This window comes from Bacillus sp. N3378-2at (assembly GCF_033412715.1).
GTDB lineage: Bacteria > Bacillota > Bacilli > Bacillales > Bacillaceae > Bacillus > Bacillus subtilis.
In genome coordinates, this window is sequence record NZ_CP117986.1 from 739,259 (window position 1) to 796,929 (window position 57,671).

Sequence of the window (57,671 nt, forward strand, 5' to 3'; positions counted from 1 at the left end):
GCTTAGAAACACAGTTACCAATTGTATTAGAAGAGCGGCGTATTGTAAACAACAATTCCATTATTACTAGAAATTAGCGGAAAGTCAGGTTTGATCGTTTTTAAGAGAGGAAAAAGAAAACTAACCTGTGAAAAAGGAGGAATCGGAATGGCGATTGATTCATTGATTAACAAATTACAGTATGTCCAATTGGAACCGCCGGATAAAATTCTCTCTCTGTATCTCAATACAGACATGAGAGATCCAGAGCAGCAGGGGGGAGAATGGAAGATTGCCCTAAAGTCAGGATTCAGCCGATTAAAAGAGTATTTGGCAGCTAGTGATCCAGAGGAGGAAAAGTGTCTGGATGGAATCAGGGCTAAAATGAATCAATACTTGAATGCAATGGGAAAAGACATGCCCCGCAGTCTCGTGTTTTTTGTTTCCGACAGCGGCATATGGGAACCTATTTAGCTTCAAGTCCCTGTAGATACAAGATTTTACTGGGAAGAAACAGCTGTCCTGGATCAGCTGAAGGGTTTGCGCCAGGCATACCCAAGTACAGCGTTTATTTTAACTCAGCAGCATGAAGTGAAAATTATTGAAACCGTATTAGGAAAAATTGAGGCGGTGGAGCGTTATGAGTATGATATGATCAATGAGTCTTGGAAGAATAGCCATTCCGCTGTAGACAAAGCGCCACCATTTGAAGAGAACCGGATGAGGGAACATGTAACAGAGAACCAATCGAGACTGTATAAGCGGCTGGCTGCCAGCCTTGATCAAAAAGCTGCCGCGAAAAGATGGGAACGAATGGTTATCGCCGGGGATAAAGAAACGGCCGATATCTTGGATCAGCATATGAATAAACCCATTCATTCGAAAATTCAAAAGAACCTGCTGAATGAAAATGAACATAAGGTCATTGAACATTTGATAAAAGAGGCGTAAACCTAACAGGCCGGGGCTAATAGCCTCCGGCCTTTGAAGTGTGTCTAATTTCTGACGAAGCAATCGAAACCGTTGACATCTTCTTTGAATTTGCATACGATTTGGATAGCCAGTACAAATTAGGAGAGGTCACCAAATGAACCAAACAGAAAATAAACCGAAAAATTACACGGGGATTGTCCTTACGCTGACAGTTCTGATTAACGGTTTAATCGCAGTGCTGTTTTTTATGCCTAAATTAGATCAGTTCAGCCATGCGAATATTCACATTTTGCCAATGCTGAATGCGATATTCAACAGCTTTACGTTTATCTTCTTATTGGCCGCGCTGATTATGATTAAACAGAAAAATATCAAAGCTCACAAACGCTTTATTTTGGCCGCGTTCACAACAACATTACTATTTTTGATTTGCTATGTGACGTACCACTCGATTGCGGAAAACACGCTCTATGGCGGAGAAGGTATTATGCGCCCGATTTATTTCTTTATTTTAATTACACATATCTGCCTTTCTGCAATTATTGTGCCGCTTGCGCTGTTTACGCTGATCAGAGGCTTCAGCATGCAGGTGGAGCGCCACAAAAAAATTGCGAGATGGACAATGCCTCTATGGCTGTATGTAAGCCTTACAGGCGTTATTGTATATTTGATGATTTCACCGTATTACTAAAAGCCATACTCAGTATGGCTTTTTTTACATGTAAACATGGCAAAAGCCCAAATTCATTTTTGGGCTTTTGTCAGTAAATTGATAGACTCTTATTCATGAGCCTTGGATTCCATGGTTTCAAGTGTTGCAACCTGCAAAGATTCTTCAACAGTTTTTGTTTTTTCTTTTACTTTTTCTGCATACGTATAATCACCGTAGCAATACGGATAGCGGAAATTTTTCGCATTTCCCCCGCAAGTATACAGATCAGGATTTTTTTTGACTTGCTGCTCGGAGTATTGTTTTGCCAATTCCTCAGTATGCGTTCCTCCATGTTCAGCTACAAAATCAATGTAACCTGCCCCCATGTTGTAGCTTTGAATAATGGTATCCAAATCCACGCCTTTTTCCTTACCGGTCTTGTACATGAGGGTAAATTGCTTGATGCCTTGTTTAACACTGAGTTGAGGGTCTGTTATCTCATTGCGTTTTAACCCCAGAGATTCAGAGGACTGCATGGGATCATTGCCTTTTCCTTTTGACTCCTGATACATCATGCCTAATATGAGTGATGTATAATTAGAGAGTCCTTGGCTTTCAAGCTCTTCTTCCACCAAGGGTTTGTAATCGGTTAAACGTTCCAAAACAATCGTTTTTGTATCGATCGGAAGTTTTTTGACTAAATCCCGGTTGAAAAAAAGCAGGACCAATAAAAAAGAGGCGATGACAAAGACAAAAATCATCATAAAACCCGCAGCAGCGAAACAGCCTTTTCTCTTTTTCTTCACTGTGTTTCACCCTCAATGTTTGGAGCAGTATGACCTTTTTTATTATGACATAAGACGGTATATCAGACCAAGTAAAAACCTGATTTGAAACATAAATTTAAACTATGAGATTGAAATGGAATACAAGCAGGCTGGTTTGCACTCAAGCGCATTTGTTATAAGATAAAACTATGAATAAAGAAAGGTGATACCATATGACTGAATTTAGAGAAACGGAACAATCGGCTGCTGATCTGGACGAGGAGACGCTGTTTCTAGTCGCGCAAACATTCAAAGCGCTTTCTGATCCAACCCGAATCAGGATTCTCCATTTATTGTCCCAGGGAGAACATGCTGTAAACGGAATTGCAGAAAAGCTGAATTTACTGCAATCCACCGTGTCCCACCAGCTTAGATTTTTGAAAAATCTTCGGCTTGTCAAATCGCGCAGAGAAGGAACATCGATTTATTACTCTCCGGAGGATGAACATGTTTTAGATGTTCTTCAGCAAATGATCCATCATACACAGCATGATTGAAAAAGACATCCTTGCTTAACTCGCTGTTAGCGGGCAAGGATGTCTTTTTCTTTATTGTATTCGTGCTGTTCGAGTTCGTTTCTGCTGAGCTTGATGACAAAAGAAGAAAAACCGATATAATAAACGGCTATCAGAAAACAGACGCCAATTGTCAGAGGGTCCGTTCCGATTGACTGACTGTATGATCCAAGGCTGTTTAGATCAGGTGAGGTAAGATAAAGCTCCGTCACTCGATACAGAAATCTTGATAGAAATAAAGTTAAGAGAATCACCTCTACCCAAATATGAGTCCGAAAATAGATCTTTCCTCTGCGTTTTTCAAAGGAGATGTTTTTCTTAGCGAAAAAGACAAGGAGCCATCCGCCAAGAATGCCCAAAATGAGATATCCATATAAAAAAGGGTGAATGGCGCTGAAGATTGAAAGGCCAAAAGCAAACAGCGAGAAAAGAATGATACGGGTGAACAGCCAGCGGGGCTTCAGCGGCTGGTATCCGATGGACCTTTTAATTTTTTTATACAGAAAAAAGATGATGATCATGGCAGGATAAACGCTCTGAAGTGTAAGATGCATGATGTGAAATCCCCTCCGTTGAGAAGTGTATGCTTATCCGGTCAGAAATAGTAGCTGAAATAAATACTGAACACAAAAAAGAAGGGGAAACCCCTGTTTTCATAGCATATGCAAGGTGTATTCCGCCGCATAATAGATATGCCCAAGCTTTATCAAAATGTTATGATTGTTTTTGTTGGAAAATACAAGAAGAAAAGGTGCGCAGAATGAAACTGGAACGTTTGTTAGCGATGGTTGTGTTATTGATCAGCAAAAAACAAGTGCAGGCTGCAGAGCTTGCTGAGCTGTTTGAAGTATCTGTCAGAACAATTTACCGTGATATTGAGACGATCAATAGGGCTGGTATTCCGATTGTGACCTCACAGGGTTCCGGGGGCGGAATTGGCATCATGGAAACGTATCGGCTTGAAAGAGAGTGGCTGAAGGAGGAGGAATTGTTTGCAATTGCTTCCGCTTTGCAAAGCGTTTCATCTATGTATGAACCAATTTCTCACAGCACAGCCTATCAAAAAATCAAACACCTTATACCTGAGCAATCTGCTCAAGCATTTAAGCACCAAACAGAAAAATGGTTTATTGACATGACGGCATGGGGCCATACCGAGGATCAAAAGGCGCTTCGTGAGAAAATCAGCGCCGCCATCGATCGGTTGTCAACGATATCTTTTACATATACAAGCGCAAGCGGGGAAACACTTCTTCGTGAAACTGAACCTTATACATTGGTTTGCAAGGCGGGGCACTGGTATTTATATGCCTACTGCCTGGTAAGAAATGATTTTCGTTTTTTTAAACTAAACCGGATGAAAGATCTGGCTATCTTACATCAGACCTTTATCAGAAAAGACATTCAGCTGGACACTTTGCCATGGGATAGAAATTGGTACCAGAAGGGCCGTTTAACTGAATTGGTTATTCTTGTTCAGCCGGCAGCACGTCAGCGTATAGGTGAATGGTTCGGATATGATGTCCTTCACTGTGAGGAAGATGAAATCTGCCGGGCAGTGATTTCACTTCCAGAAGATCAATGGCTGATCGGTTTTTTGCTCCAGTTCGGAAAGGATATTGAGGTTCTGCAGCCTCTTCATATACGGGATAGAGTAAAAGAAACCATTCATCACATGCAAAAAATATATGAAACCTGACACACTGCTGTCAGGTTTCTTTGTCTATAATCTTAAAAAAAGGAGGAGATCGTATGGGCTTTTCACATATAACACACTTAGACCGGAAACGATTTGCCGGACTGTCACAACGGACAAGCAACGCACTGGAAATGACGGAAGAAAGGAGGATTCCGGCACTGTGGGACCAATTCTGGAAGCAGGATATGAGCGCTCTTTTATCACAGGCTGAAAAAGACAAGAGCATTATTGCCTTATATTCGAATTATGAACAAGAGACGAATGGGTTTTATACGTTTTCAGTCGGAACGTTTCAGGAATACGACGACATTCTTCCGGGACCATATGAAAACATTGATTTGCCGGCTTCCGCTTACGCCGTTTTCACTTCCAGAATCGGTCCTATTGAAGAGATTGTGCTTGAAACGTGGAAGGAAATTTGGACTTGGGATAAGCGGCATCTGCGCACGTTTACAGGTGATTTTGAGATGTATGATCAAAGTGCCGCAGTACCACAGCGAGCACAAGTTAACATTTATGTAGCGATAAAAAAATAATAAACTCTTGAAAAACTAATGGTGTTAGTTAATAATAAAACTAACGCCATTAGTTTTTGTTAGGAGGGTAAAAAGATGAGAATTACTCAGTACCAAACGGTTTGGCAGCTGACTTTTTTTCCAGCATTGTTTCCGGTTAATTGCTATTTAGTAGAGGAAGAAAACGAAGTCACCCTTATTGATGCCGCACTGCCAGGCAGCTATAAAGGGATTATTCAAGCTGTGAATCAGCTTGGAAAACCGCTTCAGCATATTTTACTGACTCATGCACATGGGGACCATGTCGGATCACTGGATACATTGGCACAAACATTTCCGCATGCAAAGGTCATGATCTCGGAACGGGATTCATTCTTGCTCCAAGGTGACACATCCTTGCGGCAAGATGAGCCGCAGACGCCTATAAAAGGAGGTATTCCGAAACACATACAAACAAAGCCTCACCAACTGCTGACGGGCGGTGAAACAATTGGTTCTCTGCTTGCCATTCCAACACCGGGCCATACACCGGGCAGCATGTCATTTCTTGATACAAGAAACGGCACTTTAATAGCAGGAGATGCGTTTCAGTTGCGCGGAGGAATCGCTGTATCAGGTCAGATAAAATGGACGTTTCCTTTTCCCGCCTTCGCCACATGGAATAAGGAGGAGGCCATCAAAAGCGCACAATTGCTCGCCGATAAGGCGCCTTCCTGTCTCGCTGTCGGACATGGAAATTTCCTGAGATCACCCGCAGAGCGGATGAGACAGGCAATCCAAAAAGCAAAGAAAGGATGATGAGCATGTCACCAAGAATAGGTTTGACCCAAAAAATGATTATAGACGCTGCAGCGGAGATTGCCGATCAGGAAGGGGTAAATGGTGTCTCACTTGCGGCACTTTCTAAAAAAATGAATGTGCGTCCCCCGTCATTGTATAACCATATCAACGGGCTGCAAGCGATCAGAGCAGAACTTGCTGTTAGAGGACTGACAAAGCTTTTTGATCAAATGGCGGACTCCGTAACCGAACGAAAGGGAGATTCCGCGATGCTTTCTTTAGCACATGCATATGTTGATTTTGCAATTGAAAATCCCGGATATTATGAAGCGGCTCTGCTTAAGGTTCAGGACAAACGGATGGAAATCGTCTCTGACCAAATTGTCTGTCTTGTGACGAAGCTGCTCATTGAAAACGGCTATGCAAGTGAAAAGACTGCCATTCATGCGACAAGGGGGCTCAGAAGCCTGCTGCATGGCTTTACTGTTTTAATCGCAAAAGAAGCATTTGAACGTGAGGAGGACATTTTAGAAAGCCTGTCATTTTCAATTCGGACATTTTTGTCAGGATTATTAATAAATAATAAAAATATTATGTAAACAAATAAATGGATGTCTTATATTTCTGAATATTGTATAATATCAAGGGAGTATACATAGGGGAGAGGCATTATGCAATGGATGACATTCACAAGATTGAACGGTTAGCGGCAGCTTCATGGCCGGCTTATTTTCAAAAAAGCATAGGGCAATGGCTTCTCAGAGCGAATTTTGGCGTAACCAAAAGGGCAAATAGCGTATGGACTTCTGCGGATATGCCTGAAGGGAATTTTCAACTAGAGGCCGAACTTTTTTATCAAAGTTTAGGCTTACCTGTTTGTTTTCATATTAGCAACGCATCACCGAAAGGGCTTGATGACGCTTTGGCAGACAGCCGTTATGAAAAGGTAGACGAGTGCTTCCAGATGACAGCGTTGTGCCGGTCAATTATGAGCCGAACAAATGACAACAGCCGATTTACATACAAGTGGGAACAAGAGCCATCATCTGTTTGGATAGGTGAATTTATTCAATTGGAAGGGTTTTCACCCGAGCGTCACAAAGGTTACAAACACATTTTCGAACGCATGCCGCCGTGTAAAACTTTTTTCAAGATGTATGACAAAGAAAGCCTGACAGCGCTTGGCACGGTTTCTGTCATTGATGGTTATGGCGGACTTAGTAATATCGTTGTAGCTGAGGAGCACAGAGGAAAAGGGGCAGGAACCCAAGTGATCAGGGTGTTGACTGAATGGGCAAAAAACAACGGAGCGGAACGCATGTTTTTACAAGTGATGAAAGACAATCTGGCGGCAGTTTCTTTATATGAAAAGATCGGATTTTCGCCTATATCGGAACACCATTACCGGATTAAAAGATGACCAAAGGAAGGGGGTTGCTGATGGATTCGCTTCAAGAGATGATTTGCGAAAAACGGACATACACACGCCTTTATCATTCACATAAGCACGCATACAGCCAATTTCTTTTTCCGCTTGAAGGGAGTATTGATCTTGAGACTGAAGAGCGCCAGGTGAAATTAAAGCCAGATCATTTTTTATATATTCCGCCGGAGTGCGAGCATCGTTTCCGTTCTATCGGAAGAAATGAATGTCTTGTACTGGATGTTCCGCTTCATGCAATGAAAATTGATGAGTATCGTGCAGGATCGGGAATTGAAGCTGCACTCGATCCTTTCTGGTCTTCGATCAGGTACTTGCTGACAGAGGAAGCAAAGGCCGGAACAGCCAACTCGCTTCATATGCTAGTACAATACATAAAAGAAAAGCTTCAATCCCATAGCTATGCCTCAATTGCATACATTCACAGCCATTTATTTGAGCGGCTGACGATTAAGAAGCTGGCAGAAATCGAGCATTATCACCCAGCTTACTATTCAAGCTGGTTCAAAAAACAGACAGGGAAGTCCCCGCAGAACTATATTGCCGACCTTCGCCTTGAGGAAGCAAAACGAATGCTGATGGAGAGAAATGAAACCCTTACCGTCGTGAGCGAGGCGCTGGGCTTTCAAAACCTTTCTTCTTTTACAAGATGGTTCACGAAAAGCACAGGAATGCCGCCCCGCCTGTATCGAAACACCTTATATTCGGATAAAAAATGATGGCTCTTTAGTTAAAAGAATATTGTATATCTCCTTTACAATAGGAGAAAAAGGAGTTATTAATATGGCAGTTATTGAAGACTTTGAGAAATTGGATATCAGAACGGGAACAATTGTAAAAGCGGAAGAATTTCCTGAAGCAAGGGTACCGGCTATCAAGCTTGTGATAGATTTTGGGACTGAAATCGGCATAAAACAATCGAGCGCACAAATCACGAAGCGTTACAAGCCGGAAGGTCTCATCAACAAGCAAGTCATAGCAGTCGTGAACTTTCCGCCCCGCCGAATCGCCGGATTTAAATCGGAAGTCTTGGTCCTCGGCGGCATACCCGGCCAGGGCGACGTCGTCCTTTTGCAGCCGGATCAGCCTGTCCCAAACGGCACAAAAATCGGATAACGCAAAAAAAGACGTTTGCCTAAGGCAAACGTCTTTGCGTATTGAGGCGATGCACCACACGCCACATTCGTGTGTGCCGTAAAGGCGTGTACATCGGCTTACACAATTCAGCTCATCGCTATATGAATATAGCATGGAGGGCGAAGGAATGCAAGGATTACTTTGTTTTTGTGATTGAATTTGTCCGTCTAATCAAGATCTTATTATATGAAATGTAATAATCTTTTAGTACAGAAGGTGAGCATGATCTAAGGTAAGCGATTGACCTCATAAGCAACACGTATTCCAGATTCAATCGCGCCTTGCATCCACGCATGAGTGAGTGAGGCGTGTTCTCCGGCGAAATGAACTCTGCCCTCAGGGACAGGAATATAGGGATACAGCTCTAATTCTTGTCCTGGTTCGAAAGCTGTAAAACCTCCCGCAGAATACGGGTACTGGCTCCAGCTAAAAGAAGCGCCAGACACAAATTCAGACCACACAATATCACCATAGATTTCAGATAAATTCAGTAAAGTATACTGGATTCGCTCTCCTTCTGAAAGACTGTCCCATATCAGTGCCTCATCGGCCCATGTATAGCTGACCAGAATGACAGCATGTCCATTTGCTCCAATATTTCTGCTTGGATAATATGAAAAACGAATCGGAAGATCAGTAATAGATTTGCCGCCGCGCTGCCCGGCTTTTTCCCAAAATCGGCTTTTAAACTCTATGCCGATTTTTGTTGCACTGATATAGTTTAGCTCACGGATGGCCCTCCGTTTATAGTAAGAGAATGAATGGTATGGTTCGTCTTTTACAAATCGCAATGTTGAAAAAGGAATGGTTACAATAGCGAGATCAGCCGTGAATGATGTGAATTCTGCCGTTTGTTGATGCTGACAATGGATCGTAACACGATTTTCACCCTGAGACATTTTCATCATTTTTTGATGGTATAGAATGTTTGTTTTTAATTGAGGAAGAAACGCGTGAGGCAGCAGATCCATACCGCCAGTTATCTCATAGAAGTGAGCGGGCGATGAAAAAAAGATAGATTCCCGCAATACTTCAACAAGGGACATCCCCATATACGCTTCCATATCCAAAAGCACACCGATCATATCGATCGCGCCATATGAAAAATACGTGTTTAAAAAAGAGCTTAACGAATAACTTTTGTATTGTTCTTCGACAATCCGCCAATTTCTCGCTGGATTTTGATTGATAAAATTTAGAATAGGCTGCAGTAAAGAAAGCAACAGCTCTTCAGACGTTTTCCCTTGTTCATTTGGTGCAACTGGATATCTCAATATTTCAGGAGCTCGTTCAAAAACTTGGAGACGTGTTTTGATTCCATTTGCATAAATGATGTCCATCGGGGTTCTGTTGATAAATACATTTGTTGGAAATTTGAATTTTTTGATATATTCTAAGGTTAACGAATGGTTATTCGGTATGCGCATCGGGCCAGCGTTGAAATACAAATCATCACTAAAGGGAGATCTCAAAGTGCAGACACGGCCGCCCGCTCTGCCGCTCGCTTCGAGAATCGTTACTCTGTGACCGGCATTTTTCAGCAATGATGCTGATACAAGCCCGGACAATCCAGCTCCTACAACAAGAATATGCTTTGGATGCTGGGATGCGCTAAGGCCATTTCTAATGATCTTTACCATGTCATCATTCATTAGAGAATTCAATTTTTAGAGGCACCTCTTTTTAGAATTTATTGCATTATATTCACTGAAAAGAGCACCTATCACGATCTGTCCACAACTTTTGGAATTTGAAAGGTTATTGTTAAAAGGAAATAAAGGGGTGATGTATGTGACTAACTTTGTTCATAAGACTGTAAATGGCTTGAAAAGTCTTTTAGATGAAAAAGGAGCCATTCAATTGTTTTGTTCTGAAGGAGATACCATGGAATGCCTTGTTACTTTTTCACCGGACAAAGCAACCCTTAACGACATTCAAAGCTTTGAAGCTAAACATCAGATTACACTTCCAGAGGATTATCAGAAGTTCATGACACTGCATAACGGTGCGAAAATTTTTGAGATTCTTTCTGATGGGGAGAATATAGGTGGAGGACTTCAGCTATTTAGCCTTGAAGAGATTGAAGAGGAGTTAAAATATGAGGATTTGTTTGAAGATATCAATGGTATTCCAATTGGCTACTTATTGGAAGAATGCCATTTAATGATCGATAAAGATAAAGTGAACCAAGGTGATCCCAACTATCTCTATATATTTGAAAGTGGTTTAGAATATAATCCATTAAATTTAAACTTTGAAAAATTTTTAGACCGGTATATATTGGCCAATGGGGAACCTTTTTGGGATTGGCGCTACTATACCGCAGAAAATTATTATAGAACAAGATAGTGTGATGTATAAGACAGTCATTTTGGCTGTCTTTTTCTGTTATTCAAATAGATTACTGTGGTAAAATTTACATAGAGTAGTCTAGGAAGGAGAATGATATGAAGGTATTTGAGGCTGATTCATTACTTTTTGAAGCGGATAAAAGAACCAAAGAGTATAAGGAACTAAGGTCGCAAATGGTGAAGCTAAGAAAAGCTTTTCAAAACGTAGCTAACCTAGATGACAGTGAGTTTTCAGGCAAGGGTGCTGACAACATTAAAGCATTTTATCATGATCATGTCGGTGTTACTGATCAATGGATTGATTTAATTGACATGAAGATTGCTTTCTTAAGCAGCATGTCTGCAAAACTTGAAGATGCTAAGATGTCTGATGCTTACATAGAAGAATCCTTTTTAGAACACGAGTTGGCTAACGCCTATACAAAATCAAAATCCATTATGTCTGAACAGAAAAAAGCAATGAAAGACATATTAAACGACATCAATGATATTCTTCCCCTTGAAATATTTTCAACAGAAGACTTCAAAGACAAACTTTCTTCTGCAGATGACAAACGTGAAAAAACAATCGATAAGCTAAACAAGCTTGATGAGGATTTAAAAACAGAATACGCTGAAACAGAGCCTAACGAACAGTTCATCCAGCAAGATTTTAAAAAGCTGCAGGAATCAACAGGCAAAGGGAAGAACGCCACTCCGATTCACTATAACGCCAAAGCGTATAGAGAAAGTGACATACATAAGAAAAAAGGCGACATAGAGAAGCATTCTGAAGCTTACTTAAGCGTGAAGAAAGAAGAAGCAAAGGACCGTGAAATCAAGGAATTAAAGAAAAAACTTAATGACGGTGTCTCTGACCCTGTTGAATATTTAGAGATTGCTAAGAAAGTAGGGTACGAGAATCTGGAGCCAGCTCAAGTGCAGCTTGCAGTGCAAATTGAACAAGCGAAGCAGCTAGAAGGAGCAGGAGAAATCACCTGGGATATCGTAAAAGGTGTAGGAGTAGGCTTATATGATGTTGGTAAAGACACTGTAACCGGCATATGGGATTTCATCACCGATCCAGGAGAAACACTATCAGCACTGGGAAATGCAGTTATTCATCCAGTGAAAACTTACGATGCCATTTCAGCAGCAATAGAAGAGTCATATCAAAAGGATATGGTGAATGGAGATGCCTATTCTAGATCAAGATGGGTAACGTATGCTGTTGGTTCAGTGGCTGTAGCTGTTTTTGGAACCAAAGGTGCAGGAGCCATTAACAAAGCAGATGCAGCGGGCAAGGTCATAAACAAAGCAAGTCAGGCAGGGAAGAAAATTAAGGATGTCAAGATTCCAGATTTGCTGCCTTATAATCCTAAGTACGACTTTCCTCTAGCCGATAATGTGCCATACAATGTGGTTGATAGCCAAAGCCTTAAGAATGAACTTTTGACTAATGCGAAGAAAATACCGGATGGAACAAGAAAACCGTTTACTGGCCAAAAGATAAGCCCCCCTTGGCTAAATAAAGAAAAGTATGATGCATATGAAATAGAGGGGAAGGTAAAGGCGAAGGGGAAAGTTAAAGATGTAAGCCGAAGAGTGTATACTATGAAAGATATTGATATTAATCAAAAAACAGAATTCGGTGTTACAAATCTTCAGCTAATGAAAAACGGGAATGCCCCTTATGCAGAAGATGGTACACAGATTAATTTACATCACTTGATTCAAGAAGAACCTGGCCCAATGCTTGAAATCCCTAACAGCTTACATACAAAATATAGTGATGTCATTCATCAGCTTAAGTCTGATGGTGAAAGTTTTAGAAATGATAAGGTTTTAAAAGCACAATACGAGAGCTTTAGAAAGAGATATTGGAAGTGGAGAGCGAAACAATTTGAGAATGAGAATTGAGGTGTTTAAATGATTTATTCGAAGGTTGAGAATTTTATTAATGAAAATAAACAAAATGCTATATTTACAGAAGGCGCAAGTCATGAAAACATTGGTCGCATTGAAGAAAACCTCCAATGCGATCTTCCCAACAGTTATAAATGGTTTTTAGAAAAATACGGTGCTGGTGGTTTATTCGGTGTTTTAGTTTTAGGTTACAACTTTGATCATGCATCAGTTGTAAATAGAACTAATGAATATAAAGAACACTATGGCCTTACTGATGGACTTGTGGTTATTGAAGATGTTGATTACTTTGCTTACTGTCTAGATACAAATAAAATGAAAGACGGAGAATGCCCTGTAGTTGAATGGGATAGGGTAATTGGTTATCAAGATACTGTTGCAGACAGCTTTATTGAATTTTTTTATAATAAGATTCAGGAAGCGAAAGATGACTGGGATGAGGATGAAGACTGGGACGATTAAGCAAAAGTATTGCAATTGATGATTAAGCTCTTGCTAAGGGACTTTTCTTCGATTACGAGTTTGGCGTAGTAATAAAGATTAGGGGCAGTTTTATGTGGGTAAATTTATTAGAGGAAATTCGAAAAACTGAAGCAAAGTATGGAGATGAATTAAATTCTCCTGTTACAGACCAAGAAATAAGAAATTTTGAAGAAGCGGTATTAGGTAAGTTCCCTGTAAATGAAATTCCTTCAGGATATAAAAAATTCCTTCAAACTGTAAACGGATTAGATTTTAATGGCTTGGTAATCTATGGATTGGATCAAGAATTACTGAGAGAAGAAAATGATGAAGAAGTTTATGGTTTTATTGAAACAAATGAACAGTGGCACGAAAATGATGAGCAGAAAAAATATCTGTTTTTTGGTGACTCAGATACAGCTTGGTATTGTTTAGATGTAATTCAGAATGAATACTTAGAGCTTGATAAACCCTCTGGAACACTGATGAACAAATTTAATGATTTTAACGCCATGCTAGCTGATGCATTGAAAGTTAGTTTAGACAATTAAACAAAAGTATTGCAATTGTTCATTGCTAAAGATGTGCAATGCGGAGGGGATTAATATGAGCTTCAATAATGTCAAACAAAAGTTGAAAGAGTTTTTAATTGATGCAAAAACAGATCCCAGAATCAATAAAAATGAACAACTCAAAGAAATTGAAATGAACATAGGAAAACAATTACCTTCTGATTATAAGGACTTTTTGAAGGAATATGGCGGCTGTTATTTAGAAAGTAAAAAAACATCAGATGAGATTGAGTATGACGTTTGCTATAAACCTATAGAGAAAGATCCTTGGATGGGCAAGGGCGATGATACACAATTGTTAGAAGGTTTTTATGGTTTAGCGAACGATCATGACAGTCTTCAGAAAGCAATCGATACATATTCTGATCGCTTTCCTAGAAATATTATTCCTATCGCAAGCTCTGCAGGTGGGAATGAAATATGTATGGATATCGATAATGGAAAGATATTGTTTTGGGATCATGAATTAAGTCATCCCGACAAAGACTTTTTCTTAATTGCCAATTCGTTTGAGGAGTTTGTCTTCAGTTTAGTTGATGAACCAATTGAAGCTGATAAAGAAGATGATGGAATTCTGTATATTGAATAAGATGATGACTTACTAAGCAGTTAAGAAAGCGTATGGAAATAACTGGAGGGAAAGTTAAAATGGCAGTTAGTTATTGGACAGGGGAGAATCTTATACTGCGAGCAATTCAACCTGAAGATATCGTTATATTTGATTCGTTAGATGATGAAATTCTGCGAAATATGGACTCGCTACATTTTCCTCGTTCAGCTAATAACATGAGAGAATGGGTAGAAGAACAATTAGAAAAAGATGAATTCCGTTTTATTGCAGTTGATAGTGATAATAATATAGTAGGTATAATTGAAACCTTTGACTGTGATAGGAAAAATGGTACCTTCGGTTATTATTTGGCTGTATTCGAGCCATATAGGGGAAAAGGATTTGCCAAAGAAATGATCTTGATGGTTCTTCGCTTTTTCTTTTTGGAACTTGCTTATCAAAAAGTAAATACAACTGTTTATTCTTTTAATAATCCATCCATACGATTACATGAAAAATTAGGTTTCATGAAAGAGGGACAACTAAGAAAGATCATTTTCACTAAAGGTGCTTATTATGATGGTTTTTGCTTTGGAATGACAAGAGAAGAATTTGAACTGAATCATGGATAATATCACTTGTGCATCGATAAAGTACTGGATTCCAATAAAATAATGGTTTTATCCATAAAGCAAAAGTTTTGCAAATTATTTCATTGGTTTCATTTAATGTGCTATAATCAGAACTGTAAGACATTTGATTGGTTATAGCGTATTTCTTTAATGAGAAATACATAAAATAAAAAAGACCGAGGTGCTACCAACACCCCGGCTATGTACAAAAAGCTGTCCATCAAAGGGCTTGCTCGATGTGGTTTCTAGGTAGACCTATCCCTTCAGGTTCTGAGGCTCAAGGGAGGTCTATTTTTTATTTATATAAGTCAACAGGGCAATTATAAACGACCCGAATGCAAGCATTAGCATTAATACCTGGAATGTTGACATAGCATCACCCCCTTTCGTTAGGGGATGAGCAAGACTCTCTTGAGTGAGCAATCTTAATGAACAGGAAATATTATACTATACATAAATCCCCTTCTCGTTAAAAATTCAATATATTAACAACGTGAAAAGAATTTGCAAAATGCAGGTTCTTTTTTATATTCAGTTATTAAATCATTTGAGTGATTGTCGATATTTAACATGTGTAAAAATGGAAAAGGTGATACAATTATAAAAAGTTCTGAGAGGATTGTGATTATCGGTGGTAAATGTAAACTCAAGCGATCTTATTTATGATCCAAAATTCTTAGCATTTTGCAGCTTGGCTACAGAAGGATATGGGGGAAATAACTCAGCTCCTAGTAGATCCATTGGTTTTAGTGAATTCTGTGAAAAACTTGAGAAAAATGAAATAGTTAAACCTGAGAACAAAAAAAGCTCACTTGACCTAAATAAGTCTTTAGATTATTGGAAATCAAGGTTTAATCCAGGCGGTAATCTTTCGGCGTTAGATTCTCAGGTATTAGATATTATCAAAAAAGCTTACAACTTAGGAATGGTTAACAAAGATAATATGCTGTTGCGAAACGAAGCAGTTAATGCGTATAAAAATTCAATTTAAATATGAGACAGAGCCCAGCTTAATAAAGTGCTGGGCGTTTTACTTATTAGAGTTATTTTCTCGCAAATACTTTTTATGTTCTTTCTCCAATTTACAATATCATCTTTGAATATATAAATTTTATATTTTTCCTTTGCTTCACTTTTGGTATGATCCATGCAATTGTAATTGCCGGATCTGTTTGACCAATTTGCACACTAAATAAACCAAATTCATCCCGAATACTACCGATTACTTCCAAAGGGGACTTTTTATTTGCTTCGGTTAAAGTTATACCTGACATAATCAAAACAGGAACTAAAATCAAAAATTCAATTAACCTCTTCTTCATTTACCATCACCGTCTCCCTCGTCGAAAAGAATCTCTCCTTTATTAATACTACGTAAATCATTATTGACCTTTATATTTTATTACCAACATTTGTTCTGTTAATATTAGATCAATAAAGGAGGATATGCTTAGAGATTGAGGAACAATCGACTGGACATCAATGATGCTCCCAGAGCATTTAACACAGCTTAAACAAGATTTGATTGATGTATCAAAAATTGAAAAGCCAGCTTTAGATGATCAACAAATTGAGGAAATGGGTATTCCGTTTCTGAGGCATTGGAATTAAATAAAGAGTTAAATTTCAAACTCTTTAACAATGGATTTGTTGAAATGTCATCGGCAGAGTCCATTACATTAATTTTGAACAACAAAAGCTTCACGGAAAAGACCAGAAGGACAATACAGTTTATATCAGCATGAATAACATCATAGGAGTTACATACAATGATTAATTACTCACAATTTCCACGAAAGAATATACTTTGTGTCGATATGAAATCCTTTTATGCTTTTGTATCGGCTGTCTCAATGGGGCTCAATCCTTTAACATGTTACCTTGCTGTTGTAGGGAATACGGAGAGACAGGGAAGTGTAGTGTTAGCTGCATCTCCTGCACTTAAAAAAGATTTTGGAATCAAAACAGGATCGAAACTTTTTGAGAAACCCGAAAATCCAAGAATACACATTGTAAATCCGCAAATGAAGCTTTTCATCAGAGTTTCAACTGAAATTACAAAGCTGTTTTACAGATTTGTTCCTGAGAAATGCGTACATACGTTCTCTATCGATGAATCTTTTTTAGATGCAGGAAAAGAAGATCCTGAAGAAATGGCCAAAGCAATACAAAGCAGTACAGTATGTGGAGAGAATTTGGTTTGATGTGCACAGTAGGTATTGGAGACAATATGTTACTCAGTAAGCTTGCACTTGACCTGGAGAGTAAGAAAACAAAGAGTGGTATTGCACGTTGGAGATATGAAGATGTGCCAAATAAACTCTGGAAGGTTCACCCGTTGTCTAAAATGTGGGGAATAGGAGGGAGGATGGAAAGGAACCTGAATCGAATGGGGATATCAACTGTAGGTCAGTTAGCTAAATTTCCTTTAGAGCTGCTTGAAAAGAAGTTCGGAATAATGGGAAACCAGGAACCAGTTGTATTATCATGCTCATGGAATCGATTTATCTGAAATAGGTGCTCCGTTGATGCAAGGTCAGATTAGTTTTGGTAAGAGTCAGATTTTACTGAGGGATTACACAAGGAGAGAAGAGATTAAGGCTGTTCTTCTGGAGATTTGTGAGGAAGTAGCAAGAAGGGCACGCACACACAACAAAGCTGGTCGAACAATCAGCCTGGGTATTTGATACAGTAAAGATGATCTTGGTGGTGGATTTTCACCGAGCCAAAACAATAGATCTTCCCACAAATATCACGATGGACATATATAGATGTTGCTTGATGCTCTTTAATAAGTTTTACTCGGGGAAGACGGTGCGAAGTATCTCAGTTACGTTAACGAATATTGAGGATGATGTTAATCAGCAGTTAAGTTTATTTGAAGTAAATAATGAAAAGAGAAGGAGACTCGGGTTTGTGATGGATGGAATTAGAAACAAATACGGATCGAAAGCGATTCTAAGAGCAGTTTCTTATACACCAGCAGTGACAGCACTTCACAGAGCTGGGCTAACAGGAGGGCACAAATCATAGCAAAAAAGAGATATCAGACTCATTAAGTTTAGATATTATAAAAAATTCTAAAAAATCAATTAATTGGTATTGAAAAAGAAAGAAGAAATGTTATAATTATGAAAAAGGGGGTGTGGTATTCTACATAAATATGAAAAATGGGCTTGTCAAGAAAAGTGTGTAAGTTATTCTAGATATTTCTTCACACGTTCCTTTAGGTGGTCATGAACTAATAGTTGATTCATGACCATAGCCCATTGCTGGATGCGTCCACCATCCCATTTCTTTTCTAATTCTTTTGTTCGTAAAAACAATATTTTTAATAGGGCATTCTCATGGGGGAATGCTCCTTTTTTCGTGACTTTTCGAAAGCTAGAGTGGATACTTTCAACGGCATTTGTAGTGTACATGATTTTACGAATATTACCACCATAATCGAAAAGTTGTTCCACATGAGAAAAGTTTCGTTTCCATACGTCTACAGCTCCAGGGTACGTAGACCACTGCTTTTCAAAAGATTCAAATGCACTGTGACAAGCCTTAAGGCTTGGAGCTCCATACACTTTCTTTAAGGCAGCAGTAAAAGGCTTGTAGTCTTTACTTGGTATATACTTAATCGAATTTCGAATTAAATGAACAATACATCTCTGTACGGTCACATCAGGAAAAATCGCACGTGCTCCTTCTTCCAGACCACTAACGCCATCCATTGAGAGAAAGAAGATATCTTCTACACCACGAGATTTGATTTCATCAAAAATTTGCATCCATTTATGTTTACTTTCCGTTTCATTCAACCACAAACCTAGAATGTCCTTTTTACCTTCTATGGTATATCCTAGTATTGTGTAAACGGCATACTTCTTCGTTTCATAGTCATTACGAATGGTTGTGTAAAGACAATCGACAAACACAAAAGGGTAACAGTTACTTAAGGGACGATTTTGCCACTCTTCTAAATTAGGAAGTACAGTATCCGTAATGTCGGATACCATTTCATGAGATACAGAAAAGCCATAGATGTCTTCTATCGTGGAAGAAATGTCTCGTTGTGACATTCCTCTGGCATACATCGAAATGACCTTATCCTCTATAGAGGATACATCTCTTTTACGCTTTGGAATCAACTGCGGTTCAAATGAACCATCACGATCACGGGGGACTGCAATTTCAACTTCTCCTGCCGTTGTTTTCACGATCTTTTTGCCATATCCATTTCTTCTATTTCTTGTTTCTTTTTCTCCCTTGTCATTGGATTCATAGCCCAAATGGTGATTCATTTCACCTTTTAGCATTGACTCAAACATGGGACCAAATATGTCTTTTAATGCTTCTTGCATATCTTCTACTGATTTAGGCTGATACTGTTCGATAATCTTGTTAGCTAATTCTACGGAGTTCGGATCTCTTTTCAATTTCCCCACTGAAACCACTCCTTTAGCTTTATACTTATTATTCTATCAAATAAAAAACTGTGTGAGTAAGGAACCGTACGCATTCCTTACTTACACAGTTAATATTACACTCCCTGAAAAATAATTTTCTTAAATTTATTTTATCTTTTAACTTTTCAACTTTATCCGATACTCTGTATATAGTAGTTGCAACAACTTATATTTATTTCTTAACAGATTCGTTAACACTTGCCTCTTTGCCTGTCGTACTTGCAATGATAGCCTTTAGTGGAGGCAGCTTTTTTGTTGGATGGTTTTTGTCTTTAACATCAAATTTAAAAAAACTATATTTAATAAGCAGTATTATAAAGCTAGTTCTTCTCTTAATGTTTTTTATAGTTCTATATATAAATAACTTAAGTTTATACTTCTTGGTAATTACATTAATTCCATTCACTAGTGGCATCAATCAATCCTTAAATTATTCAATTATCCCGATTGTTGAAGATGATAATGTTAAAGGTAATAGTACTTTAACTATTACAAGGAATCTTATCAATCTAATTGCATGGTCTAGTGGTGGTATGTTAGTTTCCCTACTTAATTATAACTACGTAACAATCATATCTATAATTCTTCTATTACTCTCTATTATAATATTTAGCACCCTTGATAAAAATAAATTATACCTTGCCAATTATCAACCAAAAAAGCAAAAGAAAAATTCAAAAAGTATACTAAAGCTAATTTTGAAAAATAAAAAGTTGAAGATGCTTTTTATTTCTGAAGTGTTTTTTCTTTTAGGAGGGGGAATTTGGACAAGCTCTTTCATACTTGCATATGTAATCAATGTTTTACATCGAAATGAGGTTTGGTGGGGTTATTTAACAGCAACGTTTTTATGCGGATCAATCATTGGCGGATTAGTTGTATTAAGGTTAAATAACTTCTTGAAAAAAAGGTTGCTTTTTTCCTTATTAATAGCTTCTATATTCTATTCAGTTGTGGTTTTAGGCTATATTTTGAATTCTAGCTTTTTTATTGCTGCACTTCTGTTTCTTCTGTTTGGTGTACCAACCAATTTAAAAGAAGTGGCACAAGTTACTATTATACAAAATAATGCTGGGAATACTGAGAATAAGGTAAAATTATTTTCTTTGTATAATGTAATGGATAGTGTTATACATGCCGGATCCATTGTAATACTGGGAAGAATTGCTGATTTGTATGGTATAGTTTCATCGTTTGGACTTTCATTTGTTTTATGTTCGGTAGGCTTGTTGATTATGTTAATTTACTATCCGAAAATTAATTTAGATGACCACGAAAAATCAACTACAAATTATACAATTTAGGAGTGATTTAATTGAGAAGTAGAACAAGTGAAATCATAAAATCATCATATCCAACTGTGAATGATATTAATAAAATGTCGTATGTCGAGTTTTTAGCATTTTTAAACCAACCTAATATTCCACCAGGCGGCTTTCCTTCTATTAAAAAAGCAGTTGAACAATGTAATTTTGAACCAGGTTCACTCCTTCTAGATGCTGGTTGCAATACTGGTTTTGTTACACATGAATTGGCTCGTTTAACAGGGAGCAAAGTGATTGGTTTAGATATTAGTCATGAAATGATTAGCACTGCTAAAGAATATGCAAAGTTAAAAGATATCTCCTACCCAGGACTCACGACTTTTATGCAAGGTGATGCTACGAATTTAGTTTTCCCTGATGATTTATTTGATGGAGTTTTATGTGGAGGATCAACTGCTTTTATGGAAAATCCTAAACAAGCAATTAAAGAATATGCTCGAGTAGTTAGACCATGGGGATACATAGTTGAAATAGAATTTTATTATAAAGAAAAACCGCAGCCAGAACTTTTAAACAGGGTTAACAGTACCCTAGGTACAAATATGAAGGCCTTCAGCAAAGCAGATTGGATTCAAGCGTTTGAAGATCAGGATAACCTTCAACAAGTATATTTCTATGATGGTGAGTTACAACATGCCGACGAATCAACAATTGAACAATATGTAGAACAAGAAGTAGAGAGTTTTGAAATACCACAAGAATTAAAGGGTGTGGTTAAAGATAAGTGGCTTGAGTTATATCAGGTACTATTTGAAAATCGGAAACTTCTAAATTATTGTATTTTGATATATAGAAAAGTTACTAAAGGTGCTTGGTGGTAATAATATGACAAATTGCGAAAAACCTGTAATTGATTACAAGAAAATATATATTCTTAAAGAGAGTACTATGATAACTAAAATTACTGAGAACTCTTTATGTATTTGCAATAGAGGAAGTGAGGAAGTTGAAATTGAAGGAGATCCAGATTTAATATTAGACTTTTTTGATTTCCTGAAAAAATCAATCCCGCTTAATATTATTTGTGCATTTATGAATCGAGATCATAATATAGATCAAGAGGATTGCCTAGAGGTTGCGAAAATCTTATATGAAAATAGTTTGCTTGAAAAAAAAGAAATTTCGGAAGAAAATTACCAACATAAAAAAATAAAAAAACGATATAGTAGACAACAAAGCTATTTTTCATTGTTTAATAATGATTATGATCAAAGTTTTATACAAATGAAGAATTTAATGAAAGCTCATGTAACACTAATCGGAATGGGAGGGATTGGATCTCCAGTTGCAGATTTACTAGTTAGAGCCGGTATTAAAAATATACGTTGTGTAGATGGAGATATTGTCGAGTTAAGTAATTTAAACAGACAAACTCTCTATAGTGAAAAAGACATCGGTAGATTAAAGGTTGAGGTCGCAAAGGAAAGACTCCAAACAATTGATAATGAAGTAAAAGTTGAATGTGTAAACGAAACAATTCATTCGGTAGAGCAAGCAAAACAAGTAATTAATAATTCTGATTTTGTTGTTGTGTCTGCTGACAGTCCTGTAGGTAAACTGCCTATGTGGATTAATGAAGCATGTGTATCAAAAAATGTCCCTGTTATCTTTACTGGTTACTCAGGCGATATCGGCGTAGTTGGACCATTGATTATTCCAAGAAAAACTCTATGCTTAAATTGTGATGAGCACTTTAGCACAAGAGTTGACTCCTCAATTTCAAACAACGTTAGAGAAAAAGTAAATTACTTTGATAATAAAATAACTCCTCCATCAATTGGTCCCATTTGTTTCTTAGTCTCTTCAATTGTTGCTCATGAAATAATTAAAGCGCTTGCGCAATTAACTATAACACCTATCACTATTAATAAAGTTTTAAATATCGATACTCGTAGCCTTAAGATTGATTTCCATGAGATTGAAAATGCTAAAAATCAGTGTACTTGTTACAAAATAACTACAAATAATTAACATGAAAGGGGGTGAATGTTAATGAAAGTTAAAAAAATTAAAAAGAAGAAACCTATTAAAATTGGATTTGATGGTCCCGTAATGAATTAATTCTAAGGGCGAGTCTTTATAAGGCTCGCTCTCATTATTATTTAAAAGGATGTATAAAAACAACATTTTAGGAAGTGGTTAATATGTCAATTGAAATTGAAGATATTAATTATTTATATAATATCACTAGTGTTGCATAAATTTTGACTGAATTTTCTGCTTTCTTGTTTTTGCTCATGAGAAGAAAAACAAAGACATTTGAATAGAGGTAGTTAACATCCATTTTTTTACTATAATCTTTGACGAGTGCAACAGACCTGTGAAATTCTTTAGGGCACGGTTTTCCCTACGATTTTTCGTAGCCATAAATGAGCGGATTTCCATGGTGCCGCTTTGAGTAAGCGACTAATTTGTAAGTACGTCCTTGAACTGTTCGTGTTCAGCTGTGCCAGTACATTTAGGCAATATACAATCATTGCGATATACACTTGATTATGTACGCCTTGTTCGCTCTGCGCGTAGAACTTTTTGATGTTCAGGTGCTGCTTCAGCCATTTAAAAAATAGCTCGATTGCCCAGCGCGACTTATATAACTCAGCGATTTCGTCAGCGCTTAAATCAAATCGATTTGTGATCAGATGCAGTTCGTTTCCTTTTGAATCGAGCACTTTGATGAGGCGAAAAGCGTTTTCTGCACGGTTTTGTGGTGTACCAATCAAAACCATTTCATCTGAAAACACAAGCGAGTCTTCAGGCAGTTTAAATGGCTCGATTACACGAATGACAGCGTTTTTTCGTAAGCGTGACACAAAGAAATACCCATCGTCTGTCATGCGGTCAAATCGTTCATAATCCAAGTAACCCCGGTCAAAGACGTACATGCATTCTTTGTCGTCAACGAGTACTTCCAGCTGACCACGATCATGTTCTTTCGCGTTTGTCAGCACCGCTTTATCTGGATAGGAACAGCCTTTTTCTGCGTAAACAAGACGTAAATGAAGCTTGATGCCCGACTTTGTTTTACGGAATTCAGCCCACTTATGGTTTTTCAAGTTCAATGGCAACGTACTCGAGTCGATAATTTTCAGTGGTGTTGTCGTTTCTCGGCGCTGCTCATAATGTGATTTCTCGTGAATTTGGGCAACTAAATCCAAAAATACCTGTTGGAACACTTCAGTCGGCACTTGATTTAATCGGCGTCCGAGCTGCGAAAAGCTAATCGCTTCTAAATGCGTCGCTTTTTGAAGCTCGTCAGAAAATAATGTCTCACTGACTGCACGCAGACTCTCGGTTTCATTGAGCTGAGCGAATACGAACAATTTCAAGAATGACGCAATATGTAGCTTCTTTGTATAGTAATTTAATTGATAGCTTTCAACCAATTCCTCGAGTTTTGTGGAGAAAATCGGTGAAAACCATTGTTCAAATGATGTTTTTCGTGTAAACTTATCCATGCTTATTGTCCTTTATTTTGGATTTGGATGGTTTATTACCGCCCTACCATTATAAAGGCTTTTTTTATGCAAAGATAAAATTACTGAAAATTTAGTTTTTTATAAATCGTTGAATTATTTTAATGCGACACTAGTGAAATAAAATGATTTGTTGTTTCATAATTGTTATCTAAAAGGAAAAAGATTCGATTAACCGAAAGTGAGAATGTGTGAATGAATTTAATGGGGTATATGGAGGAAAGGTTTCCAAGACTCGAATTAATTCCTAGCATCTATAATCAGTGGAGCATAGGAATCCATTTCTATCTCGGGGGGGGGGGATATTTACCAACTCAAAGAGAATGAAGAATTGAATCTTAAGAGATTTCGGTTTGTATATGAGCAAATCTCAACCATTTTCAATCAATTATTTGAACAAAACGATGACATATTCCTTGTGACGAATATGTATAAGCACAAAACCAATGACAAATTTATAAAAAAATTGAAGGTGTACCAACCGTTTCTAAAGTGTAAAAATTATTTAAATCAAATTCAAGTAAAGACATATTCCTACCCGTTTGAGATAGATGAAGCTGAAGAATACGAGATGCAACAATTTTCCTTGTTATGCAAACCTCGAGACTTACATGTAACTGAACTACTTAAAGCAGCCAGTAATGAAGATTTTCCATTGAAACCGAGATTCGGGGGTTACTCTATTGATTACCCTGATGTTTTCTTTGTGAACATTACAAAAGACATTATTTTCTTTATCTATGATGACCGAGGATGTGAAGTCATAGCTCTTGATTTCAAACGAATACGTCCACTTTATGAAAAATATCACAACTGGGTAGAAGAATATAAATACATATAAATACTTGTAATACTCTTTCTAAAACGATTTATACCAGGAAAGGCAGAATTAGATTATGAGGGCACTACATACAAGATTTAAACGATTATTGAAACTTAGAAACTTAGAATTTTTTCAGTTGGTCTTAAGTGATGATGAGAGATCTGCATTTTTATTAGTACTTGAGGAAAGATTAGAGGATTTTGATTCTCAAGGTGGTAACCATATTAGTGTTTATTTAGTTACTCACTTTGAGTTATCTGATCAATCATATAAAGATGTACTAAGCTTTAATGATGATCTTTTGGGTATGAAGCATAATTGTTCGTATTCAATGGATATTCTAAGCGTTAAAGAGGAATTTGATTTCGATTTTCCATTTGATATGCTTGCAATTAAAAGATATGTACAAGAATTAATAAATATATTAGGGATTAATCTAACTTTACCTGAAATGAAAGAAAGAGATTTTGACAAACTTTCTCAAGACTAAATAAAACTACGATTTTAAAAAGAAGCAGGGGGCAATAATGTTAAAAATGATTACTGTTTGGTATAAGTATTACGATGATAATGACCCTAAGTTAAACCATATTGAAGACGGCTGGTCAAAGAATGAGTACCCAAAACCAATTAAATCATCGTTTGCAAATCAAGAGGCTTGGAGAAAAAGCGAGTGGGAGAGAAAATATGCATATCTTGATGAAAAATCTAGAGTAGTTGCTGCGACTAAGGCTATTTGGCTTAAGTAAAGTTTTGTATTAATAAGGTTTTTTGAAGACAGGAGGATAGACTTTTGCTACCTAATAGATTGTTAAACAGTTATGTTTATACTCTAATAATCTCTAGTTTATCATTTGGTTTAATCTTTGGTCTGTATATGTTTGCTTACTCTGGTTTTATGGCATTCGCATTAGTCACTATTGGCATCATAGGAGTTTATGCTTTAATCACTTACTTGGTATTTGCTGTCCCTTTGCAAGTGTGGCTTAGAAGAAGGCCCAGAAAATTCAGTTTGAACAATTTTTTAATTTATATTGCAGTAGCCTTTTTAGCTGTGTTTTTGTGCTGGACTGTTGATTATCCGCCAAATGCTCTTACTGTATTCAGAAGCTTAAATTATTACATTATGAGTATTGTTACAGGTCTTATTTATTGGTTTTGGGACTCTATATTCTTACGGAATTAAAACATTAAATTAAATCATGAATTTCACTCCGTTTACAACAAGTAAGAAGGCTGCTGTTCCAAACAATAAATATCCAGACAGTTTTTGTTTGCTTAATATCGCTTCAACTCCGACTAATGATAAAAGGGCTGCAACAAATAATTGCACAACAATCAACAATAATTCATTTTGATTGAACAATGAGTATACGCACAAGACTAATGCAATGCAAGAAACCGAAATTTTTGCAACTTTTAGCAAGGTATCACTCCTTATGCGGTCATGAATTAACCTTAACACGATTACGCGTCTTAATCCGAGAGCATAAAGAATCAAGATAAAAGAAGTGTTTTATAGAAAGGCGGCAAAATTCAATGATAAAGGCTTATACAATATGAAAAAGATTATTGTTTTTGTATTAACGATATTTATATTATTCTCAGGATTCGCAACACAAAGTTATGCGTTGTCTGATTCGAAATCTGCGGCAATACAAGCGTTGCTAGATGATGCCTCTCGTATATCAGGTGTGCCGGGAATGTCAATCTCAATACTTACTGATGATGAAGTGTTCTACTTTTCTTCAGGGTATGCTGACCGTGAAAAGGGGGTGTCTGCAAGTGAAAATACACTCTATGAGTTAGCCTCGGTCAGTAAAGCTTTTACCGGTATGGGTATTATGCTGTTGGAAGAGCAAGGGCTGCTCTCAATGACTGACCCTGTCCAAAAATATTTACCTTGGTTTACGTTAAAGTATCAAGGGAAACCTGTTGATATGCAAAGCCTTACACTAAATAACTTTCTTCACCATACCAGTGGTCTAACAAATATTAGGCATACTCAAAGTATTCCACAAGGCAATACACCGGATATGTTGCAAAAGACTGTGGAAATGCTCGTAGATGCTGAATTGGCGTTCCCTCCCGGTGAACAGTATAACTATGGAACCGTTAATTATGACGTATTGGGCTTGGTTATTGAGATTGTGTCGCGACAAAGCTATGAAGACTTTATGAGGGAACAGGTATTTCAGCGGTTAGGTCTTCACCAGACGTATGTTTATAAAGAAGATGCTCAAGCCACTGGACAGTTGGCACAGGGCTACCGTTCTTCCTTTTTTATGACAACTCCATTTAAAGCTCCGGATTATGCTGGGAATAAGCCCGCAGGCTACATCATTTCTAATACAAAAGATATGGCGCGTTGGATGGGCATACAGATGGGTATTGTGCAGGACATACCCGAAATATTTCACACGGTTATCGAAAAATCACATAGGGGTGATATGTCTGTTTCGGCTGTCAACGATATGTATTATGCGGCAGGCTGGTCGGTAAACGCCGACCAAACGATTATAGAACACACTGGGAGCAATCCAAATTTCAGAACCGAAGTAGTCATACTGCTAAATGAACGAACAGCCGTCTGCTTGCTGAGCAACGGCGCAAATACCAATATAAACCTGGTACTAAAAATTAAAGATATATTAGACGGTAATCTAACTCAGTCATATGAAATAAGCGGCACACAGCTTTTGGATATCATTTTGTCGTCTATCACTATTATTCTTTGCCTATTGGCCGTTCTCCTATTTCTCTTAGGATTACGCAGAAGGAAAACGAATGAGCGGCAGCCAATGACAAAAAAGAGAATAATCGTAACAGTTATTTTCCTGATCGCTACGATTGCCCTGGGTATACTGTGCTGTGCTTTCGATTGGTCAACGATACTTATTTGGCAAACATATAGTGTTCTTACAGCTTTGATTTCGTCAGCATTATTAACAGCAAGCATTACATGGTTTGTATACACTCACCGATAAAATACCTCGCTCCCAAGATAAGCATAATGTTAAGTAATTAAATTTGAATTTATCGGTATGCTTAATTTGAAAAACATAAGACACTTCGGTGTCTTTTTTAATATCATCGACAATTTTCCCAGTCAAACCTAAATTACTATTGCTTCCACTAACCTGCTCCGTTCGTGGAATAAGGATTTTTAAACAACTAATATTATTTTTCAAATGACTTTATTGTAAATTAAACAACAATATTATTTTTGCACAAGCGTCGTTAGATAACATTTCTTAACCCGTTTGTTTCGTATTTCTCTTCCACAAGATCACCTACATAATTTATTCAACATACTCAAGAATAGCAAATTTCGTTCGATATAGGGAGGGAACAAATGATTGGTTTAGCTTATTTTTTAATTATCTGGCTAGGAGCTGGATTGTTGACTGGCATTAAGTTTATTTTTGTTGACCAGGTCTATGATGATGAGTTTAAAGAACTCATGGATAAAGAAACAGCAGCGGGCATGGAAAGGAATTTGGCCAGCCTGTTTTTCAAAAATAAGGTAAACGTTATTGCTTTTTTCATGCTAATTGGTTTGCTGCCATTAGCAATGAGGATTACAAAATTATTTAAAAGAGGTTGATTTATGCCTTTGCTTGATTATTTTTATGTACTGCAGTTTGAAAACAAGGAATACTTCAAATCATTTAAGTTAGATGAGGACGGTTATTTAACATCTAGCGACCTCCACGGCGCTTCTAAATTGCAAACAATGTATGAAGTCATTGAGGTAGCCAGTGAACTCAAAACAAAGTGCAATGTGCAATGTGCAATGTGAGGTAAGGGAAATCCAAGTCGTAAAGCGTTAGGAGTGTTCAGGTGTATTGGATAGAGTGGATTGAAAATGGAGAAAAGAAAAGCATTGTTGCAGAAGGTTGGATTGAAGGGGCTGTTATACTTGAAGACTTGTATCAGAAGCGGTTTGATTATGTTGAATGGGGGAGTGTAATATTAACTGTGTAAGTAAGGAATGCGTACGGTTCCTTACTCACACAGTTTTTTATTTGATAGAATAATAAGTATAAAGCTAAAGGAGTGGTTTCAGTGGGGAAATTGAAAAGAGATCCGAACTCCGTAGAATTAGCTAACAAGATTATCGAACAGTATCAGCCTAAATCAGTAGAAGATATGCAAGAAGCATTAAAAGACATATTTGGTCCCATGTTTGAGTCAATGCTAAAAGGTGAAATGAATCACCATTTGGGCTATGAATCCAATGACAAGGGAGAAAAAGAAACAAGAAATAGAAGAAATGGATATGGCAAAAAGATCGTGAAAACAACGGCAGGAGAAGTTGAAATTGCAGTCCCCCGTGATCGTGATGGTTCATTTGAACCGCAGTTGATTCCAAAGCGTAAAAGAGATGTATCCTCTATAGAGGATAAGGTCATTTCGATGTATGCCAGAGGAATGTCACAACGAGACATTTCTTCCACGATAGAAGACATCTATGGCTTTTCTGTATCTCATGAAATGGTATCCGACATTACGGATACTGTACTTCCTAATTTAGAAGAGTGGCAAAATCGTCCCTTAAGTAACTGTTACCCTTTTGTGTTTGTCGATTGTCTTTACACAACCATTCGTAATGACTATGAAACGAAGAAGTATGCCGTTTACACAATACTAGGATATACCATAGAAGGTAAAAAGGACATTCTAGGTTTGTGGTTGAATGAAACGGAAAGTAAACATAAATGGATGCAAATTTTTGATGAAATCAAATCTCGTGGTGTAGAAGATATCTTCTTTCTCTCAATGGATGGCGTTAGTGGTCTGGAAGAAGGAGCACGTGCGATTTTTCCTGATGTGACCGTACAGAGATGTATTGTTCATTTAATTCGAAATTCGATTAAGTATATACCAAGTAAAGACTACAAGCCTTTTACTGCTGCCTTAAAGAAAGTGTATGGAGCTCCAAGCCTTAAGGCTTGTCACAGTGCATTTGAATCTTTTGAAAAGCAGTGGTCTACGTACCCTGGAGCTGTAGACGTATGGAAACGAAACTTTTCTCATGTGGAACAACTTTTCGATTATGGTGGTAATATTCGTAAAATCATGTACACTACAAATGCCGTTGAAAGTATCCACTCTAGCTTTCGAAAAGTCACGAAAAAAGGAGCATTCCCCCATGAGAATGCCCTATTAAAAATATTGTTTTTACGAACAAAAGAATTAGAAAAGAAATGGGATGGTGGACGCATCCAGCAATGGGCTATGGTCATGAATCAACTATTAGTTCATGACCACCTAAAGGAACGTGTGAAGAAATATCTAGAATAACTTACACACTTTTCTTGACAAGCCCTTGAATGGAAGCGGCTTTGAAAAGGGGTGAAATGCAATTAAAAATTTAGTTTTATTGTCCAGCTTTTTAGGAATTGTGCTATCAATTATAGGGCAATTATTTGGAGTCCTAACAGATTTCTTTATTCCAGGTATTTCACGGCTTATAGGAGTTTTAGCTGGCTTCCTAGTATTACTTTGCTTTAAGTCAAGAAACACAGAAATGCAGACATTTATTGTGAGCTTAAGTACTGCACTAGGAATAATAGGTGCAGGGATTCTATATCTTCCAGCAGCTATTGTCAATGTTTTAATTGGCTTCAACCTAAACAAAAAGTTAAAAGAAGAAAACACTAAGGAGCAGATCTGAATAGACTGCTTTTTGTTTAGTGTGACCATGGAAAATTGTAGTATAATAGTAATGAAATAATCATTTTATTCAGATTGGGTGAAAAGATGAAGGAAGAGATAAGAGATTTAATTGACTATGAAGAGAAATATTGGATTACTGTAACAGGAAGAATAATCTGCAAAAAGAACAATCATGTTCGCCATAAGAATGGCAATGTTTATGGATACAAACATGTGCACTTGCATAAAAATGGGACAAGAAAACTGTTTAGCACATTTGATGTTTGGAAAAAGAATTTTCCTGATAAAGACCCATCTTCATATAAAGGGATTAAATAAGTAACGGCATAATTATTTATTTACGGAGATGAAGAAATGCCAAATATGAATTGGAGTAAGTTAAATAACTTACAATTAGGTAGATATGGTGAATATTACGCAATGATGGATTTTGCCTCATATGGTTATCAAATTTTTAGTAGCGAGGTAGATGATCATGGAATTGACTTCATTGCAAGGAAGGCTGGCGGCGAATTCTTAGAAATACAAGTAAAGTCACTTAGTTTTCCTAAATCAACTTATACATTTTTAAAAGAAAAACATTTCAATCCTTAGGGACTGACCCCCGTTTTTGAGACAGGGATCAAAACACCTTTTAAACAGCCAATTGCCGATAATTTATCGGTGATTGGTTGTTTAGTTTCGTTTGAATACGAATATTGTTATAATAATGAATGTATTCTATGACAGTGCGTTCTACGATGGCGGTCGTGGTTCGATCAATGCTGTTAAGATAGAACGTTTCAGACTTTAGTGAGGAATGAAACGATTCGATGGAGGCATTATCAGCGGGTGTCCCTTTGCGGGACATGCTCATGGTAATGCCTTTTGTTTTAACAGCTTTCTGATACTCGTAAGATGTATACACAGATCCTTGGTCACTATGTAACACGCAGTTCTCAGGCAGTGTTGGCAGTTGATCAAGTGTGTGTAAGACAAAGTCTGTGTCCTGCTTATCTCCAATCGTAAAAGCAATCACTTCTCCATTATATACATCCAATATACTGGAAAGGTACAATTGTTTCTGTCCATAAGGCAAATACGTGATGTCTGTTACTAGTTTTTCAAGAGGATGATCAGACTGAAAGTTCCTATCTAATATATTGTCGACCACGGCATATGGCTGCCCATTCTTCTTGCGCTTTTTCACCTTAACCCGGCACTGCCACTGATTTTTCTGCATAATACGCTGAACCGTTTTATGGTTAATACACATTCTCTTTTTTAATATAGCTGTGATTTTTCGATATCCATATCGATACTGGTGCTCTCGGCACAACGTGCCGATTTGTTTTTCTAAATGGCGCTTGGGATGATCTTTCTTCAGATTCTTCTTCCAACGATAATAAGACGAGCGAGAGATACCTAAATGAATACAGATATCCTGCACGGTCATTGTGCTGTGCAATTCTTCTACAAGTTCGACTGACGTTTGGCTATCAACTTCCTTTCCAATTCGTTGTACTTTTTTAACACTTCATTCTGTTGTCTCAGATATCGATTCTCTGCCTGCAGTTTCTCTAATTCGGAAGAATACTCCGGACCTTTTCCATAAGTGTATTGCTTACCAACAGGCTGTTCAAATCGATGTGTATCACCAGCCTTATACCATCTGACCCATGTCTTAATCTGCGTATTATTTTTGATATTCAACTCCTGCATGATCTCTTTCATAGGTACGCCTGCCAATCTCATTTCTACAGCCTTCTGTTTCACTTCAACCGGATAACTCACTCTTGTCCCCATAGAAAAAACACCTCCAAGTCTAATTTCGGATAACAATCATCCGTATTCAAACTTGAAGGTGTTTTTATTTGTCTCATCTTATGGGGTCAGTCCCCTTATAAGAAGGGCTTTTATATTTATTTAATGTTATTTATTGAAGGATCTTTACCACAATCTTTTTTAATACCAGGGAACGTCTTCCTTGAAGGAAATAATCCAGTATTTAAATATAAGCCAAACTATAAGGAACCTGAGTATGGGATAAATGTTTCTAAGAAGAATATGCACATACTAGAACAATATAGCTTGAGTAAACTTGAAAGTGAAATATCTGTTTAAAAGAATCCTTTTATTAAATGAGGAGCTAGGAGAGGGAATAATTGAACAGTGATTACGTTGAAGCTGCATTTGGATCATTAGATTTCATGGGGTTTGATAGTGAATTAGTTATGAAGGGGTACAAAGAGAGAATAGACCAAAATATTGAGGGGATACAATATATACCTAAGACATGGCTTCCGTTAATTTATGATTTAATATTTGATGAGGAGAAACAGTTTTGGAATAAAGATATTAAAGATTTTATTTACAACTTAATTGATGAAGTAAAATGCAAGAACGTTAACACTGATTTGTTTTTTGAGAACTTCAGAGACAGTCTAGACAACTTTTTTTAGCCCTTTCATCATATGATCGTGTACTGAGTACATTGAATTTATTTAATAAAACTATAATTCCGAGAGACACTGAAATTCAAGTCAAGTATTTGCCTTTATATAATTCGTTAGTTGAAGGAGTAGTTAGCAATCTATATAAATTTTTGAGGAATTTGCTTAACACCATAGATGATAAAGACTTGTTAAGTCAAAATAATCTAGGCCCTTTAGTCAATTTGCTTAATTCAAAAGGGTGTACAATTTTAACAAAGGAAATTGATGTAGATATTAGAAATGCTATTAACCATGGGGGAACTTATCTAAAAGAGAAAGATAAAATTATCTTTAACTTCACTAACAGAGGAAAACCTAAAAGTAAGGAAGTAAGTGTTTCTCAATTTAAGAGACAGATATATAAAATAATTGATCTGGTTAACGGATTGCTAGGGCTTGTCAAGAAAAGTGTGTAAGTTATTCTAGATATTTCTTCACACGTTCCTTTAGGTGGTCATGAACTAATAGTTGATTCATGACCATAGCCCATTGCTGGATGCGTCCACCATCCCATTTCTTTTCTAATTCTTTTGTTCGTAAAAACAATATTTTTAATAGGGCATTCTCATGGGGGAATGCTCCTTTTTTCGTGACTTTTCGAAAGCTAGAGTGGATACTTTCAACGGCATTTGTAGTGTACATGATTTTACGAATATTACCACCATAATCGAAAAGTTGTTCCACATGAGAAAAGTTTCGTTTCCATACGTCTACAGCTCCAGGGTACGTAGACCACTGCTTTTCAAAAGATTCAAATGCACTGTGACAAGCCTTAAGGCTTGGAGCTCCATACACTTTCTTTAAGGCAGCAGTAAAAGGCTTGTAGTCTTTACTTGGTATATACTTAATCGAATTTCGAATTAAATGAACAATACATCTCTGTACGGTCACATCAGGAAAAATCGCACGTGCTCCTTCTTCCAGACCACTAACGCCATCCATTGAGAGAAAGAAGATATCTTCTACACCACGAGATTTGATTTCATCAAAAATTTGCATCCATTTATGTTTACTTTCCGTTTCATTCAACCACAAACCTAGAATGTCCTTTTTACCTTCTATGGTATATCCTAGTATTGTGTAAACGGCATACTTCTTCGTTTCATAGTCATTACGAATGGTTGTGTAAAGACAATCGACAAACACAAAAGGGTAACAGTTACTTAAGGGACGATTTTGCCACTCTTCTAAATTAGGAAGTACAGTATCCGTAATGTCGGATACCATTTCATGAGATACAGAAAAGCCATAGATGTCTTCTATCGTGGAAGAAATGTCTCGTTGTGACATTCCTCTGGCATACATCGAAATGACCTTATCCTCTATAGAGGATACATCTCTTTTACGCTTTGGAATCAACTGCGGTTCAAATGAACCATCACGATCACGGGGGACTGCAATTTCAACTTCTCCTGCCGTTGTTTTCACGATCTTTTTGCCATATCCATTTCTTCTATTTCTTGTTTCTTTTTCTCCCTTGTCATTGGATTCATAGCCCAAATGGTGATTCATTTCACCTTTTAGCATTGACTCAAACATGGGACCAAATATGTCTTTTAATGCTTCTTGCATATCTTCTACTGATTTAGGCTGATACTGTTCGATAATCTTGTTAGCTAATTCTACGGAGTTCGGATCTCTTTTCAATTTCCCCACTGAAACCACTCCTTTAGCTTTATACTTATTATTCTATCAAATAAAAAACTGTGTGAGTAAGGAACCGTACGCATTCCTTACTTACACAGTTAATATTACACTCCCAGATTGTGGATAAAATAGGAATACCGAAGCGGCTTGCCTGGGGATTTTTAGGGGTTGTTTTGTTTATGATGGGAGATGGCCTTGAACAAGGATGGCTCAGTCCTTTTTTGATCGAAAACGGGCTCACCGTTCAGCAGTCCGCTTCTATTTTTAGTATATACGGAATTGCGCTTGCCATAGCTTCCTGGTTTTCGGGTGTATGTCTCGAAGCATTTGGCGCAAAACGAACGATGTTTATGGGGCTGTTGTTTTATGTGATCGGTACAGCTGCTTTTATCGTATTTGGATTTGAACAGCTGAACCTGCCAGTGATGTATGTGACTTACTTCGTAAAAGGGTTAGGTTACCCGCTTTTTGCTTATTCTTTCTTGACATGGGTCATTTACAGAACACCGCAAAGCAAACTGAGCACTGCTGTCGGCTGGTTTTGGATTGCATATTGCCTCGGCATGTTTGTGTTCGGCGCTTGGTACTCAAGCTACGCGATCAAAGCGTTCGGTTATTTGAATACGCTTTGGAGCTCTATTTTCTGGGTATGTCTCGGTGCATTCTTTGCATTGTTTATCAATAAAGACCGTTTTGAAAAGAAGAAAAGAAAAAGATCAGAAACAGCCGAGGAGCTTTTAAAAGGGGTTACGATTCTATTTACAAATCCGCGCGTGCTTACAGGCGGAATCATCAGAATCATCAACAGCATTGGTACATATGGTTTTCCAGTCTTTTTGCCGATGCACATGGCCCAGCATGGAATTTCAACCAATGTGTGGCTGCAAATTTGGGGAACGATTTTCCTGGGGAACATTGTGTTTAACCTTATCTTTGGTATTGTCGGCGATAAATTCGGCTGGAAAAATACTGTTATTTGGTTCGGCGGAGTCGGCTGCGGCATTTTCACCCTCTTATTATACTACGCACCTGTTTTCTCCGGCGGAAGCTTAGCGGTTGTCAGCGTGATCGGCTTTATTTGGGGCGGTTTGCTGGCAGGCTATGTGCCGATTGGTGCAATTGTGCCGACGGTGGCAGGAAAAGATAAAGGGGCAGCCATGTCTGTATTAAATTTGGCTGCAGGTTTATCAGCGTTTGTCGGCCCCGCACTCGCTTGGCTGTTCATTGGTCTCGTCGGCGCGCAAGGTGTCGTCTGGATCTTTGCGGCCCTTTACCTTGCAAGTGCGGTCTTGACGAAATGTATTCATATACCTGAGGAAAAAGCAGTTAAGGAGGAAACATCTCCTCAATATGCATCTTAATTAGAAAGCGCCCATTTTCCGGGGGCTTTTTATCATTTGTTCAGCAATGTAAGGATTTCCGATACGGAATGACGCAAAAATGATTGATCTGAACGGGATTTCACCATCACAGTCAGCCGATAAGAAACAGAAAATAAGTCTGAGCCGTTTGTTCCACGTTAATTTCACGTCTTAGCTCGCCATGAATGTTCACTCAAAACAGATTCATAACGCTTTATTCTTCATTGAATTCTCGATGACGAGCCATCAACATTACCTCTTTCTGAATCGATCAGTATATTACTATTCTATGAATAATCGAGGGATTCTAAAGAAAAATAGACAACATATTGACAATATAATGAGAAATGTTATGATGAATAGACAATAAGTTGTCTATTTGAGGAGGGAACATCGTGGATTATTCTAAGGAACTGAAAGATTTATTTTTAATGCAACAGTCTTATGCTACACTTTTTTCCACTTTAAACAAAATTCAATCACGCGGAGACGATTATTATGAAAGCTTAACGTCGAGGCAATTTATGACGATGGTTGCCATACTGCATTTACCGGAAGAGGAAACGACATTCAACAACATTGCAAAAAAATTAGGCACTTCAAAACAAAACATCAACAGACTTGTCAGCGGTATTGAAAAAAGAGGTTATGTCATCACTGTACCAAGTAAACGCGACAAGCGTGCAGTTAATGTGAAGATTACTGATTCAGGAAAGCGTGTCATGGAGGAATGCGGTGAAAAAGCGGTGTATTTTATGGCCGATCTATTTAAAGGCTTTTCGACGGAAGAGCTGGAAACATTGTGGATTTTATTGAAGAAACTGTACAGTTTTGATGGAGAAGAACAGGATGGTTTTGAAGAAGACGCTGCTGATTTTGACATTGAACAAAATCGAGACAATTTGAAAACAAATTTATTGCAGGAATTCGCAAAACGGAGAAAGTAAAAAGGAGAACCCACTATGAACAACGTAGCAACAGTAGAAAACTTGAAAATGCAGTATGAAAACAAAACGGCAGTAGATGGGATTTCGTTCGAAGTGAGAGAGGGGGAAGTGCTTGGCTTACTAGGTCCAAATGGTGCAGGAAAAAGCACAACCATTCATATTTTATCAGGAGTATTGTCGGCCAGTTCCGGAAACGTTTCGATATTGGGTCATAGTGTGAAAAAAGGGTCAAAGGAAATGAAGAAAGGCATCGGGATTGTGCCTCAAGATATCGCGATTTATGAGGAGATTTCAGCTGAGAAAAATGTTCGTTTTTTTGCCAGTCTTTATTCTCTTAAAGGAGAAGAACTGAAAGCCCGAGTCAAAGAGGCTTTGGAGCTCGTACAGCTATATGACCGGAAAGATGACAAGCCAAAGACGTTTTCAGGCGGGATGAAAAGAAGATTAAACATTGCGTGCGCCATTGCCCATCAGCCGAAACTGATTATCATGGATGAGCCCACGGTAGGAATCGATCCGCAATCCCGGCATCACATTTTGGAATCGATAAAAGAGCTGAAAACAAAAGGCGCAAGCATCATTTACTCTACACATTATATGGAAGAAGTCGAGGCGATTTCAGATCGTATTATGATCATGAATGAAGGAAGAATTATTGCCAATGGAACAAAAGAAGAGCTGTACAGAGAAGTCAATAAAGAAATAACATACGCTTTTCAACTGGCGCATGTTCAGCGATTAAATAAAAACTCGATTAGAGAAATCATAGGAGTGACAGGAGTTGATTTCTCTGACCATCAACTAAATGTTACCGTTCAAAAGAACCAAGATCACCTGAGTGAAATCATATTAGAATTGAGTGCCCAAGGCTGCAGCATCCTAAACATGAACAAAAAAGAGGCATCGTTAGAAACGGTATTTTTAGAGCTGACGGGAAGAAATTTAAGAGATTAGGAGAGCAAAATGAGTTTGTTAAAATTGATAACATTTGATTTTATGAATATTTTAAGGAATCCGGTTCTTGTAATAGCCAATACGGCCTTTCCTTTCGTTCTCATTCTGGTCATGGGCTTTGTTACGAAAAGCAGCTTTGGAGCAGGCGGGGTAAGTTCTTATGATTATTACGGAGTGAATATGATGATTTTCACTGCAGCTCTGATTGCTATGACGACTTCTAATACGTTTATGGAGGAAAAGGTGAAGAAAGCGAACCTTCGTATTGTGTATGCGCCGGTTTCGACAACTAGTATTTATCTTTCTAAATTACTATCAACCTTTATATTCAGTGTCATTATGTACAGCATGAATGTGTTGATAGCCCAAACGATTTTTCATTTGAACTTTGGAGGACAATATCTTACGTGTTTCATGCTTTTATTGTATGTATTTTTATTTTTCGGTTGCTGTTTTGGCACAATGTTCTGCAGTTTGTTTAAGAATGAAGAACAGGCGAATGGGATTATGCAAATTCCGATAGCTTTTTTTGTTTTCTTTGGCGGCGTATTTTTCGGAATTCATAGATTTGGAGATACCGTCAATCAGATATCGATTCTTTCTCCGATTAAATGGGTAACAGAATGTTCATTTCGTCTCATTTATGATCATGATTTCAGTATGCTGCTGCCTGTTATGTCAGGACTAATATTGGCTTCAATCATTTGTATTGCCGTTTCTCATGTTGTATTTAAGCCGGAGGGATATATATGCTGAGTTTATTCCAAAACAGGTGGGAGCGAATCCTGACCAAAAAAGCCATTATTATCATTGCATTGATCATTGTCCCTCTGATGATTGGCGTTGCGATTATGTTTTCCGGGAAGCCGGTTTTCAAAGAAACAATCGCTTTTGTTACAGAACTGGACGAAGTTCATCATTTGCCGAGTGATTCTGCATTTAGAGTGGTAACGGTACATCAGAAGCCGAAGTTTTCTGATCTGATGTTAGGGAAATATGCAGCCATTGTAGAAAAAAATCAACTTGATTACAAAGTAACCACGTTGAAAAGTAAAGCGGATCAAAAAATGATTCAGCAATTTTTTGAGACTGGAGAAATGCCAGGCAGCTACCGGGGAGAGGATGAATTAAGGACTGAACGGGGAACGGGAACGAATATATTAGGCTTTATCATGATGCTTGTATTGATGCAAGGTGTGGCATTAGCTGCGTTATACCCAGAAGACCGGATGCTCAAAACCTTCACAAGGATTTTAGTGTCTCCCGTGCATGTGGGGAAATATTTGTTGGTTCAGTTTATCTTTACGTTTTTATGTTTATACATACCCACTTACTTGGCCATCGTGATTACACATGTACTCTTTCATGCTGAAATTGGTTTCCGTTTGGATATTCTTGCTGGGTTACTTTGTGTTCTTACAGTGCTTGCAACAGCATTCGCTATCTTTATGGCTTCTGTGATGGATCGAAACATCAGTTTGATGACGAGTGGTATCAGTGTGATCACGTGTGTATTGTCAGGCTGTTTTATTTCTTTTGCTCCACATCATCCAATATTGAATGCCCTTTGTGCGATACTGCCGCAAAAAGCGTATATGACTTTCATTCACGGGATAGAAATGGGGGATTCAATGTGGGAATACAAAACTCAGGTTATTTATATTTTGATGTGGTCGGCTGTGTTTTGTTTCCTTGGGGATTTTATCACAAGAAGAAGAACCAATAAAGGGATTTATGAGTAGGGGAAAAAGTTATTAGCATTGTTTTAAGAGATGAAAATCTTGTAGGGATTGATCAAGAATCAAAACGTCATAGCTGATGCAGGTCATGAATCGGACATTTTAAAGGAAAAGGGATGTGGCACAGACCAAGAGAATACCGTCATTCTCTTGGTTTCACAATAGAGTACACATTTGTATCATATGGAATCCCATTTTGATACATGTACTGTCTTAAAACGCCTTCTTTTTGAAAACCCATTTTTAGAAGCAGACGATTTGATGCTTCATTAGCGGTAAATACAACTGCGCCAATACGCGACAGTCCAAGGGCAGAAAATCCGTAAGATACGACCTTTGAAATGACTTCTGATGCAAATCCGTTTCGCCAATGCTCCGGGATGATTTCATAACCGATCTCCGCGCGCCTATGCTTTTGGGCCAGAGCGTGAAAGCCTATTGTTCCGATCAGTTCTTTAGTGTCCCGTCTTTCAATTCCCCACCGTATACCGCGTTTTTCTTGATAGAGGGCAGCAAACGTTTGAATCATTGAAATGGCCTGTTCTATAGATTCCATGTTTTCAAGCCCATAATAGCGTGTCACCTCATCGTTTGAGAAACAAGCAAAAATGGCTTCCGCATCCTGATCAGTGATTTGCCTAAGTGTAAGCCGATCCGTTTCTAATATAGGAAACATTCAACCACTCCCCACGTTTGTGTTTTTGTTTATCATATCCCTTTTATTTCCTCTTTTCTATAGCGAAATCAAACAATGCAGCAAAGGAACGAATTTGTGTTTCTAGTTGCTCTTTGTTTTTGCTGAATTGTTTCAAACGATGGCCGTTCGCGCCTGATGGATGGGGAAAGCCGTTAAGGCAAATCAAATTCTGAAGGCTGTGCTGTCTGATCAATGTTTCACACACTGTTTCGGCCGCTTTTCCTAACGGAATGAGAAGAGCTGGTCCCGTCACATGATTAAGCTCCGCAGGGAAGTGCCCAAAAGCATAGGTGCTTAGGATAGGAGAGCGAGTGATGGCCGGTTTGTATCCGGTATAGTTTTTTTGCTGGATAAAGACAGGATATTTAATAACGGAAGTTGTATGGAGCATATGCCGTAATTCTCCAAAAAGTTTTGCTGCGCTTTGAATGCCAAAAGCTTGCGGCAGCCCGCATAAATCCAGCATGGTGATAAGGTTATGTCTCATCGACCCGGAGAAACCCGCTGCTATTTTTGTATCTACCGCCATTTGCTCAAGAGTGCGGCCCTGCCGCAGACTTTCGACTGCTGTTTCGTACGCTGTTTTCATCTGGGAAAAACCCGGCGTGATCCCGGCAATCACAATCGTAGCAGTCCGATTGATATATTCATTATGAGGTGAATAGTAGATGTCAAGTTCATTTTCTTGATGGAGATGAAATGGAGAAATAAGTAAATCCGACTTTGTAAGTGAAGAGGGAAGAGAATGTAGTTTTTCTGCGAACTCCTTTAAGCAACTGTGGTTTACAATCATGCGAAAGCCTCCTCAAAAAATGATATCCCATTGTCCATTCTGATCGAAACAACGGGATATCATTCATCATGACCTGCTATTTAAATGACCAGCCTGCCACACCTCTTTAACAGCTTTAGGAACTTTTTTCACTTCAGCTGCGGTCTGCTGAAACGTGTATTTTTTTATTTGGACATCCTGCTGAACCTTCTTTTGTTTTTGCGTCAGCAGCTCTGTTACTGTTTTTAATCCTTCGATTTGTTTTTGCATAGCCTGCGTAACAGAGGAAAGCTCCTTTAGTGCAGGGTCCATTTTTTTCTTGTTTTGAATCACGGTAACTCCTAAGAAGATAATAGAAACTGCTAATACTGCAAGACTGATATAAACTATAATCATATGTTCACTCCTTTTCTTATGTCATTACCCTGTATCCGTTTTTTTAATCAGAAGAAATGATATTTACACAGTTCGTTTGATTTGCGTATTGGATGTATTGTACTTATAATGTGATATCGTACATATGTAAACAAAGAAAGGGTGCTTCAATTGCAAAGTTTACAACATAAAACTGCACTAATCACAGGCGGAGGCAGAGGAATTGGCCGTGCTACAGCTCTTGCTCTTGCGAAAGAAGGCGTAAATATTGGGTTAATCGGCCGGACTGCCGCTAATGTTGAAAAAGTGGCAGAAGAAGTCAAAGCGCTTGGTGTAAAAGCTGCATTTGCTGCTGCAGATGTAAAAGATGCCGAGCAGGTTAACCAAGCCGTCGCTCAAGTGAAAGAACAGCTTGGTGATATCGATATTCTCATTAATAACGCGGGAATCAGCAAATTTGGCGGTTTCTTAGATCTGTCAGCCGATGAATGGGAAAATATTATACAAGTCAACCTAATGGGTGTGTATCATGTGACTCGCGCGGTGCTTCCGGAAATGATCGAACGCAAAGCCGGAGATATCATTAATATTTCGTCTACAGCGGGCCAAAGAGGAGCTGCTGTAACAAGTGCTTATAGCGCTTCTAAATTTGCCGTTCTAGGGTTAACAGAGTCTCTTATGCAAGAAGTGAGAAAACATAATATCAGAGTCAGCGCGTTAACGCCGAGCACTGTCGCTAGTGATATGTCTATCGAATTGAACTTAACAGACGGTAATCCTGAAAAAGTTATGCAGCCTGAGGATCTTGCTGAGTACATGGTGGCACAATTGAAATTAGATCCTCGTATTTTCATCAAAACAGCGGGATTATGGTCAACAAATCCTTAAAAATGAAAACCTGTCTTTCGACAGGTTTTTTTATTTGAATGAAATCCGTACCGGTAAAATGCGATATGTAAACCTGACAATCGTTTAAATTGAAGATAGCAGTGAATGCAGGCTATAATAGAACTAAGAAAACTATGTACCAAATGTTCAGTATGAATTTATTTTCTCCTCTACACCTATAATCAGTAAACATGAAATGACTGGACTATCAGTCTTTAATATAAAGAAGGAAAACAATAAAAGAAAATTGAATATTTAGTACATAGTGTTGTCAGTGACAGAAGAAGGAGTGCATATGATGAAAGAAGAAAAAAGGAGTTCAACAGGCTTTTTAGTGAAACAGCGCGCATTTTTGAAACTTTATATGATAACGATGACAGAGCAAGAGAGACTCTATGGGTTAAAGCTGCTTGAAGTACTTCGGTCTGAATTTAAAGAGATTGGTTTTAAACCAAATCATACAGAAGTATACCGGTCTTTGCATGAGCTTCTTGATGACGGGATACTAAAACAAATTAAAGTAAAAAAAGAAGGGGCTAAGCTCCAGGAAGTCGTCCTCTATCAATTTAAAGATTACGAAGCTGCCAAGCTATATAAAAAACAGCTGAAGGTAGAGCTGGATCGCTGTAAAAAACTGATTGAAAAAGCTCTCTCAGATAATTTTTAATAGAAACAAACACCCGGCGCAGCAGTGTGAACCGGGTGTTTTCTGCTTTTCATTATACATATTTGTCGAAAAGAAACAATACAAATCAATGATGACCTTCAAACTTGACATCATTTCCTCACGTGGTAACATTTTAAACGTGTGAAAATGCGAACAAAAAAGCGAACAAAGGAGATGTTACCGATCTTTGATCAAAAGAAAGTAGCCTTTATAGGAGCAGGATCTATGGCGGAAGGAATGATATCAGGTATCGTTCGTGCCAACAAAATCCCGAAACAAAACATCTGCGTTACAAACCGCAGCAATACAGAGCGATTAACTGAACTTGAACTTCAATATGGAATCAAAGGCGCCTTGCCGAACCAACTATGTATTGAAGACATGGATGTACTCATTTTAGCAATGAAGCCAAAAGACGCCGAAAACGCTCTGTCATCACTAAAATCACGTATTCAACCCCATCAATTAATATTGTCGGTCCTTGCCGGCATAACCACCATAGCCGTGTGCCAAAAACAGCTTTGAATAAGCCTCCATCAGCAATCCCTGGCCGATTGAAGCTGATGCTTGTTTTTCTGGAAGCTTCTCGGGCCTTTGGATAAATCCGAGCTTCCGATATCCCGCCGCCACTGCGCCTGAGGAAACCAAATTTTATTGAACAATCATTGCTTAATGAACAGCCGGTTGTCAGAGTGATGCCCAACACTTCCAGTATGATTGGCGCTTCTGCAACAGCTATTGCCCTTGGCAAATATGTGTCGGAAGACCTGAAGAAGCTGGCCGAAGCATTGCTCGGATGCATGGGCGAAGTCTATACAATCCAAGAAAATCAAATGGATATATTCACCGGAATTGCAGGCAGCGGCCCCGCGTATTTTTATTATTTAACGGAATTCATTGAAAAGACAGGCGAGGAAGCGGGCCTCGATAAACAGTTATCTCGAAGCATCGGCGCACAGACACTTTTAGGTGCCGCAAAAATGCTCATGGAAACAGGAGAACATCCTGAGATCTTAAGAGATAATATCACGTCACCTAACGGAACGACAGCAGCGGGGCTGCAAGCCTTGAAAAAAAGCGGCGGCGGAGAAGCGATTTCTCAAGCGATAAAGCATGCGGCTAAGCGTTCAAAGGAAATCAGCGAAGGTATCGAAAAAACTGCAGCGCCGCTATCAGGAGTGATAAAGTGACGCCTGATACAAGCATGAAAAGAGTCGTTGTGAGTCGCATCCCAAATTTTAATTACAAGAAGCGATTTTTCTGATGAATATCGATACAACAATGTCAGGAATACAATGAATGTACTGCTCGAGCGCGGCATCATCCCGATCATAAACGAAAATGACACAGTTACCGTCAATCGGCTCAAGTTTGGCGACAATGATACACTCGCGGCAAAAGTCGCAGGATTGATTGATGCAGATATGCTTGTGATTTTATCAGATATAGACGGATTATATGACGGCAATCCGCGCACAAATCCAGAAGCGAAAAGGATACAGCGGGTGAGTGAAATAACACCTGACATCGAAGCATGCGCAGGTGACACTGGAAGCATCGTTGGCACCGGCGGCATGCGCTCTAAGCTTGATGCGTTTAAAATCGTAATGGCGTCTGGCATTAAAGGTTTCCTTGGTCAGGCAGATGCCGGCGATATTTTATATCACGCCGTTCATGAACAGGCGGAAGGCACCTATTTTGAAGCAGAAGGAACGCTTCCGTTGAATCAAAAGGAGAAATGGATCGCTTTTAATTCCGGCCCGGAAGGTGAAATGTTTTTATCAGATGATTGTTCACGAAAAATAACAAACGGCCAATCGAGTTTATACCTGGACGGTGTACAGAAGATTAAGGGGAAATTCAAAAGTGGTTCAGTTGTTCGGCTGATGGATTCAAAAGGGACGGAAATCGGCCTTGGAATCGTCAATTACTCTTCTGTACAGCTTCAAGAACCGGAAAAGAAAAAGGAACTGACAAACAGAGCTCTAATTGATCAAGAAGCATTTGTTTGCCATGTGGATTTTTCTTTACCTGTAAATTAATTTGCAGAAAAAAACCCGAAGCTTCTATATAGAAGCTCGGGTTCATTTTTTTATTGATACTGCTCCAACTTAGAGAAAAATTGAATGACAAACTCATAAAAATCATTCGCAGAAGGCGCAAGCTCTCTATTTTTCGGTTTAATGATTCCGACAGTCCGTTTTACTTGAGGGAACTCAATTGGAATTTTCACAGTAAAACGAGGTGTTGTTTCAGCAAAAGTACTTTCAGGCAGAAGGGTAACGCCCATCCCTGCGGACACTAACCCTTTGATAGCATCCAAATCCTCACCCTCCGTGGAAACGAGAGGAGCAAAGCCTGCTTGTTTGCAAGTATCAATTGCCATCTCTCTAAGTACAAATCCTTCCGGGAACAATACAAATTGGTCGTTGCGCAAATCGATTAAATGAACCGTTTTTTGTTTAGCAAGCGGATGATTTAATGGAACAAGCGCGTAAATTTTTTCAGTAAATAATATTTTTCCCGTTATGTCAGAGAAATTCGTCGGCACCGGTCCTAATAAGGCCAGATCAATATCGCGGTTTCTGACAGCTTCAATCAGAAACTTATAGGAGCCTTGGCGCAGCAAAAATTCGACGTGCGGATATTCTTCTTTAAACGCTGAAATGACAGTCGGCAAAAGCTGGCTGGCGAGGCTTGTAGGAAAGCCGATCTTTACCGTTCCGCGATGCGGGTCAAGATACTCATCAATTTGCTCTTTCGCATAATCAATGGCTTTCATCGCCGTTTTCACATGAATCAAAAATTCTTTTCCGATTGGCGTGAGTTTGATATTTCTCCCTTCACGCTCAAATAAGGTCACATTTAATTCTTCTTCAAGATTAGCAATTTGTCTGCTGATTGCTGATTGGGCCACATGCAAATGATCAGCGGCTTCTGAAACGTGTTCTCTTTCAGCCACCTCCATGAAATAACGCAGTTGGCGCAGCTCCATGTTTGTCTCACATCCATCTATCTCATTTTGAGATTCTTTTGATCTAAATTATATATTGTTTATATCGTTTTGAAAACCTACAATGATTATAGAGTTGTTAGATTTTATGACCGGTATATCGGAAATTGATCGGGGGAGAGGAATTATGACGTACAATCAAATGCCAAAAGCTCAAGGTCTCTACCGTCCTGAATTTGAACATGATGCATGCGGAATCGGCCTATATGCACACTTAAAGGGCAAGCAGACTCACGACATTGTCAAACAAGGACTTAAGATGCTTTGCCAACTGGACCACAGAGGAGGGCAAGGCAGTGATCCGGATACAGGAGACGGAGCCGGCTTACTGGTTCAAATCCCTGATGCTTTCTTTAAAAAAGAGTGCAAAGACATCAATCTGCCAGAAAAAGAACGTTACGGGGTAGGAATGGTCTTTTTCTCTCAGAAAGAAGATGAAAGAAAAAAAATTGAAAAGCAAATCAATGCACTGATTGAACAAGAAGGCCAAGTCGTTCTTGGATGGAGAACTGTACCTGTAAATGTCGGAAAAATCGGAACAGTGGCGCAAAAAAGCTGTCCGTTTGTCCGTCAGGTATTTATCGGCGCAAATTCTGATCTAAAGGACAATTTATCTTTTGAACGAAAATTGTATGTCATTCGTAAACAGGCTGAAAATTGGGGAGTAACGGAAGGTCTTGATTTTTATTTTGCCAGTCTTTCAAGCCAGACCATTGTTTACAAAGGCCTTTTAACACCTGAACAGGTTGATGCATTTTATTCTGATCTGCAAGACGAAGCATTCGTTTCTGCTTTTGCGCTTGTTCATTCACGCTTCAGTACCAATACATTCCCTACATGGGAAAGAGCGCATCCTAACCGCTATTTGGTTCACAACGGTGAAATTAACACCCTTCGCGGAAATATCAACTGGATGAGAGCACGTGAGCAGCAATTTGTTTCTGAAAGCTTCGGTGAGGACTTAAACAAGATTTTGCCGATTCTCAATGCTGATGGCAGTGACTCTTCCATTTTGGATAACGCATTTGAGTTTTTTGTGATGGCTGGACGCAAACCGGCACATACGGCAATGATGCTCATTCCAGAGCCTTGGACGGAAAATACGCATATGTCCAAGGAAAAAAGGGCGTTCTACGAGTACCATAGCTCCCTGATGGAGCCTTGGGACGGACCGACAGCTATTTCATTTACTGACGGTAAACAAATCGGGGCGATCCTTGATCGGAATGGTCTCCGTCCGGCCCGTTATTATGTCACAAAAGATGATTATATTATTTTCTCATCTGAAGTAGGCGTTATTGAAGTTGAACAGGAGAACGTTTTATATAAAAACCGCCTTGAGCCTGGGAAAATGCTTTTAATCGACCTGGAAGAAGGCCGTATTATCTCCGATGAAGAAGTCAAAACACAAATTGCAACTGAGTATCCGTATCAAAAATGGCTTGAAGAAGAGCTTGTACAAGTAAATCCTGATCCGGAGTCAAGAGAAGAAGAACAATTTAGTGATCTTCTTACTCGCCAGAAGGCATTCGGATACACATATGAAGATATCCAAAAATATCTAATTCCTGTTATTAAAGAAGGCAAAGATCCCCTTGGTTCAATGGGGAATGATGCTCCGCTTGCTGTACTTTCTGACCGAGCGCAATCACTGTTTAACTACTTTAAACAGCTGTTTGCACAAGTAACGAACCCGCCAATCGACGCGATTCGTGAGCAGCTTGTCACTTCAACGATGACTTGGCTCGGTGCGGAAGGCGACCTACTTCATCCGAGTGAACGAAATGTTCGCCGGATTAAACTGTATACACCTGTTTTATCCAATGAACAGTTTTACGCATTGAAAACGATTGTTCATCCTGATTTAAAAAGCCAAAAAATTGATGTGTTGTTTTCAGAGGATCTTGAACGCGGTTTAAAGGACATGTTCACACAGGCAGAGAAAGCCATCAGCCAAGGCGTAAGTTTGTTAATTTTATCAGACAAAAAGATGAACGAACGACTGACACCAATTCCGCCGCTTCTGGCAGTAAGCGCACTGCACCAGCACTTAATCCGCAAAGGGCTGCGTACGAAGGTCAGCATTATTGTGGAATCAGGAGAAGCGCGTGAAGTGCATCACTTTGCAGCGTTAATCGGTTATGGCGCAGATGCGATTAACCCTTATCTCGCTTATGCGACCTACAAGCAGGAAATTGATGAAGGCCGTTTGGATATCAGCTATGAAGAAGCGGTTAGCAAATATGGAAAAAGCATTACTGAGGGCGTCGTAAAAGTGATGTCCAAGATGGGAATTTCAACTGTGCAAAGCTACAGAGGCGCACAAATCTTTGAGGCGGTAGGAATCAGCCGCGATGTGATCGACCGCTATTTCACAGGTACTGCATCACAGCTAGGCGGCATCGATTTACAAACAATTGCAGAAGAGGCACAGCGCCGCCACCGGGAAGCGTATCAGGATGATTACAGCAAAACGCTTGAACCGGGAAGTGACTTCCAATGGAGAAATGGCGGAGAGCATCATGCGTTTAATCCGAAAACGATTCATACTTTGCAATGGGCGTGCCGCAGAAATGATTACAATCTGTTTAAACAGTATACAAAAGCGGCTGATGAAGAACGCATCGGATTTTTGCGGAACTTGTTCGCATTTGACGGAAACCGCAAGCCTTTGAAGTTGGAGGAGGTTGAATCCGCTGAATCGATTGTCAAACGTTTTAAAACGGGTGCGATGTCATTCGGGTCCTTGAGTAAGGAAGCGCACGAAGCTTTAGCAATCGCAATGAACCGTCTTGGAGGAAAAAGCAACAGCGGTGAAGGCGGAGAAGATCCCAAACGCTTTGTTCCAGATGAGAACGGCGATGATAGAAGAAGTGCGATCAAACAAATTGCATCCGGACGGTTTGGTGTCAAAAGCCATTACCTCGTCAATGCTGATGAGCTGCAGATTAAAATGGCTCAAGGTGCTAAGCCGGGTGAAGGCGGGCAGCTTCCTGGCAACAAGGTATATCCATGGGTTGCCGATGTCCGCGGGTCAACGCCAGGTGTCGGATTAATCTCACCTCCGCCACACCATGACATTTATTCGATTGAGGATTTAGCCCAGCTGATCCACGATTTGAAAAATGCCAACCGTGACGCAAGAATCAGCGTAAAGCTGGTGTCAAAAGCAGGTGTAGGAACAATTGCCGCAGGTGTTGCCAAAGCGACTGCAGATGTCATTGTGATCAGCGGGTACGACGGGGGTACAGGCGCTTCTCCGAAAACCAGTATTAAACATACAGGGCTTCCGTGGGAGCTTGGCCTTGCAGAAGCACATCAAACATTAATGCTGAACGGACTTCGTGACCGTGTTGTATTAGAAACAGACGGAAAGCTCATGACGGGCCGCGACGTTGTGATGGCTGCCTTGCTCGGCGCCGAAGAATTTGGTTTTGCAACGGCTCCGTTAGTTGTACTCGGCTGTGTCATGATGCGTGCCTGCCATTTGGATACATGCCCTGTCGGTGTAGCGACACAAAATCCAGAGCTTCGCAAAAAGTTCATGGGAGATCCTGACCATATTGTGAACTATATGCTGTTCATTGCCGAAGAAGTTCGTGAGTATATGGCTGCGTTAGGCTTCAAGACATTTGATGAAATGATCGGCCGCACTGATGTACTTCATGTAAGTGAACGGGCAAAGGAGCACTGGAAAGCAAGCCAGCTTGATTTGTCTACCCTTCTTTATCAGCCTGAAGGGGTGCGGACATTCCAATCGCCGCAAAATCATAAAATTGATCAATCACTTGATATTACAGCGATTCTCCCGGCCGTACAAGAAGCCATCGAATCTGGAAAAGAAGCGGAAGTTTCTATCGAAATCAACAATACAAACCGTGTAGCCGGAACGATAACCGGCAGTGAAATCTCAAAGCGTTACGGAGAAGAAGGTCTTCCTGAAGATACAATCAAGCTGCACTTTACCGGATCAGCCGGCCAAAGCTTTGGAGCTTTCGTTCCTAAAGGGATGACGCTTTATTTAGACGGAGACTCAAATGATTACGTCGGAAAAGGGCTTTCTGGCGGAAAAATCATCGTCAAGTCACCAGAAGGATTCAACTCTGCTTCGGATGACAATGTCATTATCGGCAACGTGGCTTTTTACGGTGCGACAAGCGGAGAAGCATATATTAACGGACGTGCTGGTGAACGCTTTGCCGTTCGAAACAGCGGTGTGAACGTAGTTGTAGAAGGCATCGGCGACCACGGCTGTGAATACATGACTGGCGGCAGCGTTGTCGTTCTCGGTGATGTAGGCAAAAACTTTGCGGCAGGTATGTCCGGCGGAATCGCTTATGTACTGGCCGAAGATGTCAAAGCGTTTAAACGCAAATGCAACCTTGAGATGATTTTATTTGAATCATTAGAGGACGAGAAAGAAATCCAGCAAATCAAAGCAATGCTTGAAAGACATACTGCATATACAAACAGCCAAAAAGCAGAAGATTTGCTTGATCAATGGGAAGACAGTGTGAAAAAATTCGTCAAAGTCATTCCGAAAAACTATAAACAAATGCTCGCAAGCATCGAAGAGCAAAAAGCTGCAGGTTTATCAGATGAAGAAGCCATCATGTTCGCTTTTGAGGCCAACACGAAGCCAAAGCAGAATACAGCAGCATCGGGACAAAAACAAGCGGTAGTACAGTAAGGAAGGGGAGAGGAACATGGGGAAACCAACTGGATTTATGGAGATCAAACGAGAAAAACCTGCGGAGCGGGACCCTCTCACTCGCTTAAAGGATTGGAAAGAATATTCTGCTCCTTTTTCAGAAGAAGCATCGAAACGGCAAGGGGCGCGGTGCATGGATTGCGGTACACCGTTTTGCCAGATCGGTGCGGACATTAACGGATTTACATCCGGCTGTCCGATTTACAACTTAATTCCTGAATGGAATGATCTTGTCTACCGGGGCAGATGGAAGGAAGCATTGGAACGCCTGTTGAAAACAAACAACTTTCCTGAATTCACAGGGCGGGTATGTCCCGCTCCTTGTGAAGGATCATGCACTTTAGCGATTTCAGACCCGGCCGTATCAATTAAAAACATCGAGCGGACCATTATCGATAAAGGATTTGAGAACGGCTGGATTCAACCTAGAATTCCAAAAAAACGAACAGGCAAAAAAGTTGCTATCGTCGGGTCGGGCCCAGCCGGACTGGCGAGTGCTGACCAGCTGAATCAAGCGGGGCATTCTGTCACTGTTTTTGAGCGCTCAGACAGAGCGGGCGGCCTTTTAACATACGGCATTCCAAACATGAAGCTTGAGAAGGGCATTGTAGAACGCCGAATTAAATTGCTGACGCAAGAGGGAATTGATTTTGTCACGAACACAGAAATCGGTGTTGACATTACAGCTGATGAGCTAAAGGAGCAATTTGATGCTGTGATCTTATGCACAGGCGCTCAAAAACAGCGGGACCTCTTAATTGAAGGACGCGACTCAAAAGGAGTCCATTACGCAATGGACTACCTCACACTTGCAACAAAAAGCTATTTAGATTCTAATTTTAAAGACAAGCAATTCATTGATGCCAAAGGGAAAGATGTCATCGTAATCGGAGGCGGAGATACAGGAGCTGACTGTGTGGCTACCGCTCTGCGTCAAAAAGCCAAAAGCGTGCACCAATTCGGCAAACACCCGAAACTTCCGCCAGCCCGCACGAATGACAATATGTGGCCTGAACAGCCACACGTCTTTACGCTTGAATATGCATACGAGGAAGCAGAAGCAAAATTCGGAAGAGATCCGAGAGAATACTCCATTCAAACGACAAAAATGGTCGCGGATAAAAACGGAAAGCTGAAAGAGCTTCATACCATCCAAATGGAAAAAGTGAAAAATGAGCATGGAAAATACGAGTTCCGCGAGCTGCCTGGAACGGAAAAAGTATGGCCTGCTCAGCTTGTCTTTATCGCTATCGGCTTTGAAGGCACAGAACAGCCGCTGTTGAAACAGTTTGGTGTTGATTCTGTAAATAACAAAATCAGTGCAGCATATGGGGATTATCAAACAAATATCGATGGTGTATTCGCCGCAGGGGATGCAAGAAGAGGCCAAAGCTTAATCGTATGGGCGATTAATGAAGGCCGTGAAGTGGCGCGTGAAGTGGATCGATATTTGATGGGGAGTTCAGTTCTTCCGTAAATAAAGGGGATTACATATAAGAGAAACCGGTCTGGCTGCCAGCCGGTTTTTTTTTTTATTCCATTACGATCCCGATGTTTCCAAACTGTCTGCCTTCCTGCATTCTTTTATATGCTTCACATGCTTTTTCTAAAGGATATATCCGGTCAATTACAGGCCGCAGCTTATGTTTGTCAATGAAAGCGAGCATAGCTTGAAATTCCTCACCGCTTCCCATCGAGGTTCCCAAAACATTGACCTGAGGAAAGAATAGAGAACGCACCGGAAAACTGAGATTATCCCCTGAGCTTGCCCCAAAGCTGACAATACGGCCATTTGGTTTTACATGGCGGAAGTATTCCGAAAAGAGGGCAGGTCCTATGCTGTCAAGAACAACATCCGCCTTTTTTCCCTGCAACTGCTCATCCCAATTGCTGTAGCTGTCAAATGCGTAATCAGCACCTAATTTCAGCGCCTTTTTTCTTTTCTCCTCACTGCGGGAGGTCACGCTTACTGTTGCCCCAATCGCCTTAGCCATAAATAAAGCGTAGGTTGCTACACCGCTGCCGATGCCGGGTATCAATAGATGCTCGCCTTTTTTTAATTGCCCCTTTGTAAACAAGGCCCGATATGCGGTTAAAGCGGATAAAGGTAAAACGCCCGCTTCTTCCCAAGATAAATAAGCAGGTTTTTTGATTGCATTTTGTGAAGGAATGATCACATATTCAGCAAGTGTTCCGTCCGAAGGACCTCCCAGAATCTCAGGTACAGGTGGAACATTTTCTGTCAAATCCCAGTTCAATGTCGGGAAAATGACTACTTCTGTCTGAACAGTAACATTTTTCACGCCTTCACCAATCTCTTCGATGATACCCGCGCCGTCAGAACCCAGTATCATGTGAGGATCTTGTTCAGATTTGTTTTTCATAAGAAACAAGTCACGATGATTCAGGCCTGCAGATTTTAATTTAACCTTTACCTCTCCGTATCCAGGCTTTGTTGATGGAACGTCCTGAACTGATAACCCCAGAAGACCGGCTTTTCCGTTGTGAATTACAGCTTTCATGCTGTCTGCCTCCTCATTAATTGTATTTTCATATCTTTACATATTTTACATAGCGGTTTTCTTCGAGTAAAATGAACAAATATGATAGCCAATATCACTTTTCATCATAGCAAGCAGGTGAGAGCGCGTGGAAAGCGGAGATTTAAAGATTTTTCAGGCTGTTGCTCGCGAAGGAAGCATAACGAAAGCAGCCCAAATGCTGAATTATGTTCAGTCGAATGTGACAGCCAGAGTGCATAACCTTGAGGAAGATTTGAATATCAGGCTTTTTCATCGAACGAATCGGGGAATGAAGCTGACTGCTGCAGGAGAAAATCTTTTACAATATGCAGATCAAGTATTATCGCTGTTAGACCAAGCTGAAAAATCGACCCGAATGAGCAGGCAACCAAAAGGGCCTTTGCGGATCGGATCACTGGAAACAATGGCGGTAACGCATCTGCCTGAGCATGCAGCATCCTTCCTCAGGCGTTTTCCTGAAGTGGATTTATCAGTGAACACAGCTGATACGCATCATTTGATTCAACAGGTTCTTGATCATAAAGTTGATGGCGCTTTTGTATATGGGCCGGTTGAGCACGCTGCAGTTAGACAACTCCATGTCTCCCATGATGAATTAGTTTTGATTTCATCACGAGAAGGGACGGCAGAAGACATGCTTCAGCAGCCGATGCTCTTTTTTGGGGCTGGCTGTTCTCATCGTGACAGGGTCAAAAGATTACTAGAGGAAGCAGGCATACACAATCAAAAAATCATAGAGTTTGGCACATTGGAGGCTATTATAAAAGGTGTTTCCGCCGGGATGGGTACGGCGCTGCTTCCAAAGTCCGCTGTTGACTGCTCCGAGCATCGTACAAATGTATGGATTCATCAATTGCCACCAGCATATCAAGACTTAGAGATCGTCTTTATATACAGGAAAGACTTTTTTATTACGAGTGCGTTTCAGACATTTCTTGATGAGATAAACGAAATGAAAAGATGAAGATAGACGTGCATTAGCAGAATAAAGATTTTGTCAAAGAAGCAGTCATCATTCTGTCATTTTGGATTGCAATCAGGGATACAGAGCATTACCAATGCCCGTTGTTATAAAGATCTGCATGAAAAAACTGTACTCATTTGAAGCGAGTACAGTTTTTTAATTTATTTACGTTTTAAATTAATGCCGATCGCCGCGCCGTTTCTGCTTGAATCAGCTACGCCTTTAAAGGTTCCGTTTTCATGGTCGATCGATATGCTTTGCACGTTTCCGATATCCACCGGACTTGTGCCGAATTTGTGGCCCATACCGTTCAGCTTGCTGAGGACATCTTTAGGAACTCCGTCTTCGTAACGGTAAGAGCTCATACTGTTTGTGTAAATTCTCGGCTCTTCAACAGCTGCTTTTAATTCCATACCATATTCAATGTGGTAGAGAATGGTTTGCAAAACGGATGAAATAATTGTGGCCCCGCCAGGAGATCCAACAGTGAGGACAGGCTTGTCATCCTTAAATAAAATCGTCGGGGTCATGCTGCTTAAAGGCCGTTTGTTTGGCTGTACTTCGTTAGCTCCGCCTGGTATCGCATCAAAATCCGTTAATTCATTGTTTAAAATAACACCGTAATCAGGGACCATAATACCCGTTCCGAATAGCTGTTCGATTGTTGTTGTGTAAGAAACAACATTTCCCCATCGATCAGCAACTGTAAAGTGGGTTGTTTGGCCTTCTACTTTGTCTTTCGGCTGTTCAACTTGTTTATAGTTTGCTGATCCTTCTTGGTATTTCCAAGGGTCACCGGCTTTCGGTTTTTTATTCACTTGATCTAGGTTGATTAATTGCTGGCGTTCTTTAATATAATCGGGGTGAAGCAGGCCTTTGAGAGGAACATTTACAAATTCGGGATCACCTGCGTAAGACGCACGGTCGGCATATGACAAATGCATCGTTTCAGCAAGCAGCTGATATTTTTCCCATGAGCGGACATCGTATTGTGAAAGGTTAAAATCATCAAGGATTTTCAGCATTTGCAATAAGAAAATACCGCCGGAGCTTGGAGGAGGAGTAGTAGCGATTTGATAGCCTTGATAGTCTCCCCAAATCGGTTCATCAATTGTAATGTCGTAATTTTCTAAATCTTTTTCTGTCATTGATCCGCCGAAATCCTGGACAGTGTCAGAAAGCGTCTTGGCGAATTTTCCTTTATAAAAAGCGTCAGTGCCTTTGGAGCGAATAAGCTTAAATGTTTTAGCCAAATCCTTTTGAATAAGGGTATCTCCTTCTTTAAGCGGTTCGCCATTTGGTAAAAATACATCTTTTGCGGCAGTCCGTGAAAGTTTTTCCTGATAATCAGAAATGGCATCTGCCAACACCGAATCAATCGGAAAGCCTTTTTCAGCGAGTTTAATAGAAGGGGTAATTAATAGCTTCATCGAACGGGTTCCCCATTTGTCCAAGGCTTCTTCCAGCCCTTTCAGAGTGCCTGGAACACCAACGGCAGTACCTTTTGTTACACGTTCAGAGAAAGGAATTGCTTTGCCGTTTTCGTCCAGAAACATATCAGGAGTTGCGCCTGCTGGAGCACGCTCACGGCTGTCGATTATCGTTGTATCCTTCGTTTTTCCGTCATACACCATCATAAAACCGCCGCCGCCAATACCTGACATCATCGGCTCTGTTACATTGAGTGCAAATTGAATGGCAACCGCTGCGTCAATAGCATTTCCTCCTTTTTTCAGCACATCAGCACCGATTTCAGAAGCAAGAGCATGTGCGGTCGCAACCATGCCGTCTTTTCCAACATCTACTTGTTTGTACTCATCGTAGCTTTTGGGCGGTTTTTTAGCTTCCGCGTGAAAAGGGACACTTCCAGCGACTAACAGAACACTAAGCAGAGCTGTTAAACAGACGTTCCACGTTCTTTTCATGTTCTCCCTCCTATATGAAGTTGTATTGTTACAATCTTAGCGTAAAAAAATTACAGCGTTTTCACAAGTGACAAATGGTATATTATATAGTACATAAAGCCGTTTTTCTGTGCAAAATTGATTATATTGATATGAGCCATGTGCTATATTAGAATCAGCATACGGATTAAGAAGGGACTGCTATATGTATTTAACGATTGAAGAAACAGCAGAATATACAAATCTTTCAGAGGATTATATTAAAAGCTTGGTGCTCGAAGGGAAAATCAGAGCCGTTCATGACGGGGAGCAATTTTTGATTTATAAGGAACAGTTCAAAACGCATCTCGAACAGCTGGAGAATTACAAAGCACTGGTGCAGGAAATATTAAATGAACCGATCCCGGAAGATATTGATGTAAAGGATGAGGATTAGGACACAATTTGAAATTGTGTCTTTTTTTGTATGTTTTTTGCGGAAGCTCCAGAAAATTGGGAGCTTCAGATTTCGTTTTAAGAGGTTTTTTGATGATTAGTAGGGGGATAAGTACCCAAGATGCTAAAAGCTTTATAAGAGGCTTTAAAGCTCATTTTATAGGGTGAAGGTTTGAAGAAGCTTTTTTAAAAGCTTATGTAACACTATGTATATTATGTTACATAAACGCTGCCGCACTTTGACATTCAACGTTTTTCAGCTATAATAGTAACATAGACCTCAAAACGTTACATAACGGTTTTTAAGGAGTTTTTTGATGCATATTGTACAGCCGATTCGCAGTCTAGAGAAAATCCAAGAAGTCAAACAGTATTTGCTTAACAAAAACAAGCGGGATTATTTTCTGTTTATTTTCGGCATCAACAGCGCGCTCCGCATTTCTGATATTCTGCCGCTGCAAGTGAAGGACGTTCAAAATAAAGATCATTTATGGGCGACTGAAAGCAAAACGAAAAAGAAAAGAAAGATTCTTATTTTAGAATCGCTGAAACAGGAAATATACGAGTATACGAAAGACATGAAGGAAAACGAATATCTTTTTAAATCAGTGCGCACCAGGAAGCCGATTTCCCGCATTCAGGCCTACAGAATTTTAAGAGAGGCCGCTGCGGCGTGCGGACTTGAAGAGATAGGGACGCATACACTCCGGAAAACGTTTGGCTATCATTTTTATCAGCGAACGAAAGACATCGCCGAGCTGCAGAGAATACTGAATCATTCATCACCATCAATTACAATGCGGTATATCGGTATTGATGAAGATACGACAAGAGCCGCATATAAGGTTTTTGGAGGGCTTTAATACAAAT

General features: G+C 39.3%; 58 protein-coding genes and 9 pseudogenes. 50 read left to right on the forward strand and 17 right to left on the reverse strand.

Annotation, left to right across the window (positions count from 1 at the left end; genetic code table 11):
* The first annotated feature begins 147 nt into the window (after positions 1 to 147).
* Together PUN35_RS04135 and PUN35_RS04140 are read left to right on the forward strand one after the other, a co-directional pair.
* A pseudogene (locus tag PUN35_RS04135) lies at positions 148 to 930 on the forward strand (VLRF1 family aeRF1-type release factor).
* 136 nt (positions 931 to 1,066) lie between these two features.
* Positions 1,067 to 1,603 (forward strand): DUF420 domain-containing protein, encoded by a 537-nt coding sequence (locus PUN35_RS04140; RefSeq protein ID WP_003231280.1) that lies wholly within the window; start codon positions 1,067 to 1,069, stop codon positions 1,601 to 1,603.
* Between the two features lie 89 nt (positions 1,604 to 1,692).
* On the opposite strand, the gene PUN35_RS04145 is transcribed toward PUN35_RS04140, so the two are convergent.
* The gene (locus tag PUN35_RS04145; protein ID WP_014480011.1) at positions 1,693 to 2,370 is read right to left on the reverse strand and encodes a lysozyme family protein; all 678 of its coding nucleotides are present in this window, start codon (positions 2,368 to 2,370) and stop codon (positions 1,693 to 1,695) included.
* Between the two features lie 194 nt (positions 2,371 to 2,564).
* Here PUN35_RS04145 and czrA point away from each other — a divergent pair, with 194 nt between their 5' ends.
* Positions 2,565 to 2,888, forward strand: coding sequence for a Zn(II)-responsive metalloregulatory transcriptional repressor CzrA (gene czrA / locus PUN35_RS04150; RefSeq protein ID WP_003231284.1), 324 nt, complete (start codon positions 2,565 to 2,567; stop codon positions 2,886 to 2,888).
* A 26-nt stretch (positions 2,889 to 2,914) separates the two neighbouring features.
* On the opposite strand, the gene csk22 is transcribed toward czrA, so the two are convergent.
* Positions 2,915 to 3,460, reverse strand: a complete 546-nt coding sequence (gene csk22 / locus PUN35_RS04155) for a mother cell-specific sporulation protein Csk22 (protein ID WP_014480010.1) — start codon at positions 3,458 to 3,460, stop codon at positions 2,915 to 2,917.
* A gap of 206 nt (positions 3,461 to 3,666) precedes the next feature.
* On the opposite strand from csk22, the gene PUN35_RS04160 reads away from it, so the two are divergent.
* The 7 genes from PUN35_RS04160 (at position 3,667) to csaA (ending at position 8,457) form a co-directional block, all read left to right on the forward strand.
* On the forward strand, positions 3,667 to 4,605 hold the full coding sequence (locus tag PUN35_RS04160) for a helix-turn-helix transcriptional regulator (RefSeq protein WP_033881863.1): 939 nt from the start codon (positions 3,667 to 3,669) through the stop codon (positions 4,603 to 4,605).
* 53 nt (positions 4,606 to 4,658) lie between these two features.
* Entirely contained in the window at positions 4,659 to 5,141 is a 483-nt protein-coding gene (locus PUN35_RS04165; protein WP_014480008.1) for a GyrI-like domain-containing protein, read from the forward strand.
* Positions 5,142 to 5,216: 75 nt separating this feature from the next.
* Positions 5,217 to 5,918 (forward strand): MBL fold metallo-hydrolase, encoded by a 702-nt coding sequence (locus PUN35_RS04170; protein WP_014480007.1) that lies wholly within the window; start codon positions 5,217 to 5,219, stop codon positions 5,916 to 5,918.
* A gap of 5 nt (positions 5,919 to 5,923) precedes the next feature.
* A complete protein-coding gene (locus tag PUN35_RS04175) occupies positions 5,924 to 6,499 on the forward strand; it encodes a TetR/AcrR family transcriptional regulator (protein WP_014480006.1) in 576 nt (191 codons plus the stop codon).
* A 77-nt stretch (positions 6,500 to 6,576) separates the two neighbouring features.
* A complete protein-coding gene (locus PUN35_RS04180) occupies positions 6,577 to 7,320 on the forward strand; it encodes a GNAT family N-acetyltransferase (protein ID WP_014480005.1) in 744 nt (247 codons plus the stop codon).
* Positions 7,321 to 7,334: 14 nt separating this feature from the next.
* Complete coding sequence (locus PUN35_RS04185; protein ID WP_072592544.1) at positions 7,335 to 8,060, forward strand: helix-turn-helix domain-containing protein; 726 nt, start codon at positions 7,335 to 7,337, stop codon at positions 8,058 to 8,060.
* A 64-nt stretch (positions 8,061 to 8,124) separates the two neighbouring features.
* Entirely contained in the window at positions 8,125 to 8,457 is a 333-nt protein-coding gene (csaA, locus tag PUN35_RS04190) for a chaperone CsaA (protein ID WP_014480003.1), read from the forward strand.
* Between the two features lie 248 nt (positions 8,458 to 8,705).
* On the opposite strand, the gene PUN35_RS04195 is transcribed toward csaA, so the two are convergent.
* Positions 8,706 to 10,142, reverse strand: coding sequence for a flavin monoamine oxidase family protein (locus tag PUN35_RS04195; protein ID WP_121509415.1), 1,437 nt, complete (start codon positions 10,140 to 10,142; stop codon positions 8,706 to 8,708).
* Between the two features lie 127 nt (positions 10,143 to 10,269).
* Between PUN35_RS04195 and PUN35_RS04200 the strand changes: the two genes are divergently transcribed.
* The 6 genes from PUN35_RS04200 to PUN35_RS04225 all read left to right on the forward strand — a co-directional run bounded on the left by PUN35_RS04200 (position 10,270) and on the right by PUN35_RS04225 (position 14,950).
* The gene (locus tag PUN35_RS04200) at positions 10,270 to 10,827 is read left to right on the forward strand and encodes an SMI1/KNR4 family protein (RefSeq protein WP_029318053.1); all 558 of its coding nucleotides are present in this window, start codon (positions 10,270 to 10,272) and stop codon (positions 10,825 to 10,827) included.
* Between the two features lie 98 nt (positions 10,828 to 10,925).
* Positions 10,926 to 12,728: an LXG family T7SS effector ribonuclease toxin YobL gene (gene yobL, locus PUN35_RS04205; protein WP_014479999.1), complete on the forward strand. Its 1,803-nt coding sequence runs from the start codon at positions 10,926 to 10,928 to the stop codon at positions 12,726 to 12,728.
* 9 nt (positions 12,729 to 12,737) lie between these two features.
* Positions 12,738 to 13,196 carry a type VII secretion system immunity protein YobK gene (gene yobK / locus PUN35_RS04210; RefSeq protein WP_003231326.1) on the forward strand — a complete coding sequence of 153 codons (459 nt, stop codon included), beginning with the start codon at positions 12,738 to 12,740 and terminating at the stop codon, positions 13,194 to 13,196.
* Between the two features lie 92 nt (positions 13,197 to 13,288).
* Positions 13,289 to 13,747 carry a YrhA family protein gene (locus tag PUN35_RS04215; protein ID WP_014479998.1) on the forward strand — a complete coding sequence of 153 codons (459 nt, stop codon included), beginning with the start codon at positions 13,289 to 13,291 and terminating at the stop codon, positions 13,745 to 13,747.
* A gap of 55 nt (positions 13,748 to 13,802) precedes the next feature.
* Positions 13,803 to 14,357: an SMI1/KNR4 family protein gene (locus tag PUN35_RS04220; protein WP_014479997.1), complete on the forward strand. Its 555-nt coding sequence runs from the start codon at positions 13,803 to 13,805 to the stop codon at positions 14,355 to 14,357.
* A gap of 59 nt (positions 14,358 to 14,416) precedes the next feature.
* Positions 14,417 to 14,950 carry a GNAT family N-acetyltransferase gene (locus tag PUN35_RS04225; RefSeq protein ID WP_014479996.1) on the forward strand — a complete coding sequence of 178 codons (534 nt, stop codon included), beginning with the start codon at positions 14,417 to 14,419 and terminating at the stop codon, positions 14,948 to 14,950.
* A gap of 288 nt (positions 14,951 to 15,238) precedes the next feature.
* Here the strand turns inward: PUN35_RS04225 and PUN35_RS04230 are convergent, their stop codons facing one another.
* Positions 15,239 to 15,322 carry a putative holin-like toxin gene (locus tag PUN35_RS04230; protein WP_072592542.1) on the reverse strand — a complete coding sequence of 28 codons (84 nt, stop codon included), beginning with the start codon at positions 15,320 to 15,322 and terminating at the stop codon, positions 15,239 to 15,241.
* A 259-nt stretch (positions 15,323 to 15,581) separates the two neighbouring features.
* Here PUN35_RS04230 and PUN35_RS04235 point away from each other — a divergent pair, with 259 nt between their 5' ends.
* Complete coding sequence (locus PUN35_RS04235; protein ID WP_033881859.1) at positions 15,582 to 15,941, forward strand: hypothetical protein; 360 nt, start codon at positions 15,582 to 15,584, stop codon at positions 15,939 to 15,941.
* A 39-nt stretch (positions 15,942 to 15,980) separates the two neighbouring features.
* On the opposite strand, the pseudogene PUN35_RS04240 reads toward PUN35_RS04235, so the two are convergent.
* Positions 15,981 to 16,272: pseudogene (locus PUN35_RS04240) on the reverse strand (hypothetical protein).
* A gap of 160 nt (positions 16,273 to 16,432) precedes the next feature.
* On the opposite strand from PUN35_RS04240, the pseudogene PUN35_RS04245 reads away from it, so the two are divergent.
* Positions 16,433 to 16,727, forward strand: a pseudogene (locus tag PUN35_RS04245) (YolD-like family protein).
* Positions 16,720 to 17,983 (forward strand): annotated as a pseudogene (locus PUN35_RS04250) (DNA polymerase thumb domain-containing protein). Before PUN35_RS04245 ends, PUN35_RS04250 begins: the two co-directional pseudogenes overlap by 8 nt.
* A 164-nt stretch (positions 17,984 to 18,147) precedes the next feature.
* Here the strand turns inward: PUN35_RS04250 and PUN35_RS04255 are convergent.
* Positions 18,148 to 19,395, reverse strand: coding sequence for an IS256-like element ISBsu2 family transposase (locus PUN35_RS04255; protein ID WP_031600262.1), 1,248 nt, complete (start codon positions 19,393 to 19,395; stop codon positions 18,148 to 18,150).
* Between the two features lie 119 nt (positions 19,396 to 19,514).
* On the opposite strand from PUN35_RS04255, the gene PUN35_RS04260 reads away from it, so the two are divergent.
* The 3 genes from PUN35_RS04260 to PUN35_RS04270 are packed head-to-tail and all read left to right on the forward strand — an operon-like array spanning position 19,515 to position 22,703.
* Positions 19,515 to 20,711: an MFS transporter gene (locus PUN35_RS04260; protein WP_228224861.1), complete on the forward strand. Its 1,197-nt coding sequence runs from the start codon at positions 19,515 to 19,517 to the stop codon at positions 20,709 to 20,711.
* A gap of 11 nt (positions 20,712 to 20,722) precedes the next feature.
* Positions 20,723 to 21,553, forward strand: a complete 831-nt coding sequence (locus PUN35_RS04265) for a class I SAM-dependent methyltransferase (RefSeq protein WP_033881552.1) — start codon at positions 20,723 to 20,725, stop codon at positions 21,551 to 21,553.
* A gap of 4 nt (positions 21,554 to 21,557) precedes the next feature.
* Entirely contained in the window at positions 21,558 to 22,703 is a 1,146-nt protein-coding gene (locus PUN35_RS04270) for a HesA/MoeB/ThiF family protein (RefSeq protein ID WP_052006225.1), read from the forward strand.
* A gap of 359 nt (positions 22,704 to 23,062) precedes the next feature.
* Here PUN35_RS04270 and PUN35_RS04275 read toward each other — a convergent pair whose 3' ends face one another.
* On the reverse strand, positions 23,063 to 24,187 hold the full coding sequence (locus tag PUN35_RS04275) for an IS4-like element IS4Bsu1 family transposase (protein WP_031601042.1): 1,125 nt from the start codon (positions 24,185 to 24,187) through the stop codon (positions 23,063 to 23,065).
* A 213-nt stretch (positions 24,188 to 24,400) separates the two neighbouring features.
* On the opposite strand from PUN35_RS04275, the pseudogene PUN35_RS04280 reads away from it, so the two are divergent.
* The 4 genes and pseudogenes from PUN35_RS04280 (at position 24,401) to PUN35_RS04295 (ending at position 26,214) form a co-directional block, all read left to right on the forward strand.
* Positions 24,401 to 25,046 (forward strand): annotated as a pseudogene (locus PUN35_RS04280) (DUF3885 domain-containing protein).
* 118 nt (positions 25,047 to 25,164) lie between these two features.
* Positions 25,165 to 25,518 carry a hypothetical protein gene (locus tag PUN35_RS04285; RefSeq protein WP_069837923.1) on the forward strand — a complete coding sequence of 118 codons (354 nt, stop codon included), beginning with the start codon at positions 25,165 to 25,167 and terminating at the stop codon, positions 25,516 to 25,518.
* Positions 25,519 to 25,555: 37 nt separating this feature from the next.
* Entirely contained in the window at positions 25,556 to 25,777 is a 222-nt protein-coding gene (locus PUN35_RS04290; protein WP_052006224.1) for a hypothetical protein, read from the forward strand.
* A gap of 44 nt (positions 25,778 to 25,821) precedes the next feature.
* Complete coding sequence (locus PUN35_RS04295) at positions 25,822 to 26,214, forward strand: UPF0715 family protein (RefSeq protein WP_033881215.1); 393 nt, start codon at positions 25,822 to 25,824, stop codon at positions 26,212 to 26,214.
* Positions 26,215 to 26,223: 9 nt separating this feature from the next.
* Here the strand turns inward: PUN35_RS04295 and PUN35_RS04300 are convergent, their stop codons facing one another.
* Entirely contained in the window at positions 26,224 to 26,454 is a 231-nt protein-coding gene (locus PUN35_RS04300) for a membrane protein (RefSeq protein ID WP_033881214.1), read from the reverse strand.
* A gap of 133 nt (positions 26,455 to 26,587) precedes the next feature.
* Here PUN35_RS04300 and PUN35_RS04305 point away from each other — a divergent pair, with 133 nt between their 5' ends.
* From PUN35_RS04305 to PUN35_RS04335, 7 genes and pseudogenes are all read left to right on the forward strand, one after another.
* Positions 26,588 to 28,015, forward strand: coding sequence for a serine hydrolase domain-containing protein (locus PUN35_RS04305; protein WP_033881218.1), 1,428 nt, complete (start codon positions 26,588 to 26,590; stop codon positions 28,013 to 28,015).
* 368 nt (positions 28,016 to 28,383) lie between these two features.
* Positions 28,384 to 28,635, forward strand: a complete 252-nt coding sequence (locus PUN35_RS04310) for a hypothetical protein (protein WP_033881213.1) — start codon at positions 28,384 to 28,386, stop codon at positions 28,633 to 28,635.
* A gap of 3 nt (positions 28,636 to 28,638) precedes the next feature.
* Positions 28,639 to 28,861: pseudogene (locus tag PUN35_RS04315) on the forward strand (hypothetical protein).
* Between the two features lie 10 nt (positions 28,862 to 28,871).
* On the forward strand, positions 28,872 to 29,015 hold the full coding sequence (locus tag PUN35_RS04320) for a hypothetical protein (RefSeq protein ID WP_033881211.1): 144 nt from the start codon (positions 28,872 to 28,874) through the stop codon (positions 29,013 to 29,015).
* A gap of 72 nt (positions 29,016 to 29,087) precedes the next feature.
* Entirely contained in the window at positions 29,088 to 30,335 is a 1,248-nt protein-coding gene (locus PUN35_RS04325) for an IS256-like element ISBsu2 family transposase (protein ID WP_031600262.1), read from the forward strand.
* A 459-nt stretch (positions 30,336 to 30,794) separates the two neighbouring features.
* A complete protein-coding gene (locus PUN35_RS04330) occupies positions 30,795 to 31,028 on the forward strand; it encodes a hypothetical protein (protein WP_033881696.1) in 234 nt (77 codons plus the stop codon).
* A 36-nt stretch (positions 31,029 to 31,064) separates the two neighbouring features.
* Complete coding sequence (locus tag PUN35_RS04335; protein WP_052006227.1) at positions 31,065 to 31,304, forward strand: DUF4365 domain-containing protein; 240 nt, start codon at positions 31,065 to 31,067, stop codon at positions 31,302 to 31,304.
* A 40-nt stretch (positions 31,305 to 31,344) separates the two neighbouring features.
* Here PUN35_RS04335 and PUN35_RS04340 read toward each other — a convergent pair.
* A protein-coding gene (locus PUN35_RS04340; RefSeq protein WP_087614160.1) for an IS3 family transposase occupies positions 31,345 to 32,495 on the reverse strand; the annotation gives its coding sequence in 2 pieces (ribosomal slippage) (positions 31,345 to 32,222 and positions 32,222 to 32,495; 1,152 coding nt in all).
* A 359-nt stretch (positions 32,496 to 32,854) separates the two neighbouring features.
* Between PUN35_RS04340 and PUN35_RS04345 the strand changes: the two genes are divergently transcribed.
* On the forward strand, positions 32,855 to 33,151 hold the full coding sequence (locus tag PUN35_RS04345) for a hypothetical protein (protein ID WP_033881179.1): 297 nt from the start codon (positions 32,855 to 32,857) through the stop codon (positions 33,149 to 33,151).
* Positions 33,152 to 33,330: 179 nt separating this feature from the next.
* Complete coding sequence (locus PUN35_RS04350; RefSeq protein ID WP_142767572.1) at positions 33,331 to 33,600, forward strand: hypothetical protein; 270 nt, start codon at positions 33,331 to 33,333, stop codon at positions 33,598 to 33,600.
* Between the two features lies 1 nt (position 33,601).
* Here the strand turns inward: PUN35_RS04350 and PUN35_RS04355 are convergent, their stop codons facing one another.
* A complete protein-coding gene (locus PUN35_RS04355; protein ID WP_031600262.1) occupies positions 33,602 to 34,849 on the reverse strand; it encodes an IS256-like element ISBsu2 family transposase in 1,248 nt (415 codons plus the stop codon).
* A 98-nt stretch (positions 34,850 to 34,947) separates the two neighbouring features.
* On the opposite strand from PUN35_RS04355, the gene PUN35_RS04360 reads away from it, so the two are divergent.
* The 5 genes from PUN35_RS04360 (at position 34,948) to PUN35_RS04380 (ending at position 39,835) form a co-directional block, all read left to right on the forward strand.
* Positions 34,948 to 36,192, forward strand: coding sequence for an MFS transporter (locus PUN35_RS04360; RefSeq protein ID WP_033880940.1), 1,245 nt, complete (start codon positions 34,948 to 34,950; stop codon positions 36,190 to 36,192).
* A gap of 395 nt (positions 36,193 to 36,587) precedes the next feature.
* Positions 36,588 to 37,139, forward strand: a complete 552-nt coding sequence (locus PUN35_RS04365) for a MarR family winged helix-turn-helix transcriptional regulator (RefSeq protein ID WP_014479988.1) — start codon at positions 36,588 to 36,590, stop codon at positions 37,137 to 37,139.
* Between the two features lie 15 nt (positions 37,140 to 37,154).
* On the forward strand, positions 37,155 to 38,093 hold the full coding sequence (locus PUN35_RS04370; RefSeq protein WP_014479987.1) for an ABC transporter ATP-binding protein: 939 nt from the start codon (positions 37,155 to 37,157) through the stop codon (positions 38,091 to 38,093).
* Positions 38,094 to 38,102: 9 nt separating this feature from the next.
* Positions 38,103 to 38,849, forward strand: coding sequence for an ABC transporter permease (locus PUN35_RS04375; RefSeq protein WP_014479986.1), 747 nt, complete (start codon positions 38,103 to 38,105; stop codon positions 38,847 to 38,849).
* On the forward strand, positions 38,843 to 39,835 hold the full coding sequence (locus tag PUN35_RS04380) for an ABC transporter permease (protein ID WP_014479985.1): 993 nt from the start codon (positions 38,843 to 38,845) through the stop codon (positions 39,833 to 39,835). The genes PUN35_RS04375 and PUN35_RS04380 overlap by 7 nt, the downstream gene beginning before the upstream one ends.
* Before the next feature lie 139 nt (positions 39,836 to 39,974).
* Here PUN35_RS04380 and PUN35_RS04385 read toward each other — a convergent pair whose 3' ends face one another.
* The 3 genes from PUN35_RS04385 to PUN35_RS04395 form a co-directional block, all read right to left on the reverse strand.
* A complete protein-coding gene (locus PUN35_RS04385) occupies positions 39,975 to 40,508 on the reverse strand; it encodes a GNAT family N-acetyltransferase (RefSeq protein WP_014479983.1) in 534 nt (177 codons plus the stop codon).
* A gap of 43 nt (positions 40,509 to 40,551) precedes the next feature.
* The gene (locus PUN35_RS04390; RefSeq protein WP_014479982.1) at positions 40,552 to 41,322 is read right to left on the reverse strand and encodes a hypothetical protein; all 771 of its coding nucleotides are present in this window, start codon (positions 41,320 to 41,322) and stop codon (positions 40,552 to 40,554) included.
* 66 nt (positions 41,323 to 41,388) lie between these two features.
* Complete coding sequence (locus tag PUN35_RS04395) at positions 41,389 to 41,697, reverse strand: DUF948 domain-containing protein (RefSeq protein ID WP_017697324.1); 309 nt, start codon at positions 41,695 to 41,697, stop codon at positions 41,389 to 41,391.
* A 150-nt stretch (positions 41,698 to 41,847) separates the two neighbouring features.
* On the opposite strand from PUN35_RS04395, the gene PUN35_RS04400 reads away from it, so the two are divergent.
* The 3 genes from PUN35_RS04400 to PUN35_RS04410 all read left to right on the forward strand — a co-directional run bounded on the left by PUN35_RS04400 (position 41,848) and on the right by PUN35_RS04410 (position 43,756).
* Positions 41,848 to 42,564: a 3-ketoacyl-ACP reductase gene (locus PUN35_RS04400; protein WP_014479980.1), complete on the forward strand. Its 717-nt coding sequence runs from the start codon at positions 41,848 to 41,850 to the stop codon at positions 42,562 to 42,564.
* Between the two features lie 298 nt (positions 42,565 to 42,862).
* Positions 42,863 to 43,231, forward strand: a complete 369-nt coding sequence (rtp, locus tag PUN35_RS04405; RefSeq protein WP_003220337.1) for a replication termination protein — start codon at positions 42,863 to 42,865, stop codon at positions 43,229 to 43,231.
* A 225-nt stretch (positions 43,232 to 43,456) separates the two neighbouring features.
* The gene (locus PUN35_RS04410; protein WP_394336111.1) at positions 43,457 to 43,756 is read left to right on the forward strand and encodes an NAD(P)-binding domain-containing protein; all 300 of its coding nucleotides are present in this window, start codon (positions 43,457 to 43,459) and stop codon (positions 43,754 to 43,756) included.
* Here PUN35_RS04410 and PUN35_RS04415 read toward each other — a convergent pair.
* Positions 43,730 to 43,879 (reverse strand): annotated as a pseudogene (locus PUN35_RS04415) (glutamate 5-kinase); the annotation flags it as partial. The gene PUN35_RS04410 and the pseudogene PUN35_RS04415 overlap by 27 nt on opposite strands.
* Positions 43,880 to 43,881: 2 nt before the next feature.
* Between PUN35_RS04415 and proC the strand changes: the two are divergent.
* A pseudogene (proC, locus tag PUN35_RS04420) lies at positions 43,882 to 44,421 on the forward strand (pyrroline-5-carboxylate reductase); the annotation flags it as partial.
* A 33-nt stretch (positions 44,422 to 44,454) separates the two neighbouring features.
* Positions 44,455 to 45,273 (forward strand): annotated as a pseudogene (proB, locus tag PUN35_RS04425) (glutamate 5-kinase); the annotation flags it as partial.
* A 50-nt stretch (positions 45,274 to 45,323) separates the two neighbouring features.
* Here proB and gltC read toward each other — a convergent pair.
* Entirely contained in the window at positions 45,324 to 46,226 is a 903-nt protein-coding gene (gene gltC / locus PUN35_RS04430) for a glutamate biosynthesis transcriptional regulator GltC (RefSeq protein ID WP_004399246.1), read from the reverse strand.
* Between the two features lie 145 nt (positions 46,227 to 46,371).
* On the opposite strand from gltC, the gene gltB reads away from it, so the two are divergent.
* Entirely contained in the window at positions 46,372 to 50,934 is a 4,563-nt protein-coding gene (gltB, locus tag PUN35_RS04435) for a glutamate synthase large subunit (RefSeq protein ID WP_014479973.1), read from the forward strand.
* A gap of 16 nt (positions 50,935 to 50,950) precedes the next feature.
* Complete coding sequence (gene gltD, locus PUN35_RS04440; RefSeq protein WP_014479972.1) at positions 50,951 to 52,432, forward strand: glutamate synthase small subunit; 1,482 nt, start codon at positions 50,951 to 50,953, stop codon at positions 52,430 to 52,432.
* 55 nt (positions 52,433 to 52,487) lie between these two features.
* On the opposite strand, the gene PUN35_RS04445 is transcribed toward gltD, so the two are convergent.
* Entirely contained in the window at positions 52,488 to 53,477 is a 990-nt protein-coding gene (locus tag PUN35_RS04445) for a zinc-binding dehydrogenase (RefSeq protein WP_014479971.1), read from the reverse strand.
* A 127-nt stretch (positions 53,478 to 53,604) separates the two neighbouring features.
* Here PUN35_RS04445 and yofA point away from each other — a divergent pair, with 127 nt between their 5' ends.
* A complete protein-coding gene (yofA, locus tag PUN35_RS04450) occupies positions 53,605 to 54,462 on the forward strand; it encodes a LysR family transcriptional regulator YofA (RefSeq protein WP_014479970.1) in 858 nt (285 codons plus the stop codon).
* A gap of 161 nt (positions 54,463 to 54,623) precedes the next feature.
* Here the strand turns inward: yofA and ggt are convergent, their stop codons facing one another.
* On the reverse strand, positions 54,624 to 56,387 hold the full coding sequence (gene ggt, locus PUN35_RS04455; RefSeq protein WP_014479969.1) for a gamma-glutamyltransferase: 1,764 nt from the start codon (positions 56,385 to 56,387) through the stop codon (positions 54,624 to 54,626).
* A gap of 184 nt (positions 56,388 to 56,571) precedes the next feature.
* Between ggt and PUN35_RS04460 the strand changes: the two genes are divergently transcribed.
* Together PUN35_RS04460 and PUN35_RS04465 are read left to right on the forward strand one after the other, a co-directional pair.
* Positions 56,572 to 56,802, forward strand: a complete 231-nt coding sequence (locus PUN35_RS04460) for an excisionase family DNA-binding protein (protein ID WP_003231472.1) — start codon at positions 56,572 to 56,574, stop codon at positions 56,800 to 56,802.
* A 316-nt stretch (positions 56,803 to 57,118) separates the two neighbouring features.
* Positions 57,119 to 57,664 (forward strand): site-specific integrase, encoded by a 546-nt coding sequence (locus PUN35_RS04465; protein ID WP_003231473.1) that lies wholly within the window; start codon positions 57,119 to 57,121, stop codon positions 57,662 to 57,664.
* The last annotated feature ends 7 nt before the right edge of the window (positions 57,665 to 57,671 follow it).

Coding starts and splice junctions, on each gene's coding strand:
- PUN35_RS04335 (WP_052006227.1), top strand. CDS start 31,065: ATGCCAAATATGAATTGGAGTAAGTTAAATAACTTACAATTAGGTAGA.
- PUN35_RS04385 (WP_014479983.1), bottom strand. CDS start 40,508: ATGTTTCCTATATTAGAAACGGATCGGCTTACACTTAGGCAAATCACT.
- PUN35_RS04370 (WP_014479987.1), top strand. CDS start 37,155: ATGAACAACGTAGCAACAGTAGAAAACTTGAAAATGCAGTATGAAAAC.
- csk22 (WP_014480010.1), bottom strand. CDS start 3,460: ATGCATCTTACACTTCAGAGCGTTTATCCTGCCATGATCATCATCTTT.
- PUN35_RS04330 (WP_033881696.1), top strand. CDS start 30,795: ATGAAGGAAGAGATAAGAGATTTAATTGACTATGAAGAGAAATATTGG.
- gltC (WP_004399246.1), bottom strand. CDS start 46,226: ATGGAGCTGCGCCAACTGCGTTATTTCATGGAGGTGGCTGAAAGAGAA.
- PUN35_RS04215 (WP_014479998.1), top strand. CDS start 13,289: ATGTGGGTAAATTTATTAGAGGAAATTCGAAAAACTGAAGCAAAGTAT.
- PUN35_RS04180 (WP_014480005.1), top strand. CDS start 6,577: ATGGATGACATTCACAAGATTGAACGGTTAGCGGCAGCTTCATGGCCG.
- PUN35_RS04390 (WP_014479982.1), bottom strand. CDS start 41,322: ATGATTGTAAACCACAGTTGCTTAAAGGAGTTCGCAGAAAAACTACAT.
- PUN35_RS04220 (WP_014479997.1), top strand. CDS start 13,803: ATGAGCTTCAATAATGTCAAACAAAAGTTGAAAGAGTTTTTAATTGAT.
- PUN35_RS04375 (WP_014479986.1), top strand. CDS start 38,103: ATGAGTTTGTTAAAATTGATAACATTTGATTTTATGAATATTTTAAGG.
- PUN35_RS04225 (WP_014479996.1), top strand. CDS start 14,417: ATGGCAGTTAGTTATTGGACAGGGGAGAATCTTATACTGCGAGCAATT.
- PUN35_RS04445 (WP_014479971.1), bottom strand. CDS start 53,477: ATGAAAGCTGTAATTCACAACGGAAAAGCCGGTCTTCTGGGGTTATCA.
- PUN35_RS04140 (WP_003231280.1), top strand. CDS start 1,067: ATGAACCAAACAGAAAATAAACCGAAAAATTACACGGGGATTGTCCTT.
- yobL (WP_014479999.1), top strand. CDS start 10,926: ATGAAGGTATTTGAGGCTGATTCATTACTTTTTGAAGCGGATAAAAGA.
- PUN35_RS04410 (WP_394336111.1), top strand. CDS start 43,457: ATGGCGGAAGGAATGATATCAGGTATCGTTCGTGCCAACAAAATCCCG.
- PUN35_RS04175 (WP_014480006.1), top strand. CDS start 5,924: ATGTCACCAAGAATAGGTTTGACCCAAAAAATGATTATAGACGCTGCA.
- PUN35_RS04170 (WP_014480007.1), top strand. CDS start 5,217: ATGAGAATTACTCAGTACCAAACGGTTTGGCAGCTGACTTTTTTTCCA.
- PUN35_RS04310 (WP_033881213.1), top strand. CDS start 28,384: ATGATTGGTTTAGCTTATTTTTTAATTATCTGGCTAGGAGCTGGATTG.
- rtp (WP_003220337.1), top strand. CDS start 42,863: ATGAAAGAAGAAAAAAGGAGTTCAACAGGCTTTTTAGTGAAACAGCGC.
- PUN35_RS04165 (WP_014480008.1), top strand. CDS start 4,659: ATGGGCTTTTCACATATAACACACTTAGACCGGAAACGATTTGCCGGA.
- PUN35_RS04275 (WP_031601042.1), bottom strand. CDS start 24,187: ATGGATAAGTTTACACGAAAAACATCATTTGAACAATGGTTTTCACCG.
- csaA (WP_014480003.1), top strand. CDS start 8,125: ATGGCAGTTATTGAAGACTTTGAGAAATTGGATATCAGAACGGGAACA.
- czrA (WP_003231284.1), top strand. CDS start 2,565: ATGACTGAATTTAGAGAAACGGAACAATCGGCTGCTGATCTGGACGAG.
- PUN35_RS04460 (WP_003231472.1), top strand. CDS start 56,572: ATGTATTTAACGATTGAAGAAACAGCAGAATATACAAATCTTTCAGAG.
- PUN35_RS04160 (WP_033881863.1), top strand. CDS start 3,667: ATGAAACTGGAACGTTTGTTAGCGATGGTTGTGTTATTGATCAGCAAA.
- ggt (WP_014479969.1), bottom strand. CDS start 56,387: ATGAAAAGAACGTGGAACGTCTGTTTAACAGCTCTGCTTAGTGTTCTG.
- PUN35_RS04305 (WP_033881218.1), top strand. CDS start 26,588: ATGAAAAAGATTATTGTTTTTGTATTAACGATATTTATATTATTCTCA.
- PUN35_RS04465 (WP_003231473.1), top strand. CDS start 57,119: ATGCATATTGTACAGCCGATTCGCAGTCTAGAGAAAATCCAAGAAGTC.
- PUN35_RS04270 (WP_052006225.1), top strand. CDS start 21,558: ATGACAAATTGCGAAAAACCTGTAATTGATTACAAGAAAATATATATT.
- PUN35_RS04230 (WP_072592542.1), bottom strand. CDS start 15,322: ATGTCAACATTCCAGGTATTAATGCTAATGCTTGCATTCGGGTCGTTT.
- PUN35_RS04290 (WP_052006224.1), top strand. CDS start 25,556: ATGTTAAAAATGATTACTGTTTGGTATAAGTATTACGATGATAATGAC.
- PUN35_RS04380 (WP_014479985.1), top strand. CDS start 38,843: ATGCTGAGTTTATTCCAAAACAGGTGGGAGCGAATCCTGACCAAAAAA.
- gltB (WP_014479973.1), top strand. CDS start 46,372: ATGACGTACAATCAAATGCCAAAAGCTCAAGGTCTCTACCGTCCTGAA.
- PUN35_RS04395 (WP_017697324.1), bottom strand. CDS start 41,697: ATGATTATAGTTTATATCAGTCTTGCAGTATTAGCAGTTTCTATTATC.
- gltD (WP_014479972.1), top strand. CDS start 50,951: ATGGGGAAACCAACTGGATTTATGGAGATCAAACGAGAAAAACCTGCG.
- yobK (WP_003231326.1), top strand. CDS start 12,738: ATGATTTATTCGAAGGTTGAGAATTTTATTAATGAAAATAAACAAAAT.